43 protein-coding genes and 2 pseudogenes are annotated in these 50,954 nt (G+C 67.9%); 22 read left to right on the top strand and 23 right to left on the bottom strand.

Annotation, left to right across the window (positions count from 1 at the left end; all coding sequences use genetic code 11):
- A pseudogene (locus tag AC5Y36_RS21800) lies at positions 1–501 on the bottom strand (IS30 family transposase); the annotation flags it as partial.
- A 121-nt stretch (positions 502–622) separates the two neighbouring features.
- Here AC5Y36_RS21800 and AC5Y36_RS21805 point away from each other — a divergent pair.
- Entirely contained in the window at positions 623–1,012 is a 390-nt protein-coding gene (locus AC5Y36_RS21805) for a VOC family protein (protein WP_500043047.1), read from the top strand.
- 10 nt (positions 1,013–1,022) lie between these two features.
- Here AC5Y36_RS21805 and AC5Y36_RS21810 read toward each other — a convergent pair whose 3' ends face one another.
- Genes AC5Y36_RS21810 through cysD form a run of 4 tightly spaced genes read right to left on the bottom strand, consistent with a single transcriptional unit; the run spans position 1,023 to position 5,067 of the window.
- Entirely contained in the window at positions 1,023–1,502 is a 480-nt protein-coding gene (locus AC5Y36_RS21810; RefSeq protein ID WP_500043048.1) for an Rrf2 family transcriptional regulator, read from the bottom strand.
- A gap of 30 nt (positions 1,503–1,532) precedes the next feature.
- Entirely contained in the window at positions 1,533–2,261 is a 729-nt protein-coding gene (locus AC5Y36_RS21815) for a 3'(2'),5'-bisphosphate nucleotidase CysQ (protein WP_500043049.1), read from the bottom strand.
- Positions 2,258–4,111, bottom strand: coding sequence for an adenylyl-sulfate kinase (cysC, locus tag AC5Y36_RS21820; protein WP_500043050.1), 1,854 nt, complete (start codon positions 4,109–4,111; stop codon positions 2,258–2,260). The genes AC5Y36_RS21815 and cysC overlap by 4 nt, the downstream gene beginning before the upstream one ends.
- Positions 4,111–5,067 (bottom strand): sulfate adenylyltransferase subunit CysD, encoded by a 957-nt coding sequence (cysD, locus tag AC5Y36_RS21825; RefSeq protein ID WP_500043051.1) that lies wholly within the window; start codon positions 5,065–5,067, stop codon positions 4,111–4,113. Before cysD ends, cysC begins: the two co-directional genes overlap by 1 nt.
- A gap of 194 nt (positions 5,068–5,261) precedes the next feature.
- On the opposite strand from cysD, the gene AC5Y36_RS21830 reads away from it, so the two are divergent.
- Positions 5,262–5,990 carry a TetR/AcrR family transcriptional regulator gene (locus tag AC5Y36_RS21830; RefSeq protein WP_500043052.1) on the top strand — a complete coding sequence of 243 codons (729 nt, stop codon included), beginning with the start codon at positions 5,262–5,264 and terminating at the stop codon, positions 5,988–5,990.
- Here AC5Y36_RS21830 and AC5Y36_RS21835 read toward each other — a convergent pair whose 3' ends face one another.
- Positions 5,991–6,482, bottom strand: coding sequence for a beta-class carbonic anhydrase (locus tag AC5Y36_RS21835; protein ID WP_500043053.1), 492 nt, complete (start codon positions 6,480–6,482; stop codon positions 5,991–5,993).
- A gap of 403 nt (positions 6,483–6,885) precedes the next feature.
- Between AC5Y36_RS21835 and AC5Y36_RS21840 the strand changes: the two genes are divergently transcribed.
- From AC5Y36_RS21840 to AC5Y36_RS21860, 5 genes and pseudogenes are all read left to right on the top strand, one after another.
- On the top strand, positions 6,886–8,148 hold the full coding sequence (locus AC5Y36_RS21840; RefSeq protein WP_500043054.1) for an IS110 family RNA-guided transposase: 1,263 nt from the start codon (positions 6,886–6,888) through the stop codon (positions 8,146–8,148).
- Between the two features lie 170 nt (positions 8,149–8,318).
- Entirely contained in the window at positions 8,319–9,296 is a 978-nt protein-coding gene (locus AC5Y36_RS21845) for an ABC transporter permease (RefSeq protein WP_500043055.1), read from the top strand.
- A complete protein-coding gene (locus AC5Y36_RS21850; protein ID WP_500043056.1) occupies positions 9,293–10,180 on the top strand; it encodes an ABC transporter permease in 888 nt (295 codons plus the stop codon). Before AC5Y36_RS21845 ends, AC5Y36_RS21850 begins: the two co-directional genes overlap by 4 nt.
- Positions 10,177–12,009, top strand: coding sequence for an ABC transporter ATP-binding protein (locus tag AC5Y36_RS21855; protein ID WP_500043057.1), 1,833 nt, complete (start codon positions 10,177–10,179; stop codon positions 12,007–12,009). Before AC5Y36_RS21850 ends, AC5Y36_RS21855 begins: the two co-directional genes overlap by 4 nt.
- Before the next feature lie 6 nt (positions 12,010–12,015).
- Positions 12,016–13,714 (top strand): annotated as a pseudogene (locus AC5Y36_RS21860) (ABC transporter family substrate-binding protein); the annotation flags it as partial.
- Here AC5Y36_RS21860 and AC5Y36_RS21865 read toward each other — a convergent pair.
- Positions 13,704–16,319, bottom strand: a complete 2,616-nt coding sequence (locus AC5Y36_RS21865) for an AAA family ATPase (protein WP_500043058.1) — start codon at positions 16,317–16,319, stop codon at positions 13,704–13,706. The pseudogene AC5Y36_RS21860 and the gene AC5Y36_RS21865 overlap by 11 nt on opposite strands.
- Complete coding sequence (locus tag AC5Y36_RS21870; protein WP_500043059.1) at positions 16,316–17,461, bottom strand: metallophosphoesterase family protein; 1,146 nt, start codon at positions 17,459–17,461, stop codon at positions 16,316–16,318. Before AC5Y36_RS21870 ends, AC5Y36_RS21865 begins: the two co-directional genes overlap by 4 nt.
- A gap of 550 nt (positions 17,462–18,011) precedes the next feature.
- Here AC5Y36_RS21870 and AC5Y36_RS21875 point away from each other — a divergent pair.
- The 3 genes from AC5Y36_RS21875 (at position 18,012) to AC5Y36_RS21885 (ending at position 20,479) form a co-directional block, all read left to right on the top strand.
- On the top strand, positions 18,012–19,052 hold the full coding sequence (locus tag AC5Y36_RS21875) for an FAD/NAD(P)-binding protein (RefSeq protein ID WP_500043085.1): 1,041 nt from the start codon (positions 18,012–18,014) through the stop codon (positions 19,050–19,052).
- A 25-nt stretch (positions 19,053–19,077) separates the two neighbouring features.
- Positions 19,078–19,581 carry a SixA phosphatase family protein gene (locus tag AC5Y36_RS21880; protein ID WP_500043060.1) on the top strand — a complete coding sequence of 168 codons (504 nt, stop codon included), beginning with the start codon at positions 19,078–19,080 and terminating at the stop codon, positions 19,579–19,581.
- 88 nt (positions 19,582–19,669) lie between these two features.
- Positions 19,670–20,479, top strand: a complete 810-nt coding sequence (locus tag AC5Y36_RS21885; RefSeq protein ID WP_500043061.1) for a sulfotransferase family protein — start codon at positions 19,670–19,672, stop codon at positions 20,477–20,479.
- A gap of 140 nt (positions 20,480–20,619) precedes the next feature.
- Here AC5Y36_RS21885 and AC5Y36_RS21890 read toward each other — a convergent pair whose 3' ends face one another.
- The 4 genes from AC5Y36_RS21890 to AC5Y36_RS21905 all read right to left on the bottom strand — a co-directional run bounded on the left by AC5Y36_RS21890 (position 20,620) and on the right by AC5Y36_RS21905 (position 22,985).
- A complete protein-coding gene (locus AC5Y36_RS21890; protein WP_500043062.1) occupies positions 20,620–21,108 on the bottom strand; it encodes a MarR family winged helix-turn-helix transcriptional regulator in 489 nt (162 codons plus the stop codon).
- Positions 21,109–21,330: 222 nt separating this feature from the next.
- The gene (gjpA, locus tag AC5Y36_RS21895; RefSeq protein WP_500043063.1) at positions 21,331–21,834 is read right to left on the bottom strand and encodes an outer membrane porin GjpA; all 504 of its coding nucleotides are present in this window, start codon (positions 21,832–21,834) and stop codon (positions 21,331–21,333) included.
- A 66-nt stretch (positions 21,835–21,900) separates the two neighbouring features.
- Entirely contained in the window at positions 21,901–22,419 is a 519-nt protein-coding gene (locus AC5Y36_RS21900) for a DUF3558 domain-containing protein (RefSeq protein ID WP_500043086.1), read from the bottom strand.
- Positions 22,420–22,445: 26 nt separating this feature from the next.
- Positions 22,446–22,985 (bottom strand): DUF3558 domain-containing protein, encoded by a 540-nt coding sequence (locus AC5Y36_RS21905; RefSeq protein ID WP_500043087.1) that lies wholly within the window; start codon positions 22,983–22,985, stop codon positions 22,446–22,448.
- A 380-nt stretch (positions 22,986–23,365) separates the two neighbouring features.
- Here AC5Y36_RS21905 and AC5Y36_RS21910 point away from each other — a divergent pair, with 380 nt between their 5' ends.
- Together AC5Y36_RS21910 and AC5Y36_RS21915 are read left to right on the top strand one after the other, a co-directional pair.
- Entirely contained in the window at positions 23,366–25,090 is a 1,725-nt protein-coding gene (locus AC5Y36_RS21910; RefSeq protein WP_500043064.1) for an ABC transporter ATP-binding protein, read from the top strand.
- Positions 25,090–26,997, top strand: a complete 1,908-nt coding sequence (locus AC5Y36_RS21915; RefSeq protein WP_500043065.1) for an ABC transporter ATP-binding protein — start codon at positions 25,090–25,092, stop codon at positions 26,995–26,997. Before AC5Y36_RS21910 ends, AC5Y36_RS21915 begins: the two co-directional genes overlap by 1 nt.
- An 81-nt stretch (positions 26,998–27,078) precedes the next feature.
- On the opposite strand, the gene abmR is transcribed toward AC5Y36_RS21915, so the two are convergent.
- From abmR to AC5Y36_RS21930, 3 genes are all read right to left on the bottom strand, one after another.
- On the bottom strand, positions 27,079–27,633 hold the full coding sequence (gene abmR, locus AC5Y36_RS21920) for an ATP-binding transcription factor AbmR (protein WP_500043066.1): 555 nt from the start codon (positions 27,631–27,633) through the stop codon (positions 27,079–27,081).
- Between the two features lie 73 nt (positions 27,634–27,706).
- Positions 27,707–28,687: an Acg family FMN-binding oxidoreductase gene (locus tag AC5Y36_RS21925; protein ID WP_500043067.1), complete on the bottom strand. Its 981-nt coding sequence runs from the start codon at positions 28,685–28,687 to the stop codon at positions 27,707–27,709.
- A 73-nt stretch (positions 28,688–28,760) separates the two neighbouring features.
- Entirely contained in the window at positions 28,761–29,879 is a 1,119-nt protein-coding gene (locus AC5Y36_RS21930; protein ID WP_500043068.1) for an adenylate/guanylate cyclase domain-containing protein, read from the bottom strand.
- 39 nt (positions 29,880–29,918) lie between these two features.
- Between AC5Y36_RS21930 and AC5Y36_RS21935 the strand changes: the two genes are divergently transcribed.
- The gene (locus AC5Y36_RS21935; protein ID WP_500043069.1) at positions 29,919–30,416 is read left to right on the top strand and encodes a DNA-deoxyinosine glycosylase; all 498 of its coding nucleotides are present in this window, start codon (positions 29,919–29,921) and stop codon (positions 30,414–30,416) included.
- Here the strand turns inward: AC5Y36_RS21935 and AC5Y36_RS21940 are convergent.
- Both AC5Y36_RS21940 and AC5Y36_RS21945 read right to left on the bottom strand, forming a co-directional pair.
- Positions 30,413–31,936, bottom strand: a complete 1,524-nt coding sequence (locus AC5Y36_RS21940) for an HNH endonuclease signature motif containing protein (protein ID WP_500043070.1) — start codon at positions 31,934–31,936, stop codon at positions 30,413–30,415. The genes AC5Y36_RS21935 and AC5Y36_RS21940 overlap by 4 nt on opposite strands.
- Before the next feature lie 298 nt (positions 31,937–32,234).
- Positions 32,235–32,876 carry a PepSY domain-containing protein gene (locus AC5Y36_RS21945; protein ID WP_500043071.1) on the bottom strand — a complete coding sequence of 214 codons (642 nt, stop codon included), beginning with the start codon at positions 32,874–32,876 and terminating at the stop codon, positions 32,235–32,237.
- 32 nt (positions 32,877–32,908) lie between these two features.
- Here AC5Y36_RS21945 and AC5Y36_RS21950 point away from each other — a divergent pair, with 32 nt between their 5' ends.
- From AC5Y36_RS21950 to AC5Y36_RS21960, 3 genes are read left to right on the top strand one after another with little or no spacing between them, the layout of a single operon-like run.
- Positions 32,909–34,069: a MalY/PatB family protein gene (locus tag AC5Y36_RS21950; RefSeq protein ID WP_500043072.1), complete on the top strand. Its 1,161-nt coding sequence runs from the start codon at positions 32,909–32,911 to the stop codon at positions 34,067–34,069.
- 17 nt (positions 34,070–34,086) lie between these two features.
- Entirely contained in the window at positions 34,087–34,521 is a 435-nt protein-coding gene (locus AC5Y36_RS21955) for an HIT family protein (protein WP_500043073.1), read from the top strand.
- Positions 34,522–34,525: 4 nt separating this feature from the next.
- Positions 34,526–34,975 (top strand): nitroreductase family deazaflavin-dependent oxidoreductase, encoded by a 450-nt coding sequence (locus AC5Y36_RS21960; RefSeq protein ID WP_500043074.1) that lies wholly within the window; start codon positions 34,526–34,528, stop codon positions 34,973–34,975.
- Positions 34,976–34,980: 5 nt separating this feature from the next.
- Here AC5Y36_RS21960 and AC5Y36_RS21965 read toward each other — a convergent pair whose 3' ends face one another.
- On the bottom strand, positions 34,981–36,012 hold the full coding sequence (locus tag AC5Y36_RS21965; protein WP_500043075.1) for an LLM class flavin-dependent oxidoreductase: 1,032 nt from the start codon (positions 36,010–36,012) through the stop codon (positions 34,981–34,983).
- Positions 36,013–36,027: 15 nt separating this feature from the next.
- Positions 36,028–36,882, bottom strand: a complete 855-nt coding sequence (locus AC5Y36_RS21970; RefSeq protein ID WP_500043076.1) for a uracil-DNA glycosylase — start codon at positions 36,880–36,882, stop codon at positions 36,028–36,030.
- A 63-nt stretch (positions 36,883–36,945) separates the two neighbouring features.
- Between AC5Y36_RS21970 and AC5Y36_RS21975 the strand changes: the two genes are divergently transcribed.
- The 3 genes from AC5Y36_RS21975 to AC5Y36_RS21985 all read left to right on the top strand — a co-directional run bounded on the left by AC5Y36_RS21975 (position 36,946) and on the right by AC5Y36_RS21985 (position 40,259).
- On the top strand, positions 36,946–38,313 hold the full coding sequence (locus AC5Y36_RS21975) for an FAD-binding oxidoreductase (RefSeq protein ID WP_500043077.1): 1,368 nt from the start codon (positions 36,946–36,948) through the stop codon (positions 38,311–38,313).
- A 102-nt stretch (positions 38,314–38,415) separates the two neighbouring features.
- On the top strand, positions 38,416–39,648 hold the full coding sequence (locus AC5Y36_RS21980) for a cytochrome P450 (RefSeq protein WP_500043078.1): 1,233 nt from the start codon (positions 38,416–38,418) through the stop codon (positions 39,646–39,648).
- A complete protein-coding gene (locus AC5Y36_RS21985; protein WP_500043079.1) occupies positions 39,648–40,259 on the top strand; it encodes a TetR/AcrR family transcriptional regulator in 612 nt (203 codons plus the stop codon). The genes AC5Y36_RS21980 and AC5Y36_RS21985 overlap by 1 nt, the downstream gene beginning before the upstream one ends.
- Here the strand turns inward: AC5Y36_RS21985 and AC5Y36_RS21990 are convergent.
- The 3 genes from AC5Y36_RS21990 to AC5Y36_RS22000 all read right to left on the bottom strand — a co-directional run bounded on the left by AC5Y36_RS21990 (position 40,231) and on the right by AC5Y36_RS22000 (position 43,873).
- Complete coding sequence (locus AC5Y36_RS21990; protein WP_500043080.1) at positions 40,231–40,947, bottom strand: siderophore-interacting protein; 717 nt, start codon at positions 40,945–40,947, stop codon at positions 40,231–40,233. The genes AC5Y36_RS21985 and AC5Y36_RS21990 overlap by 29 nt on opposite strands.
- Before the next feature lie 71 nt (positions 40,948–41,018).
- On the bottom strand, positions 41,019–42,170 hold the full coding sequence (locus AC5Y36_RS21995) for an acyltransferase family protein (protein WP_500043081.1): 1,152 nt from the start codon (positions 42,168–42,170) through the stop codon (positions 41,019–41,021).
- Positions 42,167–43,873 (bottom strand): DEAD/DEAH box helicase, encoded by a 1,707-nt coding sequence (locus tag AC5Y36_RS22000; RefSeq protein ID WP_500043082.1) that lies wholly within the window; start codon positions 43,871–43,873, stop codon positions 42,167–42,169. The genes AC5Y36_RS21995 and AC5Y36_RS22000 overlap by 4 nt, the downstream gene beginning before the upstream one ends.
- An 86-nt stretch (positions 43,874–43,959) precedes the next feature.
- On the opposite strand from AC5Y36_RS22000, the gene AC5Y36_RS22005 reads away from it, so the two are divergent.
- On the top strand, positions 43,960–44,529 hold the full coding sequence (locus tag AC5Y36_RS22005; protein ID WP_500043083.1) for an LppP/LprE family lipoprotein: 570 nt from the start codon (positions 43,960–43,962) through the stop codon (positions 44,527–44,529).
- A 5-nt stretch (positions 44,530–44,534) separates the two neighbouring features.
- Here the strand turns inward: AC5Y36_RS22005 and AC5Y36_RS22010 are convergent, their stop codons facing one another.
- On the bottom strand, positions 44,535–46,106 hold the full coding sequence (locus AC5Y36_RS22010; RefSeq protein WP_500043088.1) for an MFS transporter: 1,572 nt from the start codon (positions 46,104–46,106) through the stop codon (positions 44,535–44,537).
- Between the two features lie 247 nt (positions 46,107–46,353).
- Between AC5Y36_RS22010 and AC5Y36_RS22015 the strand changes: the two genes are divergently transcribed.
- Positions 46,354–47,106: a hypothetical protein gene (locus AC5Y36_RS22015; RefSeq protein ID WP_500043084.1), complete on the top strand. Its 753-nt coding sequence runs from the start codon at positions 46,354–46,356 to the stop codon at positions 47,104–47,106.
- A gap of 205 nt (positions 47,107–47,311) precedes the next feature.
- Entirely contained in the window at positions 47,312–50,917 is a 3,606-nt protein-coding gene (locus AC5Y36_RS22020) for a multifunctional oxoglutarate decarboxylase/oxoglutarate dehydrogenase thiamine pyrophosphate-binding subunit/dihydrolipoyllysine-residue succinyltransferase subunit (RefSeq protein ID WP_500043089.1), read from the top strand.
- Positions 50,918–50,954 lie beyond the last annotated feature (37 nt).

Raw genomic sequence — 50,954 nt, forward strand, 5'->3', positions numbered from 1 at the left:
ACAGACCGTGGACCGATGCCGCCCCAACAGGCACGCCGCCTCGGCCGGTGACGTACCGGCCTGCAGCAGCTGCTCCAGGCGGCAACGCTCGGCGAACGACATCGGCCCATCCGGGCCCGCGTCGTCGTCGGACTCGGGATCTGCGGCGGACTCGTAATCAGCAGGCAGCGGGGTCAAAGGCACATAGCCAGCCTTTTTCACCCAGCGGGTTGCCGCGGGCTGCGACACGCCGGCGATCACCGCGGCCCCGACCACAGTGGCCCCCGAGTTCATCGCCTCCCAGAACGCCTCACGCGCGGCCGGCGAGTAGCGGATGCCAGAAAACTTGCTGGTAGCGCGGTAGCCACCAGCGCTGGCCCACTTCAGGCCCGTCGTATGAGAGACCCCCGCCCGGGTGGCAGCAGCCGTCCTCGACAACCCCGAGCCCAACGCCTCCCAAAACCGGTCACGTGCCGTTGCTGGCACCCGCACCCGATGCGAACCAGCCTCCCGAAACCCCATCGCGCAACACCCTCCAAGTCGGTGTTGCAGCGATCACTTGAGGCTGAGGGTCCGAGCGTGAACCTACCTTCACGCTCGGCGGACGGGGGCCGGCTCGCTGGCGGCCGGGCACACTGGAGGAATGAGCATTTCCTTCAACCACACCATCGTCGCCGCCCGCGACAAGCAGGAGTCGGCCGCCTTCCTCGCCGAACTGTTCGGCCTGCCCGACCCACAACCCTTCGGCCGCTTCATGGTGGTCGGTCTCGACCATGACGCCAGCCTCGACTACGCCGAGATGCCCGACGACGACGAGATCCGGCCGCAGCACTACGCGTTCCTGGTCTCCGACGAGGAGTTCGACGCCATCTACGGCAAGATCTCCGCACGCGGCATCGAGCACTGGGCCGACCCGATGGCGCAACGCCCCGGCGAGATCAACGACCGCGACGGGGGCCGCGGGGTGTACTTCCGCGATCCCGCCGGCCACGCGATGGAGATCCTGACCCGCCCGTACGGCTCGGGCGCCTGACCCGCGGCGGTCAGGACGGGCCGCCGTGGCCGCGCTGCTGTTCCTGGGTGCGGTAGTCGTCGGCGAGTCGGGCGACGTCCTCCGGCAGCGCACCGGCGGCCACATCGGCCAGCGTGGTTCGTTCCAGCACCGCACGCATGCTCGCGCGCAGCGCCCGCCACACATCGGGCAGCGCCGCGGTAGGCCCGCTGTAGGGCAGGTCGCCCAGCGCGATATCGCGGACGCTGGCCAACGGACCGTCAATGCAACGCAGGACGTCGGCGATGCTGATCTCGGTCGGCGGACGGTTCAGCTCGTATCCCCCGTCACGGCCGCGCTGGCTGCGCACCAGGCGATCGGTGCGCAACGCGGTCAGGATGTCGACCAGAAATTGTGGCGGAATGCCTTGGGCCTGCGCCAGATCGTCGGTCTTGACCAGGGTGCCGGCATCGACGGTGGCGAGCTGGACCATCGCCCGCACCGCGTACTCCGCCTTGGCCGACATCCGCATGCTGGGGATTCTGCCATCCGGCCCGCGGAATCAGCCGATGGCGGCCAGCACCGCCCCGGCGTATTCGGGGCGGCACACCACCAGATCGGGCAACAACGGGTCGGCGTGGTTGTAGGTCAGCGCGGACCCGTCGATGCGGGATGTGTGCAGGCCCGCCGCCCGCGCGACCGCAACCGGTGCGGCCGAATCCCACTCGTACTGGCCGCCAGCGTGCACGTACACGTCGGCGCGGCCCTGGATCACCGCGGCCACCTTGGCTCCCGCGGAGCCCATCGGCACCAGCTCGCCCTCCAGCGCGTCGCGGACCGCCAACGCGACCGCGGGCGGGCGGGTACGCGACACCACGATCCGCGGCGCGCCGGTGTACGACGCCGGCGCCGGCACCGCGGGGGTGGACAGCGTGACGCCCTGCGCCGGCAGCGCCACCGCCCCGGCGATCAGCTCGCCCCCGGCCCACAGCGCCACATGCACGGCCCAGTCGTCCCGGTCGAGCTCGGAGAACTCCCGGGTGCCGTCCAACGGGTCGACGATCCACACTCGCTGGGCGCGCAACCGCACCGGATCGTCGACGCCCTCCTCGGAGAGCACCGCGTCGTCGGGCCGTGCCGCGGCCAGCTCGGCCATCAGCAGGTCATGAGACCTCTTGTCGCCGGCGGCTTTCCGCTCTTCGGGGCTCGCATCGGCCAGCTCGGCGCGCACTGCCAGCAGCAACTCTCCGGCCTGGGTCGCCAGCGTGGCGGCCAGGTCGTGGTCACTCACCGGCCCCCACCCAACATGTCGACGACCCGCTGCGCGAGGTGCTCGGCGGGCTGATCGGGCGTCAGCCGCAGGTCCGGGTTCTTCGGCCGCTGATAGGGGCTGTCGATGCCGGTGAAGTGGGTGATCTCCCCGGCGCGCGCCTTGGCGTAGAGGCCCTTGGGGTCCCGGCGCTCACAGTCCTGAAGCGGGGTGTCGCAGAACACCTCGAAGAACTCGATCCCGGCTTCGGTGTGGACCTGGCGGGCCAGCTCACGATGCTCGGTCAGCGGGCTGATCGCCGGAACCAACACGATCTGGCCGGAGTCGGCCAGCAGCGTCGCCACGTGCGCCAGACGGCGCAGGTTCTCGGCGCGGTCGGCCATCGAGAACCCGAGGTCGGCGTTGAGGCCGTGCCGCAGGTTGTCGCCGTCGAGCACGTAGGCCGGCACGCCGGCCTCCAACAGCTTCTGCTCGACCAGCACCGCCACCGAGGACTTCCCCGACCCGGACAGCCCGGTGAACCACACCGTGCGGCCACGCGACAGCCGGTCCTCGGCGCTGACCAGCGACTCGTGCCGAATGGTGTTGGGACTCGCGGCGCGCGCCGAGGTGTCGCGCAGCACCATGCCCGCGGCGACCGTGCCGTTGGTGTCCGGGTCGATCAGGATGAACGAACCGGTGCTGGCGTTGCGGGAGTACTCGTCGAGCAACAGCGGCGCCTGGGTGCGCAGCGCGATCCGGCCGAGCTCGTTGAGTTTGAGCGCGGTGGCCGTCTTGTCCCGGTGCAGCGTGTTGACATCCAACCGGTAGTCCAACGCCACCACCTTGGCGCGGGTGGTGCGCGTGGTGTGCTTGATGATGTAGTTGCGGCCGGGCTCCAGCGCGGCCGCGTCGGCCATCCAACACACGGTGGCGTCGAAATCCTGGGTGACCCGGGGCTGGTTGTTCGCCCGGGCGATCAGGTCGCCGCGCGAGATGTCGATGTCGTCGGCCAGGCTGACCGACACCGCCATCGGCGGGAACGCCTCCTCGACCAGACCGGTCGGCCCCTCGATCGCGGTGATCCGGCTGGTCTTGCCGGTCGGCAACACGACGACCTCGTCGCCGGGACGCATCACCCCGCTGGCCACGGTTCCCGCGTAGCTGCGGTGGTCGCGGTGCTCCTCGGTCTGCGGCCGGATCACGTACTGCACCGGGAAGCGGACGTCGACGAGGTTGCGGTCCCCGGCGACGTAGAGCTCCTCGAGGTGGCTCAGCAGCGCCGGGCCCTCATACCAGGGTGCCCGGTCGGACTTGGTCACCACGTTGTCGCCATGCAGCGCCGACAGCGGGATGGTGGTGACGTCGTGTACATCCAGTCGGGTGGCGAAGGCGTGGAACTCGTCGCGGATCGCCTCGAATTGAGCCTTGTCCCAGTCGATCAGGTCCATCTTGTTGACGGCGAGCACGATGTGGCGAATCCCCAGCAGCGACGCCAGGAACGCGTGCCGGCGCGACTGCTCCTGCAGCCCGTGCCGGGCGTCGACCAGCACGATCGCCAGGTGCGCGGTCGATGTCCCGGTCACCATGTTGCGGGTGTACTGGATGTGTCCCGGGGTGTCGGCGATGATGAATTTTCGCTTGGCCGTGGCGAAGTAGCGGTACGCGACATCGATGGTGATGCCCTGTTCGCGTTCGGCCCGCAGCCCGTCGGTGACCAGCGCCAGGTCGGTGTAGTCGTGACCGCGCTCCTTGGAGGTGCGCTCCACCGAGGCCAGCTGGTCCTCCATCACGGCCTTGGAGTCATAGAGCAGCCGGCCGATCAGGGTGGACTTGCCGTCGTCGACGGATCCGGCTGTCGCGATGCGCAGTAACGTGGTTGCGGCGGACATCAGAAATACCCCTGCCGTTTGCGGTCTTCCATCCCGGCCTCCGAGATGCGGTCGTCGGCGCGCGTCGCGCCGCGTTCGGTCAGCCGCGACACCGCGGTCTCGGCGATCACTTCCTCCACCGTGGCGGCCGTCGATTCGACGCAGCCGGTGCAGGTGACGTCACCGACGGTGCGGAACCGCACGGTCGCGTCGAACACCGGCTCGTCGGGGCGGGGCTGCATGTGTTCGTGCACGGCCAGCAACATGCCGTCGCGCTGGAACACCGGGCGCCGGTGTGCGTAGTAGATCGGCGGCAACGCGATGTTCTCTTCGCCGATGTAGGACCAGATGTCGAACTCGGTCCAGTTCGACAGCGGGAATACCCGGATGTGCTCACCCTTGTGGTGCCGGCCGTTGTACAGGTTCCACAGCTCCGGACGTTGCGCCTTGGGGTCCCACTGACCGAACTCGTCGCGGAAGCTGAACACCCGCTCCTTGGCCCGGGCCTTCTCCTCGTCGCGGCGCGCGCCGCCGAACGCCGCGTCGAACCGGTTCTCCCGGATTCCGCGCAGCAGGGTCACCGTCTGCAGCGGGTTGCGTGACGGGCCGTTGTCGACGACCCGTCCGGCATCGATGTCGTCTTGCACCGACGCCACCACCAGCCGCACACCGGTCTGCTCGACCAGTTCGTCGCGGGTGCTGATCACCTCGTCGAAGTTGTGGCCGGTGTCGACGTGCATCACCGGGAACGGCAGCCGGCCCGGGCGGAACGCCTTGACCGCCAGGTGCAGCATCACAATCGAGTCCTTGCCGCCGGAGAACAGCAGCACCGGGCGCTCGAACTCGGCGGCCACCTCGCGGATGATGTGGATGGCCTCGGCCTCCAGCGAACGCAGGTGGGTGAGCTCGTATTGCCCGGGAACCGGGCCGCCGTCTTCGTGGCCGGCCAGCGGGGCCGTTGCTTCCGCCGAGGTCACAGTAACTCGGTTAAGTTGGTAGAATTGACCATATTTATGAGCATAACCGGAAATTATGCGGGTCTGACGGCGGCCTGTCAATGGCGCCGTCTCGTCGTTGCAGTTGTCCTTGCCGTTAACAATGTGGATTTTCCTGGCGAACGTCAGTCGTGGCACCTATCGGATGCGTTGCGGGATGGCTACACTGCGGCGCCATGAGCACTCCTCCCCGTTCGTCCGGGCCGAAGAGGCCCGAGGTGCACCGGGCGCCGTCGGGGTCACTGGGCACTCGCAAGATCCGCGGACTGGACGCCGAGCAGCGCCGCGCCCAGCGCCGTGAGCAAATCCTGGACGCAGCGTTCGGGCTGTTCGCCCGGGACGGCTATGCCAAGGCGTCCATCGAAGAGATCTGTCAGCGCGCCTACGTCGGCAACAAGGCGTTCTACGAGGTCTTCGACAGCAAAGAGGACTGCTACCTGGCGCTACACAACCAGATCGGCGGCCGCATCGAAGACGCGGTAGCCGAGGAGTTCCAGCAGGCCTGCGAGGACGGCGCCGACCTCGCCGACACCGTGCACCGGCTGCTGTCCACCTTCGTGCACGCGCTGGTCGACGATCCCCGCGTGATGATGGTGGGCTTCGGTGACGCCGCGGGCATCTCCCGGCGGATTGCCGCCCAACGCCGGGCGACGCGGCGTTCGTCGACCGCGTTCGTCGAGGCGGTGTGGCAGCGCAACCGCGCCGCGGCCGGGGTCGGCGACGAGATCACCATCGACTTTCACCCGCTGGCGGTCGCGTGCATCGGTGGACTCTTCGAGATGGTCGCCGACTGGTTGCACGACTACGAGCCGTCGCAACTGCGCAGCGTCGACAACCTGATCGCCGACATGACGGTGTTCATGCTTGCGGTGGAGACCGGAGCTACCGCCCACGCCAAGCGGTGACTATCCGGCGACCTCGTTGAGGCGGCCGGTGGCGACGTCGAACACGAACCCGCGTAACGATTCCGTCAGGGTGATGAACGGGCTGGACTGGATGCGGCGCAGGGACTGACGGACGTCCTCGGCCGGGTCCGGGAACGCCTCGGCGGCCCAGGCCGGCCGGATTCCGGTGTCCTCCTGGATGGCCCGCTTGAAGTCGTCATCGGTGAAGGTGAGCATGCCGCAGTCGGTGTGGTGGATCAGGATGATCTCCCGAGTCCCCAGCAACCGCTGACTGATGGCCAGCGACCGGATCACGTCCTCGGCGACGACACCGCCCGCGTTGCGAATGACATGCGCTTCGCCTTCGTTGATCCCCAGCGCGCGATAGACGTCGAGCCGGGCATCCATGCAGGCCACGACCGCGACATGTTTGCTCGGCGGCAGCGGCAGCGGACCCTGGAAACTGCCGGCATAGGCATCGTTGTTGGCCAGATAGTCGTCGGTCACCGTCATGGCTCACTCCTCGGGTTGCGGCGAGGGCGATGCTAATCTTCGCCGCCGTCGATTTCACGGGTTAGCCTCAGGCAAATTCCAACGGCGCTGCTGAGATCGACGTCTTTTTTGGCCAAACCCGCCGTTCTCGGGGCTATAGGTCAATCTGGACGTCGATTTCAGCCAATATGACCCTGTCGGGTCGCCCGTTCCGGGGTGAAAATGGGTGGGTGGTCGCCTTGCGACGTCGTCGCTGCGTGGTCCTCGAAGGCCGTATTTCAGCCGGGCGCTGGGATCGCGTTATGGGCCCTTCACTGTTGCCGTTCACTCGAGCACGCGGATTAGATTTTATTGTTCGCCTTGCGATTCCACGGGCGGCCACCCCGTAAGTCACACATCGTTTGGTGAACGGAGGTGAACGGCGATGTTGAAGGAATCCCATGACGAGGAGCAGATCATCGCCCGGGTCGCGGCACTGGATATCGGCAAAGCCGAGGTGGTGTGCTGTGTACGACTGCCCGGTACCGGCCGGACCCGGCTGCAGGAAGTCACGACCCATTCGACGATGACCCGGTCGTTGACCGAGCTGGCCAACCGGCTCGTGGAACTCGGTATCGAACGGGTGGTGATGGAGGCCACCAGCGATTACTGGAAACCGGTGTTTTACCTGCTCGAGGCCCACGGGCTGGAGCCGTGGCTGGTCAACGCCCGCGACGTCAAACACTTACCGGGTCGACCCAAGACCGATGTCCTCGACGCGGTCTGGCTGTGCAAGGTCGCCGAACGCCAGATGCTGCGCGCCAGCTTCGTGCCACCGTGGCCGATCCGGCGGCTGCGGGATCTGACCCGGTACCGCGTCGACCTGGTCACAGCACGCACTGCGGAGAAGAACCGGGTCGAAAAGCTCCTCGAAGACGCCTGCATCAAACTCTCGGTGGTGGCCTGCGACATCTTCGGGGTGTCCGGGCGGGCGATGATGGCGGCGTTGATTGCCGGGGAACACGACCCCAAACAGCTCGCGCAGCTAGCCCGTACCCAGCTGCGGCGCAAGATCGACCGCCTCGAAGAGGCCTTCAACGGCCACTTCGATAACCATCACCGGTTCTTGCTGGCCCGGATGCTGGCCCGCATCGACGGCATCAGCGCCGACATCGCCGCCATCGACGAACAAATCGAGGCGCATCTGGCCCCTTTCGCCGCGGCGGCGGCACGCCTAGATGAGATCCCCGGCATCGGACTGACCGCCGCAGCGCGCATCATCGCTGAAATCGGGACCGACATGTCGCGCTTCCCGACCGCCGGACATCTGTGTTCGTGGGCGAAATTCTCCCCTGCAATCAACTCCTCAGCCGGCAAGACCAAGGGAAACGGCTCCACCGGACACGGCAACCGCTACCTGGCCTCAGTCTTGGGTGAAGCCGCCGTCGTCGCCGCCCGAACCGACACCTTCCTCGGAGAACGCTACCGGCGCATCGCACGACGACGCGGTAACAAACGAGCAATCGTGGCCATCGGACGCTCCATCCTGGTCATCATCTGGCACCTACTCGCCGACGAAGACACCCGATTCACCGACCTGGGTTCCGACCACTTCGCCAAACACCGCAACCCCGACATCGCCAAACGCAACCACATCCGACAACTCGAAGCCCTCGGCTACACCGTCACCCTCACCCCAGCAGCCTGACCACACCACCCATCAAGCCACCGCCACCTCGACGGCTGATACCGCGCGGGCTCCAAACGTCAACTCACGATCATTTTCGGATTAGCAGCGATCGCCGGGTGTGCCGACGCCCGCCGCGGCGACCGCACCCTCTACCCTGTGGCCATGCCGCACGCGCCGGGGATTCGTCCGTGACCCGGTTCCTGGCGCGCCGGGTGCTCAACTACCTGGTGTTGTTGGCGCTGGTGTCGTTTCTGACGTTCTGCCTCACCTCGCTGTCGTTCGCGCCGCTGGACAGCCTGATGCAGCGCAATCCGCGCCCGCCGCAGTCGGTGATCGACGCCAAAGCCGCCCAGTTGGGTTTGGACAAGCCGATCCCGCTGCGCTACGCGCACTGGGTATCTGACGCCGTGCACGGCGACTTCGGCGTCACCGTCGGCGGCCAGCCGGTGTCCGCGGAGTTGGGCCGACGCATCGGGGTCACGCTGCGGCTGCTGACCATCGGCTCGGTCGTCGGCACGCTGCTCGGCGTGGTCCTCGGCGCCTGGGGAGCGATCCGGCAGTACCGGATCAGCGACCGGGCCATCACGATGGCGGCGTTGTTGGTGCTGTCCACGCCGTCGTTCGTGTTGGCCAGCCTGGCGATCATGGCCGCGCTGCGGATCAACTGGGCATCGGGCCTGCAACTGTTCGACTACATCGGGGAGACGTCCCCAGGTGTCACCGGCGGCGTCTGGCCGCAGTTCGTCGACCGATTCCAGCACCTGGTGTTGCCGACCCTGACCCTGGCGCTGATGTCCGCCGCGGGATACAGCCGCTACCAACGCAACGCGATGCTCGACGTGCTGGGCCAGGACTTCATCCGCACCGCCCGGGCCAAGGGCCTGACCCGGCGCCGCGCCCTGCTCAAGCACGGTCTGCGCACCGCACTGATTCCGATGGCCACGCTGTTCGCCTACAGCGTGGCCGGGCTGGTCACCGGCGCGGTGTTCATCGAGAAGATCTTCGGCTGGCACGGCATGGGTGAATGGTTGATCCAGGGCGTGTCGACCCAGGACACCAACATCATTGCCGCGCTCACGGTGTTCACCGGCACGGTGGTGTTGTTGGCCGGCCTGCTCTCCGATGTCATCTACGCCGTCCTCGACCCCCGGGTACGGGTGTCATGACCACCGCTGCTGAGCCCGCCTTCGTCTCACGGCGCGCGCTGGTGCTGCGCCGATTCTGGCGCAGCCGCACCGCGGTCGGCTCCCTGCTGCTGCTGGCGCTGATGTTCGTGTCCTGCTACGCGCTGCCGCACTTGCTGCCCTACAGCTACTACGAGCTGGACTACGACGCGCTGCTGGTACCGCCGAACACCCGACACTGGTTCGGCACCAACGCGCTGGGCCAGGATCTGCTGGCGCAAACCCTGCGCGGCATGCAGAAATCGATGCTGATCGGTGTCTGCGTGGCGTTCGTCTCCACCGCCATCTCGGCCACTGTCGGATCGGTCGCCGGCTTCTTCGGCGGCTGGCGGGACCGCGCCCTGATGTGGCTGGTCGACTTGCTGCTGGTGGTGCCCGGTTTCATCCTGATCGCGATCGTCTCGGCGCGCACCAAGGGCTCCGGCAACCTCGCCGCACTCATCATCCTGCTGGCCGCGTTCAGCTGGATGGTCAGCGCCCGGATGGTGCGAGGACTCACGATGAGCCTGCGTGAACGCGAGTTCATCCGCGCCGCAACCTATATGGGCGTGGCCAACCGCCGGATCATCAGCCATCACGTGATACCCAACGTCGCCTCCATCCTGATCATCGACACCGCCCTCAACGTCGCCGTGGCGATCCTTGCCGAAACCAGTTTGAGCTTCCTCGGTTTCGGCATCCAGCCACCCGACGTGTCACTGGGCACCCTGATCGCTGACGGCACCGAATCCGCAGCCACCTTCCCGTGGGTGTTCCTGTTCCCGGCGGGGGCGCTGATCCTGATCCTGGTGTGCGCCAACCTGGCCGGCGACGGGCTGCGTGACGCCCTGGACCCGGGCAGCCAGAACCTGCGGCGGCGCCGATGAGCCCGCTGCTGCAGGTCGCCGACCTGGCCGTCACCTTCCCCACCGACACAGATCCGGTGACCGCGGTGCGCGGGGTCAGCTATCACGTCGAACCCGGCGAGGTCGTGGCGATGGTCGGCGAATCCGGGTCGGGCAAGTCCGCGGCGGCGATGGCGGTGATGGGCCTGCTGCCCGACTACGCCACCGTCTCCGGATCGGTCCGGTTGCACGGCACCGAGCTGCGGGGTCTCGACGACGCCGAGATGTCGCAGTTCCGCGGCAACAAGATCGGCATGGTCTTTCAGGATCCGATGTCCGCGCTGACGCCGGTGTACACGGTGGGCGATCAGATCGCCGAAGCGATCCGCGTGCATCAGCCCACCGGCCGCCGCGCCGCCCGACAGCGGGCGATCGAGTTGCTCGAGCTCGTCGGGATCACTAATCCGCAGCAGCGGGCCCGCGCGTTCCCACATGAGCTGTCCGGTGGTGAACGGCAGCGGGTGGTGATCGCCATCGCCATCGCCAACGATCCTGACCTGCTGATCTGCGACGAGCCCACCACCGCGCTGGATGTGACCGTGCAGGCGCAGATCCTCGATGTGCTCAAGACGGCCCGCGACGTGACCGGCGCCGGGGTGCTGATCATCACCCATGATCTGGGTGTGGTCGCCGAATTCGCCGACCGGGCGCTGGTGATGTACGCCGGGCGGGTGGTGGAGGATGCCCCGGTCTCCGAGCTCTACCGTGATCGCCGGATGCCTTACACCGTCGGCCTTTTGGGGTCGGTGCCCCGATTGGACGCCCCGCAGGGAACCCGGCTGGTGCCGATCCCGGGTGCGCCCCCGTCGCTGGTCGGGCTGGATCCCGGCTGCCCGTTCGCGCCGCGCTGCCCGCTGGTGATCGACGAATGCCGCTCCGCGGAGCCGGATCTGGTGCAGGTCGCGCCAGGTCACCGTGCGGCGTGCATCCGCACCGCGCAGGTCGACGGCCGCAGCGCCGCCGACATCTTCCAGGTCAGCACCGCCCCGCCCCCTCCGGCGGGCGGTCCGGCGCCGACGGTGGTGCGGGTCCGTGATCTGGTCAAGTCCTATCCGCTGACCAAGGGGGTGCTGCTGCGCCGCAACGTCGGCGAGGTCCGCGCCGTCGACGGTGTCAGCTTCGAGTTGCCGGAAGGGCGCACGCTGGCCATCGTCGGCGAATCGGGTTCGGGCAAGTCCACCACCTTGCACCAGATCCTGGCTTTGACGGCGCCGCAGTCGGGGTCGATCGAGGTGCTCGGCACCGACGTCGCCACCCTGGACGCCGGCCGGCGCCGGGCGGTGCGCAGCGACCTGCAGGTCGTCTTTCAGGATCCGGTGGCGTCGTTGGATCCTCGGCTTCCGGTCTTCGACTTGATCGCCGAACCCTTACATGCCAACGGATCCAGCAAGACCGACACCGACGCGCGGGTGGCCGAGTTGCTGGAACTGGTCGGATTGCGCCGGGCTGACGCCAGCCGCTACCCCGCCGAGTTCTCCGGCGGGCAAAAGCAGCGCATCGGCATCGCGCGCGCGTTGGCGTTGCAGCCCAAGATCGTCGCACTCGACGAACCGGTGTCCGCGCTGGACGTCTCCATCCAGGCCGGGGTCATCAACTTGCTGTTGGATCTGCAACAGCGGCTGGGGCTGTCGTATCTGTTCGTGTCGCACGATCTTTCGGTGGTCAAGCATTTGGCCCACCGGGTGGCGGTGATGTATCGCGGCGTCATCGTCGAACAGGGCGACGCCGACGAGGTGTTCGGCCGGCCCCAGCACGAGTACACCCGGAGACTGCTGGCCGCGGTCCCGCAACCGGAGCCCAAACATGACTAGCACCAGGTTGACTCTGCGTCCAGGGCGAGGTTTGTCGAGAAGACGCCGCCCTGGGCGCAGAGTCAGCGTGGTGGTGGCGGCGCTGGCCCTGGTGCTGGCCGGCTGTTCGGCCAGCGACTATGACGTGTCCGTCGACGGCGCCGCGGAGGTGGGCTCCAGCAGCGACGTCAACCCGCAGGATCCCGCCACCTTGCGCGACGGCGGCAGCCTGCGACTGGCCCTCACCGACCTGCCACCCAACTTCAACACGCTGCACATCGACGGCAATCTCGCGGAGACGGCGTCGATGCTCAAGGCCACCATGCCGCGGGCGTTCACCATCGCCGCGGACGGGTCGGCGACCGTCGACACCGACTACTTCACCAACGTCGAGCTCACCGGCACCAATCCGCAGGTGGTCACCTACACCATCAATCCGAAGGCGACCTGGTCCGACGGCACCCCGCTGACCTGGGAGGACATCGCCAGCCAGATCCACGCCACCAGCGGCGCCGATGGCGAGTTCGCCATCGCCAGCCTCAACGGCAGCGACCGGGTGGCGTCGGTGCGGCGCGGTGTCGACGACCGGCAGGCCGTGATCACGTTCGCCAAACCGTACGCCGAATGGCGCGGCATGTTCGCCGGCAACGGCATGCTGCTGCCCAAGAGCATGACCGCAACCCCCGAGGCGTTCAACAAGGGGCAGTTGCAGCGACCCGGGCCGTCGGCCGGACCGTTCATCGTCACCGACGTGGATCGCGGCTCCCAGCGCATCACCTTGGCCCGTAACCCGACGTGGTGGGGCACGCGGCCGAGGCTGGAGAACATCACCTACTTGGTGCTCGACGACAGTGCCCGGCTGCCGGCGCTGCAGAACAAGACGATCGATGCCACCGGGGTGGGCAGCCTCGACCAGCTGACCATCGCACGACGCACCAAAGGCATCGCGATCCGGCGTGCACCCACACCCAGCTGGACGCATTTCACCTTCAACGGGGCGCCCGGCTCGATCCTGGCCGACAAGGCGCTGCGGCTGGCCATCACCCGCGGCATCGATCGCGGGATCATCGCGAAGGTGACCGAACGCGGACTGACCGCGGACCCGGTGCCGTTGAACAACCACATCTACGTCGCCGGCCAGGACGGCTACGCCGACAACAGCATCCCCTACGACCCGGAGCGGGCCAAGCGTGAACTCGACGCGCTGGGATGGAAACTCAACGGCCAGTACCGGGAGAAGAACGGCCGTCAGCTGGTGATCCGCGACGTGCTCTACGACGCGAAAACCACCCGGCAGTTCGGCCAGATCGCGCAGAACAGCCTGGCGCAGATCGGCGTCAAGCTGGAACTCGATGCCAAATCCGGCAGCGGCTTCTTCAGCAACTACATCAACGTCGGTGACTTCGACATCACCCAATTCAGCTGGGTCGGTGACGCTTTCCCGCTGGCCGGCCTCACCCAGATCTATGCCTCGCACGGCGAAGGCAACTTCGGCAAGATCGGCAGTCCCGAGATCGACGCGAAGATCGAGCAGACGCTCGCCGAGCTCGACCCCATCAAGGCGCAGGCGCTGGCCAATGAGGTCGACAAGTTGGTGTGGGCGGAGGGCTTCAGCCTGCCGCTGATCCAAACCCCCGGCAATGTGGCGGTGCGCAGCTCGCTGGCCAATTACGGCGCACCCGGGCTGGCCGACTTGGACTACACCGCAATCGGGTTCATGCGCTGAGCTCGATGCGGTGAGCGCCTTGCACGCCGTCGTAACGGGCCGGTGTGCAGGTCAACACGATCACCTGTCCGTGTGCGCCGACCATGTCGAACACCTGACCCATCTTGGTGAGCCGGTCCGGGTCGGTGAAGCCCAGCGCATCGTCGATCAGCACCGGCACGCTGTCCTCCTTGGCCACCAGCGCCGCACCCGCCAGCCGGGCCAGGATGCCGAGCTGTTCCTTGGCGCCGCCCGACAGCGATTCGTAGGGCACCGTGCGGTCGTCCAGGGTGCGCGTGCAGATGCGCAGATCGCTGTCGACGTCGACCTCGAAGTCGGGCCCGAAGACCGGCTGGCCGAGCCGCTGGATCTCCGCGCGGAACGGTTCGACGTAGCGCAGCCGGGTGGTGTCGCGGTGTCGGGTCATCACCGAACGCAACAGCTGGGCGGCGCGGGCACGACGGCCGACCCGGTCGTGCTCGGCGGCGGCGTGTTCGCGTGAGGACTCGGCGGCATCGAGTTGTCCCTTGCGGCCCTCGGTGCCGAAGACCGCGAGTTCGACCTCCACGGCGTGCAGATCCTTGGCGGCCTGGGTGTGCCGGTCGCGCAACGCTTGTGCGTCCGCCGCCGCGTCGGCGAGTTCGGTGTCAACCGCGTCGGGAGTGGCAGCGGCCAGCCGCTCGGACAGCTCGGCGACCCGCTGCCGGGCGCTGAGCAAGGTCTTCTCGCCGCCGTCCGCGGCCGTCTGCAGGTCGTTGTCGCTGATTGATTCGCGGTGCCCTGCGAGCCGCTGCGCCACGGCGTCGCGTTCGGCGCGCTGGCCGGCAATATTGTCCTGCAGCAGGGTTGCTCGGGTCGCGGTCTCGGTGAGTCGGGTCGCGGCGGCCGAGGCGGCCTTCCGGGCGGTTTCGCACTCCGCGGCCGCCTGGGCGCGCAGCGTCTCGGCGGCGTCGCGTTCGGCGCGGGCGTCCTCGACGCTGATGTCGGTTCCGGCGTCGAACCGCTCGGCTTCCAGCTGGGTGAGGCGGGCACGCAGCTGGTCCAGGTCGTCGTCGCCGCCCAGCGCGGCCAGGGCGGCGGCCAGTTGGTCGCGGCGGCCCTGCAGGTCGCGGCGGCGCTGGTCGGCGTCGCGCGCTGCGGCCACGTCGAGCACTCCCGCCGCTGACAGTACAGCCGACAGCTCCTGTTGAGCTGCGGCATATTTGGCGTGGGCGTCGCGGGTGGTGTCGGCGGGGGTGACCCGCACACGAAGCAGGCCGGGAACATCGACTTCGGTGGCGGCGGTGACGGTGGCCGACCAGCTGCCCCCTGCCGGCAGCGCCGTGCGCTGACCACCGATCACCAGCTCGAGGTCGGCGGCGGCGGTGAACTCCACGGTCGCCGAGATGGCCGTCAGCGACGCCTCGGCCCGGTCGAGTGCGGCCGCCGCGTCTTCGATCTGGCGCAGTATCGCCTCGGTCACCACGATCTGGTGCAGCTCGGTGTCGAGCTGAGTGCACTCGCTTCGGGTGCTGTCGATCGTGGCGAGCCGGGCGGCCAGACGCTGCGCCTCGTCCCGGTGGGCGAGCTGGTCGACAACGCGTCGGGTCTGTGCAACGCGCGCTGTTGCCTCGGTCAGGGTGTTGTCGGCCGCCAGCACGGCGGCGTCGGCGGCCGCGGCGGCATCGCCGGCCGCGGACTGCTCGTCTGCGGCCACGCCCGCCGCTGTCTCCAGTGCGGTAACCGCCGCGGTGCGGGTGTCGAGCTCATCGGCCAGCCGCATCCGCTCGGCGTGCGCGGCCGCCGCGGCGCTGCTGGTGGCCTCGGCTGCTTGAGCGACCAGCTGCGCTTCGCGCAGTTGGTCGCGGTGTTCGGCGATGCGGTCGGCGGCGGCTTGCGCTGCGGTACAACGCGCGTCGGCGCCGTGTTGCTCTTCGGCGAGCTGGCCAAGGTGCGCGGTGAGCTCGGCGTGGCGAGTCACCCGGTCGTCGACCTCGGCGAGAAGCTGCGCGCACCGCGTCGCCTCAGCGTCGGCATCCTTGAGGGCCGAGATTGCGGTGGCCCATTCGCCGGTGGGACGTCCGGTCTTGGTGAAGTAGCGCAGGTACTCGGTGTCGATCCGCTCGATCAGCGCCGGTTCGCTGCCGCTGAGCGTGACGACATCTCCGGCCGCGACGTCGAGTGCGCGCGACAGCGCATCGCACCCCTTCAGATCCGCTTCGTCCGTCGACGCCGACTGCAACACGCGTAGGGCTCGCCACAGCTGCGTGTCCACCGTCTCGGCCAGCATGGCGCGGACACGTTCGTGGGCTTCGTCGCCGGTGAGCTGCTCGCGGCGCGGCGCCAGCACGGTCAGCTGCGTCTCCGCCTTCTTGTGGAAGCGCTTGTGGTAGACGAACCGGTATGGGCCGGTGCTGATTTCGGCGGTGACCTCCGAGCCGACGTCGGCGTGGGTCGGTTTGACGTCCTTGACGTCCTTGCGGTTGGACCGGTCCTTGGATTCCAGCAGCAGGTCTAGCGCCTCGATCATCGAGGATTTGCCGATCTCGTTGGCGCCGGACACCACCACCACGCCGGTGTCGGGAAAGTCGATCTCGCGGTGGGCGATTCCGCGGTAGTTGGCCAGGACCAGCCGATGCAGTTTCACGCCGCACCCCTGTTGGTGAGCCGCAACAGCAAGGCCAGCGCGGCCTGGGCGTCGTGGGCGGTGTCGTCGTCGCCGGCGCGCGCGGCCGCGACCAGCTCATCGACGGCGTCCGCGGCGAACCCGCCGATCCCGAGGTCGTCGAACTCGCCGTCTGCCGGCAGCACTGCCAGGTCGGTGTGGCGCTCCCAGGTGTCCAGGCCGGCGAACAGCCGCGCGTACTTGTTCAGGCATTCATCGAGTGCGGCGCGGTCGGTGACGCTGAGCGTGCCGGTCAAGGCCAGCCGCAGCACGGTGCGGTCCTTGTCGCTCAGCTGGTCCAGGTTGACGTCGAGGTCGGTGACATCGCGGCTGGTGTCGAGCTGGTAGCGCAGCGTGAGGAATCGCCAGCGACCGACGTCACGGGTATCCACGCTCACCGCGCCGCTCGCGTCGTCGACGTCGACGATCAGGACGTGGCCGGGGTCGGATTCGATGTCGTCGAAGTTGGTGACTTCCGGAGAACCGGAATACCAGATCCTCCCCGTCTCCCCCACCTCGGTGCGGGAATGCTTGTCGCCCAACGCGACATAGTGAACCGCGCCGCGCTCCAACGCATCCTCCAGCCCGGCGAGCCGGATCAGCGCCGGGTTGCCCGGGTCCGGGTCGAGGACGTCGACGCCGCCGTGTGCGACCAGGATCCGCACGGTGCCGTCAGCCGGCAGGTCTTGCAGCGCATCGGCGGCCAGGTCGGTGGTTGGCCGCTTGGACCGCCACGGCGCGGCAACGATCTGTAGACCGGGCCGCACCGGGTGCACTGCGGTGGTGGTGAGCACCTTGACGTTGTCCGGGCATTCGGCGGTGAACAGCGCGCTGGTGTACACCGACGACGCGTCCAGCGGGTCGTGGTTGCCGGGCAGCAGGTAGACCGGGACCCCGATGGTGCGCATCGCCTCCAAGGACTGGCTGATGACCTGCGGGGTGAGCTGGTTGTGCTCGAAGACGTCGCCGGAGACCACGACGAACTCGGCGCCGGTCTGCGCGGCCAGCGCTCCCAGCTCGGCCACCGCGTCGCGACGGGCCGCCGAATACCGTGGTTGGGCGTCGCCGGCCAGGAAGTGGCGCGTCATGCCGAGCTGCCAGTCGGCGGTGTGCACAAACCGCATCGTCACTCCCCTGGTTCTGGTGCCCGTCTTGGACCGGGCATCGCGAGTGTAGGACCGGCATCCGACAACTCCTCGGACCTCGATCGGCAGGTCCGGAAAGGGGGGGATCGCCGCTAGGCACTCGAGTATCAGGGGCCCCACCAGTCACGTTCGCCCCGGTGAGGAAGAGCTGCGGCGGTGTCGGAATTTGATATCGCGGGCGCTATCAGGGGGCGCGACGTCGCCGCCGGGGCGGTGTCCCCGTCGGGCGCCGCGAACCAACCGCAGCCGTTGCGCCACGACTTCAAAAACTCACGTTGAGCAAAACATTGGGGCGACCGTCGCGGGCACCCACAACCCCGACCAGCGGACCGGCGCCGCAGGTACTTTCCACCCGCAGCCCCGCGTTGCTGGCCAGCGTCCGGCATCCACGGCAAATGACCTCCGCCAGCTGTCGCGCATCCACAGGCAAGGTGCACTACCTTCCCGCAGAAGAAGCTGGACGTGAAAATGGAGGCGCGATGGCCGATGCGCCACTCTGCGAACCGGACAATGCAACCTTGAGGACGTGATGACGTATCACTGGACGGTCATCGGAGCCGGCCCCGCCGGGATTGCCGCGGTCGGCAGGCTGCTCGATGAGGGGGTACGCGCACCGTCCATCGCCTGGATCGACCCGTCTTTCGAGGCGGGTGATCTGGGCCAGAAATGGCGTGCGGTGTGGAGCAACACCCAGGTCTGCCTGTTCCGCAGCTTTCTGAACAGCTCGGCGGCCTTCCGCTACGCCGCAGCGCCGCGGTTCGCGTTGGACGAATTCGACCCGGACGAGACGTGCCCCCTGGCGCTGATCGCTGATCCGCTGGTGTGGATCACCCAGCATCTGCGTGCCCGCGTCAACGCCTTTCAGACGACGGCGACCGCACTGCGCCTGGAAAACGGGAAATGGCTGATCGAAACCGAGCGGATGCAACTGGCTTCCGAGAAGGTGGTGCTGGCGATCGGCGCAACCCCCAAGAGACTGTCGTTCCCCCATCTCGACGAGATTCCGATCGACGTCGCACTCGACCCCGCAAAGCTTGCACAGCAACGGTTGAAGGGGTCGACGGTCGCGGTGTTCGGCTCGTCTCATTCCTCGATGATCGCGCTGCCCAACCTGTTGGCCTGCCCCGTCGAGCGCGTGATCAACTTCTATCGCAGCCCGTTGACTTACGCTGTCTACCTGAAAGATTGGATTCTGTTCGACGACACCGGCCTCAAGGGGCGTGCCGCGCTGTGGGCTCGGGAGAATATCGACGGCCCCCATCCGGATCGACTCGAGCGATGCTGGGTCGACGGTCCGGATTTCGACGCAAGGCTCGCGGAGTGCGATCGCGTGGTCTACACCGTCGGGTTCGAACGACGGACACTGCCCGAGGTCAAACCCTGGGGCCAGCTGGAATACAACCCCACCAACGGCATCATCGCGCCCGGCCTCTTCGGGCTGGGCATCGCCTTTCCCGAATACCGGCCCGACCCGCTGGGCTACGGCCAGTACCGGGTCGGGTTACAGAAGTTCATGGATTACCTGAACGCGGTGTTGCCGTTGTGGATGTGTTACGGCAGCTCGTCGTAGTCGAGCACTGCTCTACCGTGGACGGGTGAGCCAATCCCCCCGCACCCTGGTGCTGCTGCGCCACGCGAAGTCGACCTATCCGGCCGGTGTCGCCGATCACGACCGGCCGTTGGCGCCACGCGGCATCCGGGAGGCTGCGCTGGCCGGCGACTGGCTGCGCACCAACCTCCCGACCATCGACCAGGTGCTGTGTTCGACGGCCACCCGCACCCGACAGACCCTCGTGCGCACCGGCATCCACGCCCCGGTGCGCTACGCCGACCAGCTCTATGACGCCGCACCGGGCACCGTCCTCGGCGAGATCAACGGTGTCGGCGACGAGGTTCACACCTTGCTGGTGATCGGCCATGAGCCGACGATGTCGCAGTTGGCCCTCGGGCTGGCCGGCGAGGGTACCGACCCCGTCAGCGCTGCGAATATTTCCGCCAAGTTCCCGACGTCGGCACTCGCGGTATTGCAGGTGTCGCGCCGGTGGAAGCATGTCGAACTCGGCACGGCGGCGCTGGTCGGGTTTCACGTGCCGCGCTAACGCGGACGACCCCGGCATCCTGGGTCTACCATCATCAGCACACCAGCCGCGGGTAGCCGACGGTCCAGGACGTTAAGGACGGTGCCCTGTGACATCCATCCATTTCATCTCGGGCATGCCACGCTCAGGGTCAACTCTCCTGGCTGCGTTGCTGAAGCAGAACCCTCGTTTCGAAGCTGGGATGTCCGGCCCACTAGCCGGTCTGTTCGGCGCCCTGCTGGAGCAGATGAGTGCGCGCAACGAGTTTTCTGTGTTCATCGACGATGCGAAACGTCAACGCATCCTGCATGGGTTGTTCGACAACTACTATGCGGATTCCCATGCCGAGGTGATTTTCGATACCAGCCGCGCATGGTGCGCCTGGATGCCGGCGATCGCCCGGCTGTTCCCCGAGGCGAAAGTGATTGCCTGCGTGCGCGAGATGCCATGGGTGATCGACAGCATCGAACGCATCATCCAGCGAAACGTCTTTACCCCGTCATCGATCTTCAACTACCAGCCGGGCGGCACGGTCTATACCCGCGCCAACGGGGTAGCCGCGCAGGATGGCATGGTCGGCGCTCCCTATGATGCGCTCAAACAAGCCTGCTACGGCGCACAACGAGACCGCCTGATGCTGGTCCAGTATGAGACCTTGACCACCGACCCCGCCAAGACAATGGACGCGGTCTACAAGTTTCTGGGCGAGGACGCCTTCAATCACGATTTTGACCATGTCGACTACGACGTCACCGAGTTCGACGAACGCGCGGGCACCCCAGGGCTGCACACCGTAGCCAGCACGGTCAGGGCCGAGCCGCGCGAAACGGTACTGCCGCCAGATCTGTTCAACAGATTCGTCCACGATGCATTCTGGCGTGACCCGGGCCGAATTCCCGATGGGTTACACATCGTCTGATACCGCTGCTGCGGGTGTTCCTCGTGTCGAAGTCCATGCCGTTGGTATGCTGAATTGCGTTGCACAATAACCTATGTCGCAATAGCAAGGCGCCATACCAGAATCTGTCGGTGGCCGAACAGGTGGCAGCGTCGCGATTCTTACGCCAAGCCTTGAATCCTCAGCGGGGTGTTGATCCGACGGCAGCTATCGGTCAGACTCGCTATCTGTTCACGCGGCAGTTGATCCAGATAGTGGACGCGGACGCCTTCTGCATAGGTCTCGAGGACGGCATGCAACCGCGCGTGGCCTTCACCGGTGATGCGTGGCAGCATTCCGCGCGGGTCACGCCGGTACGGGCTGCGGGTGACCAAGCCTTGCTCCTCCAGGCGGCGCAGTTGTAATCCCAAGCGACTTGGCGTCACCCGCAGTGTTGCGGCCATCTCCGCGATACGGCGCCCTCGGCGTTCTGGCTTACTGAGCAGTTCGAGCACCATCACATCGCGCAGGGAGAGATTGTGCTTGTCCATCAGGCGCACGTTCAGCACGCCCGCAAGATTGAACGAACAGGCGAGGAACTGTTGCCAGCTTCGCTGTTCCACGCTGTCGAGGCCCGGCAGCCGGGGCATTGGATGGTCCGTCTGGTCCACGGCGAGCGAGGATACCGAACGACGCCGTGCCAACGTTGCTGAAATGGATACAAATTCCGCATTCCTTGGCCAATGCACCCAGCGAGAATCGGCGTCGACAACCACCGGTCTCGCGCGATCGCAATGGTCACAGGGATATTCGCGAGCCCATCAGGAAAGATTCGTTTTGAACCAGATATTTCAACCGGAAACTACCCGTGGGTAGCTGACCCCGGGCTCAGGTCAGAGGCTCGCGAACAGGTCGGAGAGCCAACCGCCGTCGGCCAGGTCGAGCGCCGCGGTGCTCACACCGCCATCGTCCGCCACAATCGGGTCGAGCCCGAACAGCGGCGGCGTCTGGACCGCGTTCTTGCCGTCCCAGTTGTCGCCGAGCAACACCCCGACGACCTGCGACCACTGCTCCTGCGCGGCAATCGGGCCGATCGCATGGCTATCCAGGGTGAGGGTGCCCAGGACGGGGACACCGGTCAGGGTCAGGCCCAGGCTGTTGAAGATCGACCCGCCGACCGGGGCCACCTCGGTGCCGTCGGCGAAGGTGTAGGTGCCTTGATCCCCGGCACCCGACCCGATGCCCGGGCTCAGCAGCCCACCGAAGGCGAAGTCCAGCGCGGTCAGCGACATCCCTTCAGGCAGCAGGCCCGCGTCGTTGATCGCCGGCAGCAGCGAATCGAGGTTGAGGTCGGCGCCGTTGAGCATTCCATCGACCATGTTCGATGACGTGCTCACCGCGCGCGCGGCCGCGCTGGGCCTGGTCGTCGCGGCGCTCCCGCAATAAAGCGCGTGCCTTGCCCGTCAGAAGTTGCGGGACAGCGTCAGTTCCATCAGTTTGATGGCCTGCCCGCAGGCGTCGATACCGGGTGCCTGCGGGTTCACCCACCAGCCGACCGTGCCGGCGGCATCGCTGGCCACCCCGCACGACCCGTTGGGGTCGCCCGGCCGCATCACGATCGAGTCGACACCCTGAATCTGGCGGGTCTCGATCTGATACTTCAGACCCTCGGCGACCTTGCGTTCGTTGTTCAGGCTGCCCTGCTCGAACCAGAACCGGGTGATGTCGATCAGCCCGGCCGGGTTGGCCGCCTGCCAGCGGCAGATCGCGCCGACGAAGGTGCTCTGGATGTCCAGCGGGTCGGCACCGACGGTCTTTGCCAGGATGTCGGTGGTCAATACCTCGCACTCTTTGAGCAGGTTGGGATACATCTGCTCGGAGGTGTTGTTGCGGTCGCCGGCTCCGGCTTTGACGGGCTTGCCGTTGACCGCCCTCGAACAGCCGGTCATCACCAGTAACGCACTCAGCACCGCCAGCACCATCGCGCCCGCGCGCACCACCGGGCGGCTCACTTGGAGTTCACAATCGATTGCCGGGTCAATTCCTTGGCCACCTCGCACGCGTCGGGGAATGGCTTCTGCGCGAAGCTGATCGACCACTCGATGAAGTCGTCGTCGAACTGAATGCCGACCTCGCACAGGCTGTCACCCAGGCTGCGTTCCTGACCGATGGCGATGAAACCGCCGTGGCCCTCGATGTTGACGTCCTCGACGCTGGCGCGCGAGAGCTCCTCGGTCTTGCGTTCCCGCCCGATCGGGCTACCGCGGTACCAGGAGAAGGAGAAGTGTGGGCCGGATATGCCACCACCGGCCAGCCACTGGCAGCCCACCGAATTCTGCGCGGTGTTGACCAATCCGGTCACCTTGGTCAGCTCGGTGATGGTCTGGTCGCTGACACCGCCGCACTGCGGGAAGAAGGGGCCGTGCTTGCCTTCAGCGTTGGGCGCGAACGTCGTCGGTACCGCGGGTCCATTGTTCGAGTCGCCCGAATCCGAACATCCGGCGACCAGCGCGGCCACTGCCGCGGTCATCAAGGCCAGCGGCATCATCTTGAACCGCACCGCTACGCGCACCCACTGCTCGTCACACGATGCACTGTAGCGTCCACCCGCAGCGTCAACCACGACGTGCCGCTGACCAGTCGGTTTGTGTCGGCGCGGCGTTTGGCAGCGAGCGTGCGGATTCATACGCGACACGCCGCGGCAGGCGGATGAAACCGCACAGCCGCGGTGGGCTCACGGAACGTCAACGCGCCTCGGCCAGCGCCTGCCGCCCAGCCCGAAACGGCCAGTCCACCGCCTTGGCGGCCAGCCTCCGCAGGGCGCCCATGCTTGCGGCTTTGACTGTGCGGTTTCATACGCCGAGCGCGGCGTGTCGCGGATAAAACCGCACGGTCGGCCGTCAAGGCGCGGTATGCGACAGTTACCTGATGCTGCTGCCCCTGCTGCGGAGCTATCTGCGGCCGTATCGCCGGCTGGTCGCGGCGGTGATGACCTTGCAGCTGATCAGCACCCTGGCGTCGCTGTACCTGCCGACCGTCAACGCGGCGATCATCGATGACGGCGTCACCAAGGGCAACACCACCCTGATCGTGCATCTGGGCGCGCTGATGCTGGCCGTCACCGGCCTGCAGGTGCTGTGCAGCATCGGGGCGGTCTACTTCGGCTCCCGCACCGGGATGGGCTTCGGCCGCGACCTGCGGGCGGCGATCTTCTCCCACGTCATCGCCTTCTCCGAGCACGAGACCGCCCGCTTCGGTCCCGCGACACTGCTGACCCGCACCACCAACGACGTCCGCCAGCTCCAGTTCCTGGTGCAGATGACCTGCACGGTGTTGGTGACCGCGCCGATCATGAGCCTCGGCGGCATCGCCATGGCCATCCACCAGGACGCCGGGCTGTCCTGGCTGCTGCTGGTCAGCGTGCCGGTGTTGGCGGCGACCAACGCCGGGATCGTCTCCCGGCTGCTGCCGCTGTTCCGCCGCATGCAGCGGCTGCTGGACAACATCAACGGGGTGATGCGCGACCAGCTGTCCGGGGTGCGGGTGGTGCGCGCATTCGCCCGCGAGCCGTTCGAGAAGGACCGCTTCAACACCGCCAACCTGGCCTTGTCGAACACCGCGCTGGCCGCCGGCAACTGGCAGGCGGTGCTGATGCCGGTCACCACGCTGACCATCAACTTCTCGTCGGTGGCGCTGATCTGGTTCGGCGGGTTGCGCATCGACGCCGGTCAGATGCAGGTCGGTTCGCTGATCGCGTTCCTGGCCTACTTCATGCAGATCCTGATGTCGGTGATGATGGCGACGATGCTGCTGGTGATGCTGCCGCGGGCGACGGTCTGCGCCGAGCGGATCACCGAGGTGCTGTCCACCACCGCGGCGATCACCAGCCCGGCCCAGCCGGCCGATCCCCCGCCCGCCGGCGTGGTGGAGCTGGACAACACCACCTTCCAGTACCCGGGCGCCGACCGCGCTGTGCTGCAGGACGTGTCGCTGACCGCGCGGCCGGGCAGCACCACCGCCATCGTCGGCAGCACCGGCTCGGGCAAGTCCACGCTGCTGTCGCTGATCGCCCGGCTCTACGACGTGACCTCCGGCGCCCTGCGGGTCGACGGGGTCGACGTGCGCGACTTCGACCTCGATCGGCTGTGGTCGCGCATCGGCCTGGTCCCCCAGCGCGGCTACCTGTTCTCTGGCACCGTCGCCGACAACCTGCGCTACGGCGCCGCCGACGCCACCGACGAGCAGATGTGGGCGGCGCTGCGGGTGGCGGCCGCCGACGACTTCGTCGCCGCCCACCCCGACGGGCTCCAAATGCGGGTCGCCCAGGGTGGGGTCAACTTCTCCGGCGGGCAACGCCAGCGGCTGGCGATCGCCCGCGCCGTCATCCGCCGCCCAGCGATCTACCTGTTGGATGACGCCTTCTCGGCGCTGGACGTGCACACCGAGGCCGCGGTGCGCGCGTCGCTGCAGTCGGTGTCCGCTGAGGCGACGGTGATCGTTGCCGCCCAACGGGTGTCGACGGCCGCCCAGGCGGATCGGGTGCTGGTACTGGAGGACGGGGTGGTGGTCGGCTCGGGCACCCACGGGGAGCTGCTGGCGACCTGCCCGACCTATGCTCAGTTCGCCGAGTCGCAGTCGGTGGGGGCGCGCTGATGGCCATGCGACTCGACCGTCCGGTGCGCGGCGTCGTGCAGGCCCCCACCGAACGCACCCGCGACTTCCGCGGGTCGGTGGTGCGGCTGCTGAGGAGGTTGGCGCCCAACCGCGCGTTGGCGCTGGGCGTGATCTCGCTGGGGATCAGCGGGACCGTGATCGGGGTGGTCGTTCCGCGGATCCTGGGTCACGCCACCGATCTGCTGTTCAACGGCGTCATCGGCCGCCAGCTGCCGGCCGGGATGACCAAGGCGCAGGCGGTGGCCGCCGCCCGGGAACGCGGCGACGGCGCGTTCGCCGACCTGCTGTCCGGGATGGACGTGGTGCCCGGCCGGGGCGTGGACTTCACCGCGGTGGCACGCACCCTGGCCGTGGCGTTGGGGCTGTATCTGCTTGCCGCGCTGCTGGTGTGGTTGCAGGCCCGGCTACTCAACCGCACCGTGCAGCGCACGCTGCGCGCCCTGCGCGCCGACGTGGAGGACAAGATCCACCGGCTGCCGCTGTCCTACTTCGACGGCCGGCAACGTGGCGAGCTGCTCAGCCGGGTCACCAACGACATCGACAATATGCAGACGTCGATCTCGATGACCATCACCCAGCTGGTCAGCTCGTTGTTCACGGTGCTGACCGTGCTGGTGATGATGCTGACCATCTCCCCGATGTTGACCGCGATCGCGGTGGTGACGGTGCCGCTGTCGCTGCTGGCCACCCGGGCGATCACCCGGCGCTCGCAGCGGTTGTTCGTCGCTCAGTGGGCCAACACCGGGCGGCTCAACGCCCACATCGAGGAGACCTACAGCGGTTTCACGCTGGTCAAGGCGTTCGGGCATCGGGCCAGCGCCACCGAACGTTTCGCCGCGCTGAACGACGACGTGTACGACGCCAGCTTCGGCGCGCAGTTCTTCTCCGGGCTGGTGTCACCGGCGACGATGTTCATCGGCAACCTCAGCTACGTCGCGGTCGCGGTGCTGGGCGGGCTGCAGGTGGCCAGCGGGCAGATCACCATCGGCGGCATTCAGGCCTTCATTTCCTATGTGCGCCAGTTCAATATGCCGCTGACCCAGGTGGCGGCGATGTACAACACGCTGCAATCGGGGGTGGCCAGCGCTGAGCGGGTGTTCGAGTTGCTGGACGAAGACGAGGAGCCCGCCGACGCCGCCGCCGGGTTTGTCGCCACTGGATCCGGGCCGCACGGGCGGGTGGAATTCCGGGACGTCAGCTTCGCTTACCGGCCGGGCGCCCCGGTGATCGAAAACCTGTCGCTGGTGGCCGAACCGGGCCACACCGTCGCCATCGTCGGCCCGACCGGAGCCGGCAAGACCACCCTGGTGAACCTCATCATGCGGTTCTACGACGTGGACTCCGGGTCGATCCTGCTCGACGGGGTCGATGTCACCGCGGTGAGCCGGCACGCGCTGCGCTCGCGCATCGGGATGGTGCTGCAGGACACCTGGCTGTTCGACGGGACGATCTACGAGAACATCGCCTACGGACGGCCCGACGCGACCGAGGCCGAGGTGCTCGACGCCGCCCGTGCCGCCTACGTCGACCGGTTTGTGCACACGCTGCCCAACGGGTATCAGACCCGGGTCAGCGACGACGCCGCCAGCCTCAGCGCCGGCGAGAAGCAGCTGATCACGATCGCGCGGGCGTTTCTGGCCCGCCCGCAGCTGCTGATCCTGGACGAGGCGACCAGCTCGGTGGACACCCGAACCGAGTTGCTGATCCAGCAGGCGATGTGCGAGCTGCGGCGTGACCGCACGAGTTTCATCATCGCGCACCGCCTTTCGACGATCCGCGACGCCGACCACATCCTGGTGATGCAGGCCGGGCGGATTGTGGAGCAGGGCAACCACGCCGAGTTGATGGCCCGCGGCGGCGCCTACTGGGCGATGGCCTCGCGTTGACGCCTTCTGCGTTGGCTCTGCGCTCACGGCGCGGTCCGCTCGCAGTTTTGCGCCGTTGACGCAGAGTCAACGCTTGAGGGGTTAGAGGGTGGGCCCCTGGGCGCGAAGGTCGTCGACTTCGGTCATCGCCTCGCGCAGTTTGGCCAGCCAGTCCTGGGTGTGCTCGCCGACCAACTTCACCGACCAGGCCAGCGCATCCGAGCGCGACCGGGCCACCCCGGCGTCGACCAGGGTGTCGAGCACCTGGCGTTCCGGCTGCTTGAGCCGGGTCATGACGGGGACCGCGATGTGGGTGAACAGGATGCGTTCGCCCGCGACCTCCACTCCCCACGACACGGTGCGGCCGTAGCGGTCTTGAGCTTCATCGGCGATGGCCATCCGTTCCGAGCGGGTGTCCTCGCGGAACCGGGACGCCCGCCCGGCGGCGTGTGCCTCGCTTTCCTCGCTGCCGGATGGCGGCAGTGAACCGACGACCGTGATCTCCTCCCGGTCGACGACCACCACCGGGTCGCCGTCGAACCAGGTGTCGGGTAGGCGACCCGCGAACCACTCCGCGGCGTCGCCGGCATCGGGCTGGTGCGCTTGCTGCCAGCCGCCCGGGCGGCCACGCCGCCCGCTGTGCAGGTGAGATTTCATAATTACATGATTACACCGTTACAACTCCACCGCCAGGGGTGTTCACCGGCAGCGGAACCCGCAGCTCGCGGCCTTACCGCCGCACCTGCAGCACCGAGTCCAGCGGGCGCCGCGGGGTGGGCGGCGGCACCGCATCCAGCGCGGGCGCCACGCCCACCCGGATCAGCACCTGCGGCAGGTCGCTGTGGCCGGTCAGGGCGGCCAGGATCTCGCGGCTGGCCGGCAGCTCGGTGAGATGGGTGACCGGGCAGGTGGCGAATCCCGCCAGAGCGCATTCCAGCAGCACCGTGGACAGCACCTCGCCACACGCCAACGCATCGCTGCGCGAGTCCTCCTCGGTGGACAGCATCAGGATCTTGGCGTGGTCGGTGCCGACCTCCGGGCGTCGGTCGCTGTGGGCGGTGACCGGGAAGATCCGGGCGATTTCGACCCGGTCACTCTCGGCGGCCGAGACCAGCGAACTGCGCGGGATGCCGTCCCACACCTCGAACGGCGCTGTCCACCAATCGAGCTCGGCGTGATACGCCCAGTCGTAGAGCCGCAAGGACTCGGTGATCGTCGCCGCCTCGGCGAGTTTGGGGCGCATGTCCTCGTCCAACACCTGCAGTCGCACCACGTCGTCGTCAAATCGGTTGCGCAGCAACGCCTCGAACGTCTCCCAGTTGAGCGGCGCCAGGAACGGCAGGCGGTCGCTGCGCCGCGCCAGGATCGCGTCGGCCAGCAGGCGGTGCCCATCGGTGACGTAGCTCGTGGGAGTGAATCGCAGCCGCGCCAGATGATCCAGGTTGTTCGGGTTCGGGAACCGGTCGATGGTGGTCTGCCATCCGGCGGCGGCCATCGCCACCTGCATGTGGTCGAGCACTGCGCCGCAACTGATCACCGCCTCACGCCCGGACTGGTCGCTGTGTACTGCGCGGGTCCGATCCAGGTACAAGTCCAGCCAATCGCCGTCGGCGACCCACCTCCACGGCTGGCTGTTGTGCAGCGACGGAGCCCGGCACGCCAACCGAACCGCATCGGCGATGACCGCGGTGTCCATCATCATGTCCAACATGACCCACCTCCCACATGTGCTGTTACCTCTATGGTGCCCACATGGTTTCGGGTGCGACAGGGCCGTTGGTCCCTTAGTCGTCGACGCCGTCGCCGCGGCGGACGCGGAACAGTTTCACCTCGTCCTTGATGCCCTTGAGGTGTCGGGCGCCCGCGAACGACCAGCTGAATCCGCCACTCTCAGCAAGGTTTTCCCGCGCCGATTCCGCCACCAGGACCGCTCCCGGCCGCGCCACCCCGGTCACCCGACTGGCCAGGTTCACCGGGCTGCCGAACCAGTCTCCGGCGCGACTGACCGCCGGCCCGAACGCCACCCCGGCCCGTAATCGGGGAAAGTTCGCGTCGGAGTCGGTGGACTCGACCAGCTTGAGTACGGCGTCCAATAGCGGCGCCGGCTCGGTGCAGACGAACATCACCGCGTCGCCGATGGTCTTGATGAACCGCACCGGCGGGATCGCCACATCGCGGGCGCGGTCGGCGAGCCGGTTGGCCAGCTGCTCCAATTCCTCGGGCGGCACCACCTCGCCGAGCTTGGTGAACCCGACCAGGTCGGCGAATGCCACCGTCACCTCGCGGGCACCGGGCAGCGCCGATCCGGCCGCGCGTTCACTGGCGGTGACCGCCTCGGTTTCCATCTGATGCCGCAGGTGCATGAACAGCATGTCGGTGATCCACGGCCCCAACAGCGGTGCGACGTGGCTGATCAGCGCTTGCGACGCCTTCGCGATCTCCAACTCGGTGGCGCCGGGTTGCAGGATGGTCGCCAGCGCGGTGAAGCGCATCACCTCCGCGGCGTGCGAAAGGCCTTCGGCCAGAATACGAACCACCTGCACCAGGTGTTCGGGGTCCATGCCGATCTCAAGGAACTTCTGGGCGTGCGCGGCCGCCGCACCGTCGGCGCGTAGGTGCACGCGCGCGTCGGGGTTGTCGACCCGGGCCAGCCCGACGGCACGCTGGATCCGCTGCAACAAGTCCAGGTCGACGCCGTAGCTGTCGCTGATCTCACGCGCGGTGACATAGCTGCCGTCGTCGCCGATCAGGCGCCGCGACGCCAACAGCACCGGCATGTCGGCGCCGCGAATCTGCTCGACGGTGATGCCCTGCTCCAGCAGCCAGGCGATCAGCTCGGCGCGTTCCTGCCGGGCGCTTCCCTCGAGTCCGTCGAGCAGGTCTTCGATATCAGGGTCGGCCACGTGGTCAAGGTATACCGTGCACCTGCATGATGGGAGGCCATGTCCACACCGATGCTGCACGGCTTGCCGCCCGTGATCGACGACGGGGCCCGCCTGCTGATCCTGGGGTCCTTTCCGAGCGTCCAATCCCTTGACGTGGGCCGCTACTACGCGAATCCGCAGAACGGGTTCTGGCGGATCACCGGTCCGCTGTTCGGCTTCGATGTCGCTGCCGCCTACGAATCGCGATTGGCGGCGCTGCAATCGGCCGGCGTCGCGCTGTGGGACGTGCTGCACTCCTGCCGGCGCGTCGGCAGCTCCGATGCCAAGATCGACCTGAAATCCGCGGTGGTCAACGACTTTGCGGCGCTGTTCGCCCGCTATCCAGGGATCGACCGGGTGTACCTCAACGGCAGTAAGGCCGCGCAGCTGTTTCGCCGCCTACTCGATGTCCCGGCGCCGATCCAGTGTCACCAGCTACCGTCCAGCAGTTCGGCGCGCGCGATGGCGGTGGCCGACAAGCTGGCGGCTTGGCGGGTGATCACGCTAGGCATCTAGAAGGGCGGCGGATCATCGTCGTCGGTGTTCGGCGGTGGCAGGTTGAAGTAGCTTGGGGTGGCGGCGCGGCGGGTGTGGCGTTGGTCGCGGTTGGCTCGACGTTCTGCGGCGACGCGGTGCGCTCGGTCGGTTGCCCGGGTGCGGCGGCGTTTGGGCATCATCGCGGTCCGCTCGCCGCAGTACTGTGCCGGCACGTCGGCTTCTGCGGCGGGCATGCCGCCGGTGGCCCAGCACAGGCTGGGGAACAGCAGCGCGCTGCCCGGCGTGGTGACGTAGGTTTGGCCCGACGGAGAGGTCAAGATCACGGTGCCGTCGGGCAGCTGCTGGTCGTGCCAGCCCCAGAAGGTCTTCACCAGATGGTGTGTGCGGCAATAGCATTTCAGGTTCGACGCGTGCGTTTTGCCGCCATTGGCGAAGGGGATCGTATGGTCCAAATCGCAGTTGACGGCGGGCTGGTCGCACCCGGGCCAGCGGCAGGTCAGGTCCCGGCAGCGGACAAAGTCGGCCAGCATCTTCGACGGTACGTATCCCGGCTCGGGCGGGGCGTCGCCGGGATGGACCAGCGGCACCAACGTCGCTGATCGGGCCAGTTCGGCCAGTGTCTGCGGCGAGATGAGCCCGTCAGCGCCGATCTCTGATCCGGGCGCCTGGCCGGTGCCCTCGAGCGTGGCGCGCTCGGCGAGCACGTGGATCAGTACCGGTGAGGCGGCCGGCCGCTGCCGGGCGGCGCAGTCGGGCCGCCTGCAGCGACAGCCCAGCCGATCCGCCGCGGCCGCCAGCGCCCCCAGCGCGTCGGCGCGGCGTTGTGCGCGGCTGCGGGGATCGTGTTCGCAGACCGTGGCCGCCAGCGCATCGAGGCGCTTGTCCAGCGCATGCGCGTCGGGGGTGAGCAGGCTGCCGCTGATGGCACTGGTGCCGTCGACCAGGTCGTCGATGTGGATCTCCCGGTCATGTTGTTGCGTGTTGCGCCGCCGTACCGCGTCCGCGTCGGCTTTACCCACGATCTTGTCGATCTGCGCGCCAAGCCGCCCCCGCGTCATCGACGGCCACCGGGTCACGTTGACCGCCAGCCGCGCATCGACGGCGGCCAGCACGTCGCGGTCGGTGATCAGGTCGGTGCGAAACACGATGGTGGCGAACATCGTAAAGTCAATGTCGCCGGTCTTGAATACCTTGGCCACCTCGGGCAACCGCTCCCGCATGGCCCGGGCATACCGCAGCTTGCTGGCGGCCAGGCCCTGACTGATCCGCAACGCCGCACCGACTTCGGCGCTGACCGCGGCCTCGGTGTCGATCGCCCACTGCTCGGTGTCCGAACACCGCGACAACCGGTAGGCGAAGAGTTCACCGATCGCGCCCAGTTGCTGGGCGGCTGCACGGTTCTCGGCACGCGACAACGCGCAGATCTGGTCCACCAGCGCACCCGACACCGGTGTCGTCGACGGGTACTTACGCTGAAAGAGCTCGTCGAACCGCGCGATCACCTCCGGTGACGACACCCGCTCCGACCGCTCGAACATACGTTCGATTGTAGTACAGTGCCCCGACACATGCTGCCCAAACTTGTTGTCAGGGTCGCAAGTTGTGGATAACGCGGCTAGCCCATGGTCCGATCACGACGAACGAAGATCCCGACCGACGAGAAAACTCGGCTAGCACCAGTCCCTTGCGGCCAGTGCTCCAGGGATGCGGCACAAGGATGCAGGACATGCCTGGTGGATGCCTACGCTGCTGGTTTTGGGCTCGCCTTGCCCGCCGGCATTCCGGAGTGGACCTGTCGACGCCGACTGGCCCACCTCGTCGCGCCGGTGGTCGCCCTCAGTTCTTGACGACGTCTCCGGTTCCGGCGTCGATGCGCACCCGTTGTTCGGCGTTGCCGGAGTCGACGACGTCGGCCTCCCAGACGACGATGCCGTCCGCGCTGTCCAGTTTCAGCTCGGTGATGCGGCCGGGGGTCGCCTGCGTCACCTTGTCGACGGCCGCCCGGTAGTCGAGTTTGGCGGCCTCGACCCGCTCACGGTGCTCGGTCTTGCTGCGCGAGGTGTCAAACGTCTCCCTGGGGCCGGCGGTGACCGTGGCGCCGTCCGCGGACACCTTGACCTCGTGCTCGCTGCCGTCGGAGGTCACGACGTGGACTTCCCACTGGGTGTCGGAATCTTCGGTCTCGATGGAGTACACCGTGCTGTCGGCCACCGCACCCCGGGCTGTTTCGCCGGCCTGAAGCAGGTGCTGGTTGTCGGCGCTGGAGGCGGCCGGCTCGGTGGTGTCCTCCGACGAGCTGGTGCTGGTGGCTGTCGTGCTGGACGACGACGTCTTGGCGGAGACGGATGCCTTGGAGGACGACGGACCGGCCGGGGAATGCCCGCCGCTGCCGCATGCCGCCACGGCGGCCATGACCGCTGCCGCTCCCAGAACACGAATGAACACGTTGCTGACCTGCATGCCGATCAGGTTAGCCAATCCGCGAGGGTGCAGGATTCACAATCATGGGTATGGCCGTCACCTCCTTCGACCGATTGACCGAGGACCAGCTCCGGGCCCGCCGGACCACCAAATGGAGCCGTTTCGCTGCGCCGGTGCTGCCGCTGTGGATCGCCGAGATGGACTTCCCCACCGCGCCGGCGGTCCTGGCCGGGGTGCGGGACTGCGTGGACAACGAGGAGTTCGGCTATCCGCCGATGGGCGAAGACCTGCTGCCGCGCGCGACTGCGGACTGGTGCCGGGACCGCTACGGCTGGCCGGCGCGCCCGGAATGGGTCCGGGTGGTGCCCGACGTCCTCAAGGGCCTCGAGGTCGCGATCACCTTCCTGACCCGCCCGGAAAGCCCGGTGGTGCTGCCGGTGCCCGCCTACATGCCGTTCTTCGACCTCCTGCAGATCACCGGGCGCCAGCGGGTGGAGATCCCCACGCCACGACAGGAATCGGGTCGCTATGTGCTGGATTTGGCGGCGCTGGACGCGGCGTTCGCCGGCGGGGCCGGATCGCTGATCCTGTGCAACCCGAACAATCCGCTGGGCACCGCCTACACCGCCGAGGAGTTGCGGGCGATCGTCGACATCGCCGAGCGCCACGGGGCGCGCGTCATCGCCGACGAGATCCACGCACCGCTGGTGTATGACGGCCGCCATGTCGCGGCCGCCTCGGTGTCGGACACCGCCGCGCACACCGTCATCACCCTGCTGTCGGCCTCCAAAGGCTGGAATCTGCCCGGCCTGATGTGCGCACAGCTGCTGCTGACCAGCGCCGAGGACCGGGCCGCATGGGACCGGATCAACATGCTGCACAAGATGGGCGCCTCCACGGTGGGCATCCGCGCCAACATCGCCGCGTATCGACACGGCGCCGGCTGGCTGGACGAGCTGCTGGTGTACCTGCGGGCCAACCGGGACCATCTGGCACAGGCCTTGCCGGCGTCGGTGCCCGGCGTGGCGGTCAATACGCCGGAGGCCACCTACATGTCCTGGGTGGATTTTCGTGCGCTGGGGCTGGCCGGCGAGCCGGCGGACTTTCTGCTGGCCAAGGCTCAGGTGGCGCTGAGCCCGGGTATCCCGTTCGGCGCCGACACCGGCCGGGGCTTCGCCCGCTTCAATTTCGCCACCACCCGCGCGATTCTGGACCGGGCGATCGAGTCGATCGCCGCCGCGCTGGGCTGAGTGGCTACCGTGGCGGCATGTCCTGCGTGTTCTGCGCCATCGTCGCCGGGGAGGCGCCGGCCATCCGCGTCCATGAGGACGACGACTATGTGGCGTTCCTCGACATCCGCCCGTTCACCCGCGGACACACCCTGGTGGTGCCCAAGCGGCACAGCACCGATCTGACCGACACCGCGCCCGAGACGCTGGCCGGCATGGCCACCCTCGGACAGCGGATCGCGCGGGCGGCGCGCAGCACCGAGCTGGCCGACGCCACCAATATCGCGATCAACGACGGCCGGGCCGCCTTCCAGACGGTGTTCCACATCCACCTGCACGTGCTGCCGCGACGCGGCGGCGACAAACTGTCGCTGGCCAAGGGGATGCTGCTGCGCCGCGACCCCGACCGGGAGGGCACCGGTGTGATCCTGCGCGACGCGCTGGCACGGTTGGACACCGCTGCGCCAGACTGAACGCATGGATATTTCCCGCTGGATCGAACAACAGGTCGGGGTGCGACTGCTGCGCCTGCACGACACGCTGTACCAGAGCAGCAATGGACGGATCGGGCACCGGTTTCCGGGGGTACCACCGAGTCTGCTGCTGCACACCGTCGGCGCCAAAACCGGCCAGGCCCGCACCAACTCGTTGACCTATGCGCGCGACGGGGACAACTACCTGATCGTGGCATCGATGGCGGGCGCCCCGCGCTCACCGGGCTGGTATCACAACCTCAAAGCCAATCCCGAGGTGGAAATCAATGTCGGGCCAAAACGATTCGCTGTGACGGCACGCCCGGTGCTGCCCGACGACGGCGACTATGCCCGGCTGTGGGAGATCACCAACAAGAACAATGCGAATCGCTACGAGGCTTATCAGCGCCGGACGTCGCGGCCGATACCGGTGGTGGTGCTGACGCCGCGATAGGCGGCTCAGAAGAGTTCTTTGGCCAGCAGTTCCAGGGTGTGTTCGCGGCCCGGGTTGGTGGCCGGGTCGGTGCCGCGGTGCGCGGAAGCGACCGGGCTCACCATCACCTCGTCGACGTCGAATCGTTGGGCCAGCGCCCGAATCTGATCCGCCGCGTCGGCCGGGACGCCGACCACGGCACGCTGCAGCCCGCCGTCGATGATGTGCTGTTCATGCTCGGATACCCGCGCCGCCTGGGCGTCCTCGACCAGGTCGACAGCGCCCAGCGGGCGCCCGGTGCGCAGCCGGGCCATCATCTGCAGGTTGGGCAGCACCAGTGCCGTTGCCTCGTCGCGGGTTTCAGCGACGGCCGCGTTCACCGTCAAGAATGTCGTGGGCTCGGCGCACAATTCGCTCGGCACGAACGTCGACCGGTACAGCGCCAACGCCTCCTCGGTGCCCTTGCCGGAGAAGTGGTGCGCGAAGACGTACGGCAGGCCTTTGGCCGCGGCCAGGCGCGCCGAATACATGCTCGACCCGAGCAGCCACAACCGCGGCTCGGTGGCCGCGGCCGGGGTGGCCTTGAGCAGGTAGTCGCCGTCGCGCAGCTGCACCTGCACACCGCGGGCGCTCATCATCGCCCGCACATGGTCGAGGTAGTCGGGGAAATTGTCGATGTCCGAGCCACCGCGGCCGGATCGCAGCATCACCGAGGTGATCGGATCCGATCCCGGAGCGCGCCCGATGCCCAGGTCGATACGGCCCGGTGCGGCCGCCTCCAGCAGCGCGAACTGTTCGGCCACCGCCAGCGGCGCGTGGTTGGGCAGCATCACCCCACCCGAGCCCAGCCGCACCCGGGAGGTCTGCGCGGCCAGGTAGGCGATCAGCACCGGCGGGCTGGTGGCACCCACCGACGGCATGTTGTGGTGTTCGGCCAGCCAGTAGCGGGTGAAACCGAGCCGGTCGGCGGTCTGCGCCAGCCGAACCGTGGCCGCCAGCGCGTCCGCGCTGGTCTGGTCGGTGCGGACCGGGACGAGATCGAGGACGGAGAGACGCACGTGCGGGTGCAACGCCTACGGCCCGCCGAAGCTTCCCGGCCGGCCGATGCCGGCCCGCTTCACGGCCTCGCCGAAAACGTCGTCGAGCATCGCCGGGGTCAGCCGTCCGGTGAACATGTTCTGCTGGCTGGGGTGAAAACAGCCCAGAATCTGCAGGTCCGGTCCCAGGTCGGCGGCGACGCCGTGACCGAAGCGGGGCCGGGGTTTGGGCACCCGGTCGCCCACCAGGCGCAGCGCGATCTGCCAGGCGAACCCGCCCAGCGGAACGATCACCCGTACGTGCCTGGCGATCATCCGCCACTCGGCGTCCAGCCACGGCGCGCAGGTGTTGCGTTCGGCGGTGGTGGGGGCGTTACCCGGCGGCGCGCAACGGACCGGGGCGACGATCCGGATCTTGTTGGCCCGCAGGCCGTCGGCGGCGTCGACGCTGGTCGGCTGGCTGACCAGGCCGGCGCGGTGCAGGGCGGCGAACAACTGGTCGCCGGACCGGTCGCCGGTGAACATCCGCCCGGTTCGGTTGGCGCCGTTGGCGGCCGGGGCCAATCCGACGATCAGCAGCCGTGGCCGCTCCGAGCCCCAGCCGGGCACCGGCCGCCCCCAATACGGTTGGTCGGCGAATGCGCGGCGTTTGACCACCGCCACCTCCTGGCGCCAGTCGACCAGCCGCGGGCAGGCCCGGCACACGCTGACCTGTGCGTCGAGTTCGGCGAGCGAGGCCGCCGCGTCGGACAGCACCACCACCTGAGCGGCGTCGGCGGCGACCGCGGTCTGCGGCGTGGCCGGATCACCGGGCCATCCGGAGCCGGGGGGCACCGGGGAGTCGAAGGGCCGGCCGGTGCGCGGATGCGGGTGCACGCCTCCATCGTGCATGGCTGTCCCGCAGACCGGGAAACGAACGCTGGATCGGTGCGGATCAGCTCGTAGGATCGGTGCGTGGACGCCGATGTGCTAGATGAGCTGATCGCGGAGTTGCCCGACGGCATGGTCGTCACCGACCCGGCGATCACCGAGGGCTATCGCCAGGACCGGGCCTGCGACCCGGCAGCCGGCAAGCCGATGGCGGTGGTGCGGCCGCAGCGCACCGATGAGGTGCAGGCGGTGATGCGGTGGGCCAGCCGGCATCGGGTACCGGTGGTGCCGCGTGGTGCGGGCACCGGACTGTCCGGGGGCGCGACCGCCCTCGACGGCGGGATCGTGTTGTCGACGGAGAAGATGCGTGAGATCACCGTGGATCCGGTCACCCGGATCGCGGTGTGCCAGCCCGGGCTGCTCAACGCCGAGGTCAAAAAGGCGGTGGCCGAACACGGGCTGTGGTATCCGCCGGACCCGTCGTCGTTCGAGATCTGCAGCATCGGCGGCAACATCGCCACCAACGCCGGCGGGTTGTGCTGTGTGAAATACGGCGTGACCACCGACTACGTGCTCGGCGTTCAGGTGGTGCTGGCCGACGGCACCGCGGTGCGCCTCGGCGGTCCGCGGCTCAAGGATGTCGCGGGGCTGAGCCTGACCAAGTTGTTCGTCGGCAGCGAGGGCACCCTGGGGGTGATCACCGAGGTCACACTGCGACTGCTGCCGGCCCAGACACCGTCCAGCGTCGTGGTGGCGACCTTCGCCACGGTGCGCGCCGCCGCCGACGCGGTGCTGGCCGTCACCTCGCGGATCCGCCCGGCGATGCTGGAGTTCATGGACGGCGCGGCGATCAACGCCGTGGAGGACCACATCCGGATGGGCCTGGACCGAGAGGCCGCCGCCATGGTCCTCGGCGGCTCCGATGAACGCGGCCACGCCGGCGCCGAGGACGCCGAGTTGATGTCGGCGATCTTCCGCGAGCAGGGCGCCAAGGAGGTGTTCTCCACCGACGACCCGGACGAGGGCGAGGCATTCGTCGCCGCCCGACGGTTCTGCATCCCGGCGGTGGAGGCCACCGGGTCGCTGCTGCTCGAAGACGTCGGGGTGCCGGTGCCGGCGCTGGCCGATCTGATCACCGGCATCGAAGAGATCGCGGCCGAACGGGATTTGACGATCTCGGTGATCGCCCACGCCGGCGACGGCAACACCCACCCGCTGATCGTGTACGACCCCGCCGACCCCGACATGACGTTGCGCGCCGAAGCCGCGTTCGGCGAGATCATGGACCTGGCCGTCGGACTCGGCGGCACCATCACCGGCGAGCACGGGGTGGGCCGGCTGAAGCGGCCGTGGCTGGCCGGCCAGATCGGACCGGATGCGGTCGCCCTTAATCGGCGGATCAAGGACGCGTTGGATCCCGACGGGATCCTGAACCCCGGCGCGGCGTTCTGACCTGCGCCGAGCCGGAATCCTGCGACACTTCCGCAGCGTGCCCCGTCGTAGATTTCCGGCTCGGGGATTGATCGCGGCACTCAGATGTCGTATGAATGAGACATGACAGCGTCTGTGTCTCATGAGGCCCGGTTCGAACTCGGCTCCGCCGAAACCTGGCCGAACCCCTACCCGATGTACACCGCACTGCGTGATCACGACCCGGTGCATCACGTGGTGCCGGAGGGCAGACCCGATCAGGACTACTACGTGCTGTCCCGGCACGCCGACATCTGGGCCGCCGCGCAGGACTACGAGACGTTCTCGTCGGCGCAGGGCCTGACGGTCAATTACGGCGAACTCGAACTCATCGGGCTGGCCGACAATCCGCCGATGGTGATGCAGGACCCGCCGGTGCACACCGACTTCCGCAAGCTGGTCTCGCGTGGATTCACCCCACGCTCGGTGGAAACAGTGGAGCCGAAGGTGCGTGCGTTCGTCGTCGAGCGCATCGAAAAACTGCGCGCCAACGGCGGCGGCGACATCGTCGCCGAACTGTTCAAGCCGCTGCCGTCGATGGTTGTCGCGCATTATCTGGGCGTGCCGGACGAAGACCGCGGCCAGTTCGACGGCTGGACCGATGCGATCGTCGCGGCCAACACCGCCGAGGGTGGTTTCGCCGCGGCGGCCGAAGTGGCCAGCGATGCGGTGGCGTCGATGCTGGGCTACTTCACCGGACTGATCGAGCGCCGGCGCGCCGACCCCGGCGACGACACCATCTCTCATCTGGTTGCTGCCGGCATGGGTGCCGACGGCGACGTCGCCGGCATCCTGTCGATCCTGGCGTGGACGTTCACCATGGTCACCGGCGGCAACGACACCACCACCGGAATGCTGGGCGGCTCGGTGCAATTGCTGCAGCAGCGCCCCGACGAGCGTCGCCGGCTGATCGAGAATCCCGACCTGATCCGCGACGCGATCGATGAGTTGCTGCGGCTCACCTCGCCCGTACAGGGCCTGTGCCGCACCGCCACCCGCGACGTGACCATCGGCGACACCACGATCCCGGCCGGGCGCAAGGTGATGCTGCTCTACGGGTCGGGCAACCGCGACGAGCGCCAGTACGGCCCGGACGCGGCGGAACTGGATGTCGCTCGTAAGCCGCACCAGATTCTGACGTTCTCCTCCGGCGTCCACCACTGCATCGGCAATGCGGCCGCCCGGATGCAGTCGCGGGTGGCGTTGACCGAGTTGCTGGCCCGCTGCCCGGATTTCGCGGTCGACCCCTCCGGTATCACCTGGGCCGGTGGCAGTTACGTGCGCCGCCCGCTATCGGTGCCGGTTACCGTGGCCTGATGGCCGGTAACAACTGGCTGGCCGGCCAGCGCACCGAGGTCGCCGCCGAGCGCATTTTGGACGCCGCCGGTGAACTGTTCACCCAGCACGGTCCCGACTCGATCGGGATGCGTGAGATCGCCACGGCGGCAGGGTGTTCCCGCGCGACGCTGTACCGGTATTTCGAGAATCGCGATACCTTGTACACCGCGTATGTGCACCGGGAGGCGCACGCGATTTACGGCCAGCTCGCCGAACACCTGGCGAACGTCACCGATCCGCAGGAACGGCTGATCACCGGCATCACCTGGGCGCTGAAGCTGGTGCGGCAGAGCCCCGCGCTGGCGGCATGGTTCGCCAAGTCCGGCCCGCCGATCGGCGCGCAGATGGCCGACCGATCCGATGTGATCACCGCGATGGTGGCGGGGTTCCTGGGCTCGGTGGGAGTGATGACACCGGAAGTGGCGGAGCGCCGTGCCCGCTGGACGGTGCGGGTGATGACGTCGCTGCTGAACTTCCCGGGTCAGGACGACGCGGAGGAACGGGCGATGCTGGAGGAGTTTCTCGCGCCGGTGGTGCTGGCGCACAGCGATGACAGCAGCGTTAAACAGTCCAATATGCCTGGGATTTAATCGATTTACGCGAGACGCCGAACTCGTCGCGCAGTATCTTGACCGCGGCGCGGGTGGTGTGGTTGTCGCACGCCACCCAGCCGAAATGGTCGGTGGCGTCGAACGCCGCGGCGCTGAGCGCCTGCAGCAGCGCCTCGCCGTCGTTCTTGCGCTCCACCCACGTGATGCCGGTGCTGCGGGCCACCGGCAGTTCCTGGTCGCCGTCGTTCCCGGCCTCCAGGAACACCCGTGCGGGCGCATCCCCGATCGCGGTGAGCAGCGTGTTGATCGCCGGCAGCGACGCGGTGTCACCGACGATGACGTAGCCGGCCGGCGCCGGTTCGGGGAGCGCGAACTTGCTGCCCATCACCGTGGCTTCGATGGTGTCCCCGGGCTGCGCGCCCCGCGCCCACTGGCACGCGACGCCGTGATGCAGCGCGAACTCGATGTCGACGGTATCGGCCTCGGGGTCGGGGTTGACCAGGGTGTAGCCGCGCTGATGGGTTTTGTCGCCGTCGGCGAACCACAGCCGAATCCACATCGTGGGATGCAGCGGGCGATCCCCCAGGATGCCGCCGCCGTCGAAGCTCAACCGCACGTAGTGCGGGCTGATCTCGCGCCGGCCGGTCACCGTCAGCCGGTAATCCCCCGCACCCAGCAGTTTCAACACCGCGCCCTGCCAGCCCCGCGAGGCTCCCTGGTTGGCCATCCACGCACACCTTTCTGCAACTTAGGGCAGCATAACCTATGTTGCCGAGCGGAGGGTCGGCCGCCGAGTGTTCAGCGCACCCGGGTGAAGCGGTGCAGCAGCCAGGACACCGGAATGGTGATCGCCAGCGTCACGACGAACAGCATCAGCATCGACCCGGTGTAGACCGGATATTCCAGCACCTTCACCAGGGCGATGTTCATCACCAGCAGGTGGACCAGGAAGATCTCATACGAGATCTCCCCCAGCCAGACCATCGGCCGCCGCGCCAGCAACCGGGCATAACCGCCCTGATTGCCGAGTGCCAGCGGCGCCACCATCAACGTGGCGATCACGGCGTAGAACGCGGATTTGATCAGAGCCTCCCCCAGCCCGTCGGGCGATGTGGTCGGCGCGCCCGCGATGGGGGTCGCGGCGATGAAGTAGCTGATCACCGCCAACGGCAACACGACGAACCCGTAGCAGCGCACCCCCATCGTCTGCAGCACGGCCAGCAGCATGCCGCCGACGAACCAGGCCAGATAGCTGGGCAGCCACAACCGGGCGGAATAGGGCAGCCACGCCACGGTGTGCACCAGGATCAGCCAGGCCGGGGTGATCATGGCGAGGGCCGTCAGGCCGGCGATCAGCCGACCGGGCCGCCAGCAACGCCGGCACAGCAGCACCAGCAGGGCGTAGGCCAGTAGCGGCAGCACGAGGTAGAACGCCACCTCCACCGCCAGGCTCCACATCTGGGTCAGGCCCTGATGCAGATAGCCGTCGAAAAGGTAGTGCTCGGAGTAGATCTGGGTCAGCGTCAGGTTGCGGAACAACCCGATCCAGCTGTGCCCCGGGTTGTAGCCGGAGCCCAGGGGCTGGGCGAAGAGCTCATAGATCAGGTAGGCCGCCGCGACGGTGACGATGTAGGCGGGCATGATCCGCCGCACCCGGTGCCAGGCATAGCGGAGTACCGACGGTCCGGCCGATCCTGCGGCGGCGGCGGTGACCCACGGCCGGAACAGCAGGAAGCCGGACAGCACGAAGAAGATCGGCACGCCGATCTCCATGCGCGACGAGACCAGACCCGCGTAGCCGTGGGTGTACTTGCCGGTGCTGTAGGCGGCGTGCGTGCCCAGCACCAGCAGTGCCGCCACCGCTCGGATACCGGTGAGCGAGGCAACCCGGTCGACCTTGGTGACCTGCTCCAGGCCACCCCCGGCGTCCTCCGTGCGGGACAAGGTCATTCGGTGGGTTTCCGGCGCGGCTTCCCGTTGTCCCGGCGGTTGGCCTTGCCCGGCGCCCGGTCGGGTTGCAGATTGATCAGCACCCCCTGGATGCGGGTGCGCTCGAGCGCCTTGAGGGTCTGGTGCGACAGCTTGGCCGGCAACTCCACCAGCGAGAAGTCGGGTCGGATGGTGATGTGACCGAAGTCGCTGCGGTGCAGGCCGCCTTCGTTGGCCAGCGCCCCGACGATCGCGCCCGGGTTGACCCGATGACGTTTGCCGACGGCGAGGCGGTAGGTCGCGAACCCCTCCTTGGGGCCCGCACCCGGTTTGCGCGCCGATCGCTCCGGTCGCTCCGAGCGATCCGGGCGCTCACGGCGCTTGTCCCGCGGTGGTTCCGGCGCCATCAGGAACTCCTCGCCGTTGCGGGATTGCAGCGCCAGCGCCGCGGCGATGTCGGCCATCGGGACGTCGTGTTCGCGGCTGTAATCCTCGATCAAGCTGCGGAACAGGTCCATACCCGACGCGCCGAGGGAGACCGTGATGGAATCGGCGAACTTCGCTACCCGCTGGGCGTTGACATCCTCGACGGTGGGCAACGCGATCTCGGTGAGCTTCTGGCGGGTCGCCTTCTCAATCGCCTTGAGCAGGTGACGTTCCCGCGGCGAGACGAACAGCAACGCGGTCCCCGAGCGTCCGGCCCGCCCGGTGCGTCCGATCCGGTGCACGTAGGACTCGGTGTCGTTGGGAATGTCGTAGTTGAGCACGTGCGAAATGCGCTCCACGTCCAGGCCGCGCGCCGCCACGTCGGTGGCCACCAGGATGTCGAGGTTGCCCTCTTTGAGCGCGGTGATCGTCCGTTCCCGTTGTGCCTGCGCGATATCACCGTTGATCGCGGCCGCGGAGAACCCACGTGCGCACAACCTTTCGGCGACCTGCTCGGTGGCCTGTTTGGTGCGGACGAAGACGATCATCGCCTCGAACGGCTCGACTTCCAGGACCCGGGTCAGCGCATCCATCTTGCGGGGACCGGCCACCTCGAGATACCGCTGCGAAATATTCTCCGCCGTCGCAGTTTTCGCTTTGACGGTGACCTCGACCGGGTCGTGCAGGTACTTGGCCGTGATCTTACGGATCGCCGGCGGCATGGTCGCCGAGAACAGCGCCACCTGCTTGTACTCGGGGGTGTCGGACAGGATGCGTTCGACGTCTTCGGCGAAGCCCATCTGCAGCATCTCGTCGGCCTCGTCGAGCACCAGGAAATCTACCCGGGACAAGTCGAGGGTTCCGCGTTCCAAGTGGTCGATGACGCGCCCGGGGGTGCCGACCACCACCTGAGCACCGCGCCGGAGCCCGGACAGCTGCACGGTGTAGGACGAGCCGCCGTAGATCGGCAGCACGTTGACCCGTGGCAGATGCGCGCCGTAACGGCCGAACGCCTCGGCGACCTGCAGCGCCAGTTCGCGGGTGGGCGCCAACACCAGGGCCTGGGTGGCTTTGCTGTCGGTGTCGATCTTGGACAGGATCGGGATCGCGAACGCGGCCGTCTTGCCGGTGCCGGTCTGCGCCAGCCCCACCACGTCGGACCCCTCCAGCAGCGCCGGGATGGTGGCGGCCTGAATCGCCGACGGCGTCTCGTAGCCGACGTCGGAGACCGCGCGCAGCACCGACGGGTGAATCTGCAGGTCGGCGAAGGTCGCGGTGGGGGCATCTGGGTCTGTCATGGCAGATGGAGTCTATCGGCTGATCACCGCCCCACCCGCCACGCTGCCACGACTGTCACACCGGGGGCCGGGCCGGATCAGGTACGGTGCCCGGTGTGTCGTGGGTAGCAGGCCGGGCCCTGGCTGGGGCAGCCGCCGTCGGACTGATCCTTTCCGGCTGCGGCTCAGGCGATTCAACGGTCGCCAAAACACCCGAAGGCACCCGCCCACCGTCGGCCGCACCGTCGAACGCGCCGGGCCCGACCGCGGCACCCAGCACCAGCCCGCCCCCGGCAGACCCGTGCGCGGTCAACCTCGCCGCCCCCGAGATCACCAAGGCCGTTTCCGAGCTGCCCCGCGATCCGCGCAGCCAGCAGCCCTGGAACCCCGAACCGCTGGCCGGCAACTACAACCAGTGCACCCAGCTCTCGGCGGTGATCGTCAAAGCCAACACCAACGCCGAGCACCCCAACACCCGGGCGGTGATGTTCCACCAGGGCCACTACATCCCCCAGGGGGTGCCCGACACCTACGGCTTTTCCGGCATCGACGTGTCCCAGTGCACCGATGACGTCGTCGCCCTGCAGGCGACCAGCGGCATCGCGGGGCTGACCAGTGTGGTCAAGTTCCGCTGGAACGGCACCGGCGTCGAGCTGATCGGCAACGCAACGCGCTGAGCGCCTTACCGCCCGGGCAGCCGTTGGCGGCGGACCGGTAGCGCCAGCGGCTCGGTGACGGGGTCCGCGGGGTCACCCGGCCCCCTGGTGACGGTGTACTCGACGTATTCGTATTCGTCGTCGTAGTCGTCGTATCCGTCCGGGAACAGGTGGTCGTCGGCGGAGTCGCGCGGCTCGGGAGCCGTCGAGGTGAGCGCACCGACCAGAAACAGCGCGGCGACCACCCCCAGCAACGCCACGAAGGCCGGCAGCAACGTCGATTGCGACATCGCGGCGGCAAACGGCGCCCGCAGCATCTCCGGTAGTTGCAGGCCGTTGGGTTCGGGGCGGTGCGCGCCGGGGGGCATGGCCGGCATCTCCGCGGCGATCTGGCGGGTCATGAATGCGGCCATGCCCGCGCTGCCCAGCACCGCGCCGATCTGGCGGGTCGCGTTGAACACCCCGGAGCCCGCTCCGGCCAGCTGCGGCGAGAGGTTACGGGTGGCGGTGGCGGCCAGCGGCGACCAGATGAACGCCATCCCCAGCCCCATCGCGGCGAACGGCAACAGCAGCCGCCAGATCGGTGTGGTGGGCGTCATCTCAATGGACAGCCAGGTCAGTCCGATCGCGAGCATCGAGAAACCGAAGCCCAGCACCGGCCGCGGATGCGCGCGGTCCACGATCTTGCCGACGAACGCCGCCGGGGCCCCGCTGGCGATGGCCATCGGCGCGGTCAGCAGGGCCGAGCGCGTCGGCGACAGCCCGCAGACCGCCTGGGCATAGAACATGACCGGCAGGATCATCGCGACCGCGGCGAAGCCGATCACCGCGACCCCGACGTTGGCCAGCCGGAAATCGCGGTCGGCGAAGACCCGCAGCGGGATCAGCGGCTCGTTCTTGTTGATCGCCTGCCAGTAGAGGAACGTCGCCATGAACCCGATGCCGGCGACCAGCACCGCCCAGATCCACGGCTGCCAGGCGTTGGACTGGCCTTCTTGCAGCCCGAAGACGATCAGGAACACACCCACGCCCGAGAGGCCCACGCCGACCAGGTCGAAGCGGTGGGTGTGGGTCGGCAGCACCGGAATCAGCCAGGCCGCCAGCCCCAGCCCGATGATCCCGATCGGCACGTTGATGAAGAAGATCCACGCCCAGCCCAGGGCGTCCACCAGGACACCGCCGGCCAGCGGGCCGATCAGGGTGGCGACCCCGGCGGTGGCACCCCAGATGCTCATCGCCACACCGCGCCGATCGGGCGGGAAAAGCCGGGTGATCATCGACAGCGTCTGGGGGGTGAGCAACGCGGCACCGAAGCCCTGGAGCACCCGCGCCGCGATCAGCATCCCGATGCTGCCGGACAGCCCGCACCACAGCGAGGCCACGGTGAACACCGCCAACCCGGTCAGGTACAGGTTCTTCGGGCCGAAGCGGTCCCCGAGGCGCCCGGACACCAGCAGCGGCACCGCGTAGGCCAGCAGGTAGGCGCTGGTCACCCAGATCACCGTGTCGTAGCCGACGTGCAGATCGGCCATGATGCTCGGGTTTGCCACCGAGACGATGGTGGAGTCGACCAGGATCATGAAGAACCCGATCACCATCGCCCACAGCGCATACCAGGGGTTGCTCGCCGGTTGGGCGGTCACGGAACGCCGATCTGCACCGCGAGCGGGCCGTATCCCCACTTCATCGCCGGCGCGCCTCTGCACCGCTGCGACGCTACGGACAGTTCGCCATCCGGACAACCTGGGTCGCCGGTGACACCCCTCACCGCCGGCCCCCATCCGGGAACGCCGCCCGTCGTGCTGGCGTTAGCCTGGTGGCACGCCATTCGGAGGGGAGACGGCCATGAGAGCCCGACGGAGCGGATCAGCGACCCGGCCACCCGGCGCCGACGATGAGCAGCCGGGCACCGGCGCCCGTGCCCTGTCCCGCGTCATCGAGCGTGGCTCCCGGCTGCAGCGCCCGGCGGTGCAGGCCTACGTCGAGCGACTGCGCAATGCCACCCCCGGCGCCACCCCGGCCGAGGTGGTCGCCCGCCTGGAGAAGCACTACCTACGTGCGGTGACCGGCAGTGGCGCCGCGGTGGGCGCCGCCGCGGCGGTACCGGCGATCGGCACCCTGGTCGCGATCTCCGCCCTGGCCACCGAGACGGCCGTGTTCCTGGAGGCCACCGCGCTGTTCGTGCTGGCGGTCGCCGAGGTGCACGGCGTTCCTGCTGAGCAGCGGGAACGGCGGCGCGCCCTGGTGCTGGCCGTGTTGGTCGGCGACGGAGGCAAACGCGCGGTCGCCGATCTGCTCGGCCCCGGCCGCACCCGCGGTGCCTGGCTGTCGGAGGGCGCCGCGACGCTGCCGGTGCCGGCGGTGTCGCAGCTGAACTCCCGGCTGCTGCGGTACTTCGTCAAGCGCTACACCGTCAAGCGCGCCCTGCTGGCGTTCGGCAAGATGCTGCCGGTCGGGATCGGGGCGATGGTGGGCGCCTGGGGGAACCGATTGATGGGCAAGAAGATCATCGCCAATGCCGGTAAGGCATTCGGTCCGGCACCCACCCGCTGGCCGGTCACGCTGCACCTGCTGCCCGCGGTGAAAGACGTCGGATAGCGTCGCGCTGGCCTGCGGTGATGTCCGAACACAGCGCCGGTGAAGCGCTAGCCTTGAGGGGCGGACGACTCCGGCGGAGCAGCACGCAAGTAAACCGCGGCAACTGGTGTGAGGCGCAGTTGCCCAGACACAGGAATCGAGGCGAGTAGCTGCCGTGAGCAGTGCAACTTCACCATTCGGCCAGAACGAGTGGCTGGTCGAGGAGATGTACCGGAAGTTCCGCGACGACCCGTCCTCGGTCGATCCCAGTTGGCATGAGTTCCTCGTCGACTACAACCCCGAACCGGCGGCCGAGACTCCGCCGGCAACCAACAGCGCGCCGGCGGCGGCCCCCGCCGCCCCGGCGGCTCCGTCCGCTCCGGCTCCCGCGCCGTCGGCACCCGCAGCGACCAAGCAGGCTCCCGCCGCCACCGTGTCCCCGGGCGCCGGCGACGAGGTTCAGGTGCTGCGCGGGGCAGCCGCGGCAGTGGTCAAGAACATGTCCGCCTCGCTGGAGATCCCGACCGCGACCAGTGTGCGCGCGGTCCCGGCCAAGTTGATGATCGACAACCGGACCGTCATCAACAACCACCTCAAGCGGGCCCGCGGCGGCAAGGTGTCGTTCACCCACATCCTGGGCTACGCCATGGTGCAGGCGGTCAAGAAGTTCCCGAACATGAACCGCTACTTCGCCGAGGTCGACGGCAAGCCCAGCGCGCTGACCCCGCCGCACGTCAACCTCGGCCTGGCCATCGACCTGCCGGGCAAGGGCGGCAAGCGTTCGCTGGTGGTGGCGGCCATCAAGGGCTGCGAGAGCATGCGGTTCGGCCAGTTCATCGCCGGCTACGAGGACATCGTCCGTCGCGCCCGGGACGGCAAACTGACCGCTGAAGACTTTGCCGGCGTGACGATTTCGCTGACCAACCCCGGCACCATCGGCACGGTGCACTCGGTGCCGCGGCTGATGGCGGGTCAGGGCGCCATCATCGGCGTCGGCGCCATGGAATACCCGGCCGAGTTCCAGGGCGCCAGCGAGGAGCGCATCGCCGAACTGGGCATCGGCAAGCTGGTCACCCTGACGTCCACCTACGACCACCGCATCATCCAGGGCGCGGAGTCCGGGGACTTCCTGCGCACCATCCACGAGACCCTGCTCTCCGACGCATTCTGGGACGAGATCTTCCGCGAGCTCGGCATCCCGTATGAGCCGATCCGGTGGCGCACCGACAACCCCGACTCGATCCTGGACAAGAACGCCCGGGTCATCGAGCTGATCGCCGCCTACCGCAACCGCGGGCACCTGATGGCTGACACCGATCCGCTGCGGCTGGACAAGACCCGCTTCCGCAGCCACCCCGATCTCGACGTGCTCACCCACGGTCTGACGCTGTGGGACCTGGACCGCGAGTTCAAGGTCGACGGGTTCGGCGGCGCCCACTACAAGAAGCTGCGCGACGTGCTGTCGGTGCTGCGCGACTCCTACTGCCGCCACATCGGGGTGGAATACACCCACATCCTCGAACCCGAGCAGCAGGCATGGCTGCAGGAGCGGACCGAGACCAAACACGTCAAACCGACTGTCGCTCAACAGAAATACATTCTGAGCAAGCTGAACGCCGCAGAGGCCTTCGAGACCTTCCTGCAGACCAAATACGTCGGGCAGAAGCGGTTCTCGCTGGAAGGCGCCGAGACCGTCATCCCGATGATGGACGCGGTGATCGACCAGTGCGCCGAGCACAACCTCGACGAGGTGGTCATCGGCATGCCGCACCGCGGCCGGCTCAATGTGCTGGCCAACATCGTCGGCAAGCCGTATTCCAAGATCTTCAGCGAGTTCGAGGGCAACCTGAACCCATCGCAAGCGCACGGCTCCGGCGACGTCAAATACCACCTGGGCGCCACCGGCACCTATCTGCAAATGTTCGGCGACAACGACATTCAGGTGTCACTGACCGCCAACCCGTCACATCTGGAGGCCGTCGACCCGGTGCTGGAGGGGCTGGTTCGAGCCAAGCAGGACCTGCTCGACAAGGGCACCACCGAACAGGGCTTCTCGGTCGTGCCGATGATGCTGCACGGCGACGCCGCGTTCGCCGGTCAGGGCGTGGTTCCCGAGACGCTGAACATGACGCTGCTGCCGGGTTATCGGGTCGGCGGCACCATCCACATCGTGGTGAACAACCAGATCGGGTTCACCACCGCCCCGGAGCACTCCCGCTCCAGCGAGTACTGCACCGACGTCGCGAAGATGATCGGGGCGCCGATCTTCCACGTCAACGGCGACGACCCCGAGGCGTGCGAGTGGGTGGCGCGCCTGGCCGTGGACTTCCGCCAGCAGTTCAAGAAGGACGTCGTCATCGACATGCTGTGCTACCGCCGCCGCGGGCACAACGAGGGTGACGACCCCTCGATGACCAACCCGTACATGTACGACGTCATCGACACCAAGCGCGGCGTCCGCAAGAGCTACACCGAGGACCTGATCGGCCGCGGCGACATCTCGATGAAGGAGGCCGAGGACGCGCTGCGCGACTACCAGGGCCAACTGGAGCGGGTGTTCAACGAGGTCCGTGAGCTGGAGAAGCACCCGGCGTTACCCAGCGAATCGGTGGAGTCCGAGCAGATGATTCCCGCCGGACTGTCCACCGCGGTGGACAAGTCGCTGTTGGCGCGGATCGGTGATGCGTTCCTAGCCGCACCCGACGGGTTCACCGTGCACCCGCGGGTGCAGCCGGTGCTCGACAAGCGCCGGGAGATGGCCTACGAGGGCAAGGTCGACTGGGCCTTCGCCGAGCTGCTGGCTCTGGGTTCCCTGGTCGCCGACGGCAAGCTGATTCGGCTGTCCGGGCAGGACACCAAGCGAGGCACCTTCAGCCAACGGCATTCGGTGATCATCGACCGCAGCACCGGCACCGAGTTCGTTCCGCTGCAGTTGCTGGCCACCAACCCCGACGGCACCCCGTCCGGCGGCAAGTTCCTGGTCTACGACTCGCCGCTGTCGGAGTTCGCGGCGGTGGGATTCGAGTACGGCTATACGGTCGGGAACCCCGACGCGCTGGTGTTGTGGGAGGCCCAATTCGGCGACTTCGTCAACGGCGCCCAGTCGATCATCGACGAGTTCATCAGCTCCGGTGAGGCCAAATGGGGACAGTTGTCCTCGGTGGTGCTGCTGCTGCCGCACGGCCACGAGGGCCAAGGCCCCGACCACACCTCCGGCCGGATCGAGCGGTTCCTGCAGCTGTGGGCCGAAGGTTCGATGACCATCGCGATGCCGTCGACGCCGTCGAACTATTTCCACCTGCTGCGCCGGCACGCCCTCGACGGGATCCGGCGGCCGCTGATCGTGTTCACGCCCAAGTCGATGTTGCGCAACAAGGCGGCGGTCAGCGAGGTCAAGGACTTCACCGAGGTCAAGTTCCGCTCGGTGTTGGAGGAGCCCACCTACGAGGACGGCGTCGGCGACCGCAACAAGGTCAACCGTGTGCTGCTGACCAGCGGCAAGCTGTACTACGAGCTGGTGGCACGCAAGGCCAAGGACAACCGCGACGACATCGCGATCGTGCGTCTGGAACAGCTGGCGCCGCTGCCGAGGCGCCGGCTGCTGGAAACCTTGGACCGCTATCCCAATGCCACCCAGTACCGCTGGGTGCAGGAGGAACCGGCCAATCAGGGCGCGTGGCCGCGGCTCGGCCTGGAGCTGCCCGAGTTGCTGCCCGACAAGCTGACCGGCATCAAGCGCATCTCGCGGCGGGCCATGTCCGCGCCGTCGTCGGGGTCGTCGAAGGTGCACGCCGTCGAACAGCAGGAGATCCTCGACGAGGCGTTCGGCTGAGGAACGCAGCCGAACGGTCGAGGAGACATCGGGCGCC

The organism is Mycobacterium sp. NGS50, assembly GCF_059812545.1.

Coding starts and splice junctions, on each gene's coding strand:
- AC5Y36_RS22010 (WP_500043088.1), bottom strand. CDS start 46,106: ATGGTGATCGGGTTCTTCATGATCCTGGTCGACTCCACCATCGTCTCG.
- AC5Y36_RS21980 (WP_500043078.1), top strand. CDS start 38,416: ATGACAGCGTCTGTGTCTCATGAGGCCCGGTTCGAACTCGGCTCCGCC.
- AC5Y36_RS21850 (WP_500043056.1), top strand. CDS start 9,293: ATGACCACCGCTGCTGAGCCCGCCTTCGTCTCACGGCGCGCGCTGGTG.
- AC5Y36_RS21905 (WP_500043087.1), bottom strand. CDS start 22,985: ATGATGCCGCTGGCCTTGATGACCGCGGCAGTGGCCGCGCTGGTCGCC.
- AC5Y36_RS21955 (WP_500043073.1), top strand. CDS start 34,087: ATGTCCTGCGTGTTCTGCGCCATCGTCGCCGGGGAGGCGCCGGCCATC.
- AC5Y36_RS21805 (WP_500043047.1), top strand. CDS start 623: ATGAGCATTTCCTTCAACCACACCATCGTCGCCGCCCGCGACAAGCAG.
- AC5Y36_RS21940 (WP_500043070.1), bottom strand. CDS start 31,936: ATGTTCGAGCGGTCGGAGCGGGTGTCGTCACCGGAGGTGATCGCGCGG.
- cysC (WP_500043050.1), bottom strand. CDS start 4,111: ATGTCCGCCGCAACCACGTTACTGCGCATCGCGACAGCCGGATCCGTC.
- AC5Y36_RS21835 (WP_500043053.1), bottom strand. CDS start 6,482: ATGACGGTGACCGACGACTATCTGGCCAACAACGATGCCTATGCCGGC.
- AC5Y36_RS21875 (WP_500043085.1), top strand. CDS start 18,012: ATGACGTATCACTGGACGGTCATCGGAGCCGGCCCCGCCGGGATTGCC.
- AC5Y36_RS21810 (WP_500043048.1), bottom strand. CDS start 1,502: ATGCGGATGTCGGCCAAGGCGGAGTACGCGGTGCGGGCGATGGTCCAG.
- AC5Y36_RS22000 (WP_500043082.1), bottom strand. CDS start 43,873: ATGACAGACCCAGATGCCCCCACCGCGACCTTCGCCGACCTGCAGATT.
- AC5Y36_RS22020 (WP_500043089.1), top strand. CDS start 47,312: ATGTACCGGAAGTTCCGCGACGACCCGTCCTCGGTCGATCCCAGTTGG.
- AC5Y36_RS21900 (WP_500043086.1), bottom strand. CDS start 22,419: ATGGTGCTGGCGGTGCTGAGTGCGTTACTGGTGATGACCGGCTGTTCG.
- AC5Y36_RS21915 (WP_500043065.1), top strand. CDS start 25,090: ATGGCCATGCGACTCGACCGTCCGGTGCGCGGCGTCGTGCAGGCCCCC.
- AC5Y36_RS21970 (WP_500043076.1), bottom strand. CDS start 36,882: ATGCACGATGGAGGCGTGCACCCGCATCCGCGCACCGGCCGGCCCTTC.
- AC5Y36_RS21855 (WP_500043057.1), top strand. CDS start 10,177: ATGAGCCCGCTGCTGCAGGTCGCCGACCTGGCCGTCACCTTCCCCACC.
- AC5Y36_RS21935 (WP_500043069.1), top strand. CDS start 29,919: ATGTCCACACCGATGCTGCACGGCTTGCCGCCCGTGATCGACGACGGG.
- AC5Y36_RS21925 (WP_500043067.1), bottom strand. CDS start 28,687: ATGTTGGACATGATGATGGACACCGCGGTCATCGCCGATGCGGTTCGG.
- AC5Y36_RS21985 (WP_500043079.1), top strand. CDS start 39,648: ATGGCCGGTAACAACTGGCTGGCCGGCCAGCGCACCGAGGTCGCCGCC.
- AC5Y36_RS21910 (WP_500043064.1), top strand. CDS start 23,366: ATGCTGCTGCCCCTGCTGCGGAGCTATCTGCGGCCGTATCGCCGGCTG.
- AC5Y36_RS21870 (WP_500043059.1), bottom strand. CDS start 17,461: ATGCGGTTTGTGCACACCGCCGACTGGCAGCTCGGCATGACGCGCCAC.
- AC5Y36_RS21990 (WP_500043080.1), bottom strand. CDS start 40,947: ATGGCCAACCAGGGAGCCTCGCGGGGCTGGCAGGGCGCGGTGTTGAAA.
- AC5Y36_RS21840 (WP_500043054.1), top strand. CDS start 6,886: ATGTTGAAGGAATCCCATGACGAGGAGCAGATCATCGCCCGGGTCGCG.
- abmR (WP_500043066.1), bottom strand. CDS start 27,633: ATGAAATCTCACCTGCACAGCGGGCGGCGTGGCCGCCCGGGCGGCTGG.
- AC5Y36_RS21960 (WP_500043074.1), top strand. CDS start 34,526: ATGGATATTTCCCGCTGGATCGAACAACAGGTCGGGGTGCGACTGCTG.
- AC5Y36_RS21830 (WP_500043052.1), top strand. CDS start 5,262: ATGAGCACTCCTCCCCGTTCGTCCGGGCCGAAGAGGCCCGAGGTGCAC.
- AC5Y36_RS22015 (WP_500043084.1), top strand. CDS start 46,354: ATGAGAGCCCGACGGAGCGGATCAGCGACCCGGCCACCCGGCGCCGAC.
- AC5Y36_RS21950 (WP_500043072.1), top strand. CDS start 32,909: ATGGCCGTCACCTCCTTCGACCGATTGACCGAGGACCAGCTCCGGGCC.
- AC5Y36_RS21995 (WP_500043081.1), bottom strand. CDS start 42,170: ATGACCTTGTCCCGCACGGAGGACGCCGGGGGTGGCCTGGAGCAGGTC.